Source organism: Salipiger sp. CCB-MM3 (assembly GCF_001687105.1).
Classification (GTDB): domain Bacteria; phylum Pseudomonadota; class Alphaproteobacteria; order Rhodobacterales; family Rhodobacteraceae; genus Salipiger.
This window is the reverse complement of sequence record NZ_CP014596.1, coordinates 652,324-709,994: the sequence shown is the minus strand read 5'-3', so window position 1 is coordinate 709,994 and position 57,671 is coordinate 652,324. Positions and strand designations below refer to the sequence as shown.

Sequence of the window (57,671 nt, the reverse complement as noted above, 5' to 3'; positions counted from 1 at the left end):
GGCAGGTCTTCGGGGTCAAACACCTCCGCCTCGACGAAGGCCCCGCGCTCGGGCTGGCGCTCCATCGGCACCAGCGCGGTCTTTACCGTCAGGCGCAGGTGGAAATGGGTGAAGGTGTGACGCGCCTCGGCGTTGAGCGTCTTCCACTCGGCGCGGATCGGCGGCGCGTCGGCGGGTGCCTCCTCGCCCCAATCCGAGCCCGGCCAGCCCAGCATCCCGCCCAAAAGCCCGCTGTCGGGGCGGCGCTCCAGCAGCCACGCGCCATCCACCCGCTTCACCAGATAGGCGATGCCGTGGCGCGTCGGCTTGCGCTTCTTGGGGGCCTTTTTCGGCAGCTCTGCCTGCGTGCCGTGATCCCATGCGGCGCAGGCGGTGCGCCACGGGCAGAGGCCGCAGGCCGGGTTGCGCGGCGTGCAGATGGTGGCACCAAGGTCCATCACCGCCTGCGCATAGTCGCCGGGCCGCTGCTGCGGCGTCAGCGCAGCGGCATATTCCGTCAGCACCGGCTTCGACTGCGGCAGCGGCATATGCTCGTCGTGCAGCCGCGCCATGACCCGCTCGACGTTGCCGTCCACCACCGTCTCGGGCAGATCAAAAGCGATCGCCGCCACCGCCGCGGCGGTATAGGGCCCGACACCGGGCAGCGCGCGCAGCCCGTCGAGGCTTTGCGGAAAGACGCCGCCATGCTGATCCGCCACCACCCGCGCGCACTTCAGCAGGTTGCGGGCGCGGGCGTAATAGCCCAGCCCAGCCCATGCCGCCATCACGTCGGCATCCTCGGCAGCAGCAAGATCGCTGACCATCGGCCAGCGCGATGTAAATGTTTCGAAATAGCTTTTCACCGCCGCCACAGTGGTTTGCTGCAGCATGATCTCGGACATCCACACGCGGTAGGGATCGGGCCGCACGCCTGCCGCATGCGCGGCAGGGCTCACCCGCCACGGCAACTCGCGCGCGTGGCGGTCATACCAGGTGAGCAGATCTTCGGCCCGCGCGCTGTCACGCATGGCTGACATTCCCTTGATCATCGACGACAAAAGCGATTCCTTGCTGGCACGTGAATGCGGGGTCACTAGAATAGGTCCGCAGAGAGGGATTCAAGATGGCACGGCGCAACACCACCACATATGGCTTCGCCAAGACATCGGGGCTGCTGAACGCGCAGATCCGCAAGGCGAGCGAGAGCCGCGGCTTTGCGCAGTCGCGCCTGCTGACCCATTGGGAAGAGATCGTCGGCGCCGATGTGGCCGCCATCGCTCGCCCGGTCGAGGTGAGCTATGGCCGCAAGGCCTTTGGCGCGACGCTGACGCTGCTGACGACCGGTGCCAACGCGCCGCTGCTGGAGATGCAGAAAGAGCAGCTGCGCGACAAGGTCAACGCGCTCTACGGCTACAATGCCATCGCCCGCATCCGCATCACCCAGACCGCCAGCACCGGCTTTGCCGAGGGCCGCGTCGCCTTTGGTCACGCGCAAAAGGTTGATAAGCCAGAGCCCTCTCCCGAGATCAAAGCCGAGGCCCATCAGGTGGCCGGAGACATTCACGACGACGGGCTGCGGCAGGCGCTGGAGCGTCTGGCTGGCAACGTCATTTCGAAATCGCGGCGCTGAACACGCCGTGACAAGGCAACCACAAGAGGACCTTACATGACCCGCATTCTTCCCGTCGCCGCGCTTGCGACCGCCTTCGCCCTTGGTGGCGGCTGGCTGCTCGAGGCGCCCCGCGTCACGCCCACGGGGATCGCCCTGCCCGGCGCGGCCGCTGCACAGGAGGCAAGCAGCGAGGCCAGCTCCGATGAAGCGCCCGAGATCATCGAGATGGTGAAGGGCGATGCCGACGCCCCCGTCGAGATCGTCGAATACGCCTCCTTCACCTGCCCGCATTGCGCGCGCTTCTCGAACGAGGTGCTGCCGCAGATCGAAGAGAACTACATCAAGACCGGCAAGGTCAAACTGGTGTACCGCGATGTCTATTTCGACAAATACGGCATGTGGGCGGCCATGGTCGCACGCTGCGGCGGCCCCGAGAAGTTCTTTGGCATCTCCGACATGATCTATGAGACGCAATCTTCGTGGGTCAAAGCGGGCTCGGATCAGGGCATCGCCGACGAGCTGCGCAAGATCGGCCTGATGGCTGGCATCGGCAAGGACAAGCTCGACGCCTGCATGAACGACGGCGCCAAGCTCAAGGCGCTGGTCGAATGGTATCAGGAAAACGCCACGCGCGACGATATCTCGGCGACGCCTTCGTTCATCATCGACGGCAAGCCCTACTCGAACATGTCCTATGATGACTTCGCCGAAGTGCTCGACGAGCACTATGAAGCGGCGCAGTAACCACCGGGAAAACAACCCGGCAAAGCAACGTGAGGCGCGCCCATCGAGGCGCGCCTTTTTGGTGCCGCGACGGAATTCAGATGAAAACACTCAGAAAACTTTGCAACCGCATCGGTGCGGCGTCTTTGTCTGTGGCCTTTCCCAAAAAGCGCCGCTAATCCATCGTTTGTAAACCGCCCAGTAATTCATCGAAGGCACCCCCGGCGTGGCGAAAGAAATCGAACGCAAGTTCCTCGTGACCCATGAGGGTTGGAAAGCCTCGGTGACCAAGAGCGAGCGTTTGCGGGACGGGCTGATCGCGGCCGCGGGCGGGCGCAAGGCACGGGTCCGTTTCTATGACGACCGCGCCACGCTGTGCATCAAAGGTGCCCGCGTCGGCCTCGCACGCGATGAGTTCGAATACCCGATCCCGGCGCAAGACGCCGAAGAGATGCTGGCCTCGCATTGCGATGGCGAGGTGGTCGAGAAGACCCGCCACTACGTGCCGCACGGCGATCTTGTCTGGATGGTCGACGTCTACAGCGGCCTTCTGGCGGGGATCATCGTCGCCGAGGTGGAACTGCCGCAGGTGGACACGCCTCTGACGCTGCCGACCTGGGTCGGGCGCGAGGTCACCGGGCTGCAAGAATATCGCAAGATCAACATGGTCCGCGCCCGCCGCGCCGCGCGCGACAGCCTCCGCAGCGCTTGACGCTGGGTGCCCGGCGGCGCAACAGTTCCGACGCCGCGCCCCTGCGCCTGCCGCCCCCGGCACCAAGCGCCATTGGGATGCGCCGCGACGGGGAACCGACATGCTGATCCGCACCGGAGATGACCGCACGAGGCGCGTGGACCTGCTCCTCGCGGGGCTGCTGTCGTCGATCGCCGGGGCGCTCAACGCGGTGGGCTTTTTGATCGCCGGCTCTTTCACCGCCAATATGACCGGCAACGTCTCGGCCCTCGCCGATCACCTGGCCCACGGCGAGTTGCTTCCCGCTCTGGCCTTCGCCGCGCTCACCGCGGCCTTCGTCTGCGGCGCCTGGCTTGCCGCGCTCGGCGTGCAATGGGGGACGCGGCGGCGGATCGGTGCGATCTACGCTCTGGCGATCGCCGCAGAGGCCGCATTGCTCCTGGCTCTCGGTGCCGCCCTGATCGATGCGCCCGGCGACGGATCGGAGCCCCTGCTTGTCTTGGGGCTGAGCTTCGTGATGGGCCTGCAGAACGCCGTCACGACGATGATCTCAAGCGCCCGCGTGCGCACCACGCATGTCTCGGGCATGGCCACAGATATCGGCATCGGACTGGCCGCGCTGCTCGGCGGCGAAACGGCAAGACGCGAGGCACTGCCGAAACTCACGCTGCACGGGCTGACGCTGGGCTGTTTCGCGCTCGGCGGCATCGCGGGGGCGCTGCTCTTTGGATATGTCGGCAACTGGCTCTTCGTCATCGCCGCCGCGGCGCTGCTGCTGATCGCGCTCTGCGAACTGGCCCGCGCGCGCCGGATGTAAGCGCCAGCCACGCCCCGGCGCTTAGAAAAACGCCCCCGCAGCAAGCTGCGAGGGCGCGTTTGGAAAACGACCGGAGCCGCGCTGCCTCAGCCCGCCTCGTCGACGCGCATCATCCGCTGCGCAAGGCTTTCGACCCCGCCCAGCCAGCGCGTGACCAGCTTGGGATCCGAGGGCGCCGCCGAGACACCCGGCTTGATCTCGCGGTTCAGCACCGCCTCGATCGCCCACGAGACCGGCATCGACACCAGCCGCGCCATGGCCGAGCCGCGCGCGTCGCCCCAGGCGTCCATCACCCAAGTCTTGTGCCAGACGGTCTCGCCCGCCTTCTCGGCCTTCAGCGTAACGCAAAGCACCACCCGGTCGGGCTCGCCCTCGGCGTATTTGTTCTCGGCCAGCAATTCGCCCGCCAGCGCCGAAAGCCGCGCATCATCGGCGGTCTCGACCTCGGCGAAGACGTCCTTCCACGCCTCGGACCAGCCGTTGAGGCGCAGCGTGCCGCGCACGAAGTCCTTCACCTTCCAGTCCTCGCCGAACTCATACTGCGCGATGAACGGCAGCGAGTCGCGGTTGGGATAGACCTCGAAGCTCTCTGGCGGATCGAGCGGCGCGTCGTAGCGCGACAGCGCGTCCCACGGGCGCTGCACGTTCAGCTCTTCGAAGTGGCGGATCGAGCGCGAGGGCGACCGCAGCGCCTTCAGCACGCCGACCGGCGCCCAGGAGAACTTGTAGCGGAAGGCGTTGGCCTCTTTCGGCACGCCGCCGCAATAGCTCAGGAAGCTGATCTCATTGGCCGGATCAAACGCGTCGGACGCGCGATAGGCGGCCACAAGATCATGCGCCATCAGATGGTCGATGCCCGGGTCGAGCCCGACCTCATTGACCAGCGCAACACCGGCCTCCTTGGCCTTGGCGTCGAGCCCCTTCATTTCCGGCGAGATATAGGAGGACGAGACGAAATGCGCGCCCTTCTTGATGGCGATCTCGGCCAGCATCACGTGCCAATCCCCGGGCAGCATCGAGACAATCACGTCGCCCGGCTGCACCGCCGACTCGACCGCTTCGGGCGCGAAGGCGAGGATGCGGTTGGTCAGCTCGCCGACCGCTTCGCGCGCCTTTGTCTCGGTGCGGTTCCACACCATGACGTCATGCCCGGCTTCGATCAGCCGCCGCAGCCCCGGGATGGATGAAAGTCCCGTTCCGCACCAATGGATCATGCAAGTTCCTCCGTAATATACGTCGTGTAAGTGTCGGCCGCGCGGCCCCACACACCCGCATCCAGCGCCGGAAGCGCCAGAAGATGCGGCAGCAGCTGCGCGGCAAAATCCTCCGAGCTCTCGCGGGGCAAGAGCGAGGGAAGGTTGTCGATGGCCATCACGTCGAGCGGCGGATCGTCATGGACCCGCAGCGCCGGCGCCTGCCAGTCGGTGACGCGGTCATAGACCTTCACCGGCGAGAAGTCACTGTCGGGGTCGCAGGCGATGTCGCCGATCGCGCGCAGCTTGCGCGGCTCGAGGCTTGCCGCAGCGGGCACAAAGACCGGCGTGCCGGGCCGCGCGAGGATACAGTTGAAGAAGACCTCATGCTCCAGCAGCTGCGGGAACGGCCCGCCATGAGCGGTCTCGGCCATATCCCATTTGGTGACCTGCAGCCCGAGCTTCTCGCAAAGATCGCTGGCGCCGGTGCCGACGCGCCCCAGCGCGCCGATGACCAGGGCCTTGGGCCGCGCCCCGCCCGCTGCGTCCAGCGCGTCGCGCACCGAGGCTTCCATCGCCCCGGCGCTCGGCCAGACCGAGACCGGCGCGCAGAGCCCGCCCTGCTGCTGCGCGGCATAGGACAGCAGCGTCACCGCCGCGCCCGCATAGCCCGCCCAATAGCCAAAGGCGGCGACGCGGCGGCCCTGATCATCCACAAGATACTCAAGGTCATAAAGCGCCCCGCCACCCGCGACGAAGCGCTTCAGCAGCAGCTGCCCCGAGGGCTGGCCCTTGAAGGCATGGCCGAACATGATGTGGCGGTGGCGCAGCGGCGTGCCGTCCTCGGGCAATTCCTTGAGGCCGAAAATCAACGCATCCTCGGGCGCCTCGGGCCAGCTGTTCTCGGGGGCAATCTCGGCGCCCGCGGCGCGATAGCCTTCGATGCCGATCACCCGCGCGCGGCTTTCCTCGACAGTGACCCGCAGCCCCGCCGCGACCAGCGCCTTCACACCCTCGGGCGTGACGGCCACCCGGTCCTCGTTCGCCCGTTGCTCGGCGCGCACCCACAGATGTGTCATGTTTCTCTCCACAGCCATCTTCCCCGCCTGCCTATAGAAAAGCGGGCCGGGGTGAAAGCCGCAGAGAGGCGCGCCTCAGATATGCGTCCGCGACAGCGCCCGCTCGGCGCCTTCAAGATGCGGCACGGCGTTGAACAGCGTCAGGCACAGCCCGGTGGAAATCGGCTGGAAGCGGTGCACCGAAGTGTTCTCGATGGCAAGGCAGGCATGCGCCAGCGCTTTCATCTCAAGCCCCATGGTCACCCGCATCGCCATGCCGATGAGCCCGCCCGAGGTGACGACGACTGCGCGGCCGGATCCGGCGCTGATCTCGGCCAGCACGTCATCCACCCGCGCCTCGAAATCGGCAAAACTCTCGGGTACGCCCTCGAGTCTGCCCTCGCGCCAATAGGTGAAGAGCTGCGGCAGATGCAGGATGAAACCTTCGCGATCGGGCGGCAGCGCAATGCCGTGCTGTTGCTGCATGAGCTGCGCCATGGTGAAATATTCCAGCTCGTTGAGCCGCGCGTCTTCCACCACCTCAAGACCCAGCTCCATCTCGGCCGCCGTCTCTTGGTGGCGCCGCAGCGTGCCACTATAGGCGCGGGCAAAGACCTCGCCGCTGCCGCGCATATGCGCCCCCAGCCAGCGCGCCTGCTGCTTGCCAAGATCGCTCAGCCGGTCGTAATTGATCTCGTCCTTGGCATGGGTATTGGCCTGCCCGTGCCGCACGAGGGTGACATGCGACATGCCAGCCCCTTTCATTGTTCCAAAAATACGCCGGTGGTGAGCCGCGGAGCGGCGAGGGGGCCGCGCCCCCTGCCACGCTCACCGCCCAGCAAACCTCAGCTATAGCTCTCCGGCCCGTTGGCCTGCGCCGCCGAGTAGCGGTCGCCATGCGCCCAGCCCACCGGCAGCACCTCTTCGATCCGCGCCAGATCCGTTGCCGAGAGGGTGATCTTCGTGCCCGCGAGCAACTCCCTGAGGTGATCGACCGACCGCGTGCCGGGGATCGGGATGATGTGCTCGCCGCGGCTCAGCAGCCATGCGATCGACAGGCCCGCCGCGGGCACCCTCATCTCGGCGGCCAGCGCGCGGAACTTGTCGGTGATGGCGAGATTGGCCGTCAGGTTCGGTTCCACAAACCGCGGGTTCACCGACATGAAGGCGCTTGCGGCCACCGCCTCGCGCGACAGCGGGTGATCGGTCAGTAGCGAGCGCCCGACCGGCGAAAAGGCGACCAGCGCGGTGCCAAGCTCGGCGCAGGCCTGCACCAACCCCAGTTCGACGATCCGCGTCTGCAGCGAATACTCCGATTGCACCGCCGCAACGGGATGCACGGCGGCGGCGCGACGCAGCGACGACGGCGCGATCTCGGAAAAGCCGAAGGCGGCGATCTTGCCCTTCTTCACGAGGCCGGCGAGCGTCTGCGTCACCTCCTCGATGGGCCGCGCCTGCTCGCGCCGGTGCACGTAGAACAGATCGACCTGCTCGACGCCGAGCCGCTTCAGCGAGCCATCAAGCTCGGCCTCCAGATGCTCGGGCGAATTGTCGTAGCAGCGCTTGCCCGCCGCATCCTTGGTGATCCCAGCCTTGGTGGCGATATGCAGCATCTCGCGCCCGCCCGAGCGCGCCTTGAGCCAACTGCCGATGGCCTTTTCCGAGCGCCCCATGCCGTAGACGTTGGAGGTGTCCACATGGCGCACCCCGGCCTCGACCGCCGCGTCGAGCACGGCATGCGAATTGGCCTCGGTGGTCTCGCCATAGAAATCGGCGAAGGACATCGCCCCGATGCCGAAGGCGGGAAGCTCCGGCCCGCCTTGCCCCATACGCATCGTCTTCATGCCGTGCCCTCCCCTGCGGTGGCGCCGCGGGATACGATCGCGGCGATGGCCGCGGCGACCGCCGCGTCGATATCCATTTTAGAAGTGTCGATCATCACCGCGTCCTCCGCCGGTTTCAGCGGCGCGTCGGCGCGGGTGGCGTCGCGGTGGTCGCGCTCGCGGGTGTCGTTCAGCACCGTCTGGTAATCGGTCTCGGCGCCGCCCGCGACCAGTTCCTCGAACCGCCGCCGGGCGCGCACCTCGGCGCTGGCGGTGACAAAGAGCTTGGCCTCGGCCTCGGGGCAGATCACCGTGCCGATGTCGCGCCCGTCGAGCACCGCGCCGCCGTCGCGGCGGGCGAAGGCGCGCTGGAAGTCGAGCAGGGCCGCCCGCACCTCGGGGATCACCGCAACCCGCGAGGCGGCGATGCCCACATCGGCGGTGCGCAGCCCCTCGGCCTGCAGGTCCTCGGGCACCAGCGCCAGCGCGGCCTCGATCGGATCGGTGCCGTCCAGCATCTTGCGCCCCACGGCGCGATAGAGCAGACCGGTGTCGAGATGCGCAAAGCCGAAATGCGCCGCCACGGCACGGCTGATCGTGCCCTTGCCGGCAGCCGCCGGCCCGTCGATGGCGATGGTAAAGGCCATGAGGTGTCCTTTCGTCAGATCGCGGTCTTTATCGCCCGCTGCCCGCCGCCCTTCAAGCAGATGCCCGGCCAGACACCCGGCGCGCCCCGCTCAGCGTTTCGGCCCCTGCCGCCAGAGGCTGAACAGCATCACGCCGCAGATTGCCAGCAGGACGAACTTCAGCCGGGTGAAGAGGCTCGCCCAATCCACCAACGCATGGTCAAGCGCGACAGGCCCGCGCAGCAGCATCTCGTTGATCAGCAGGTTCTCGGCGGCGTCCGCGCCGATCCACGCCAGCGCCAGCAGCACGAAGACCCCGCGCCGCCACCACGCGCGCCCACGCGACAGCGCGATGGCCCCGAGGATCAGTGTAATGCCGAAGGCCACGCGGAAGGCCATGCCCAGCCAGCGCATCTCGAGCAGATAGACCGCACGGGCGCGCTCGCTCAGCGCCAGCAGATATTGCTGCGCATCGAGGGCGGAATAGCCGAGCGCGCGCAGATCGAAGGGCAGCAGCCCGCTAGCACCGGGCCAGAGCACGGTGGCGGCATAATACCCCATGCACAGCAGCAGCGCGGCGGCCAGCGCCGCGACGACCGGCAGCAGGCGGCTCACGCCTCGCGGCCCAGATCGGCCCCCAGCGAGGTCATCAGGTTTTCGAAGATCGGGAAAGAGGTGGCGATCGGACCGCCGTCATCGACGCGCACCGGCTCTTCGGTGGCCAGCCCCATCACGAGGAAGGACATTGCGATGCGGTGGTCGAGATGGCTCTGCGCCGTGGCGCCGCCCTTCACGTCGCCGAAGCCGCGGCCATGCACCGTCCACCAATCCTCGCCCTCGTCGACCTCCACGCCGTTGAGGCGCAGGCCGGTGGCCATGGCGTCGATCCGGTCGCTTTCCTTCACCCGCAGTTCCTTGACGCCGGGCATATGGGTCTTGCCCTGCGCGAAGGCCGCGACCACCGACAGCACCGGGTATTCGTCGATCATGCTGGCGGCGCGCTCGGCGGGCACCTCGATGCCCTTGAGATCGGGCGAGAATTTGGCGCGCAGATCGGCGACGGGCTCGCCGCCCTCTTCGCGCATGTTTTCGAAGGTCAGATCGGCGCCCATCTCCTGCAGGGTAAAGAACAGCCCCGCACGGGTCGGGTTGAGGCCGATGTTGGGCACCAGCACGTCCGACCCCTCGGTGATCAGCGCGGCGCAGACCGGGAAGGCCGCCGACGAGGGATCGCGCGGCACGATGATGGTCTGCGGCTTCAGCTCGGGCTGACCCACAAGCGTGATCACCCGGCCCTCGTCGGTCTCTTCGGTGGTGACCTGCGCGCCAAAACCGGTAAGCATCCGCTCGGAGTGGTCGCGGGTCGCCTCGCGCTCGATCACCACGGTCTCGCCGGGGGCGTTGAGCCCGGCCAGCAGCACCGCCGATTTCACCTGCGCCGAGGGCACCGGGGTGGCGTAGCGCACCGGGATCGCATCGGCAGCGCCGACGATGGTCATCGGCAGCCGCCCGCCCGAACGCCCGTAGGCGCGCGCGCCGAACAGCGCCAGCGGATCGGTGACGCGGGCCATGGGCCGCTTGTTCAGCGACGCATCGCCGGTAAATGTGGCGGTGATCGGCGTCGTGGCCATGGCGCCCATGATCAGCCGCACGCCGGTGCCGGAGTTGCCGCAATCGATGACATTGCCCGGCTCGGCAAAGCCGCCGACGCCGACGCCATGCACATGCCATGTGTCGCCGCGCTTTTCGACTTCGGCGCCGAAGGCCTGCATCGCCTTGGCGGTGTCGAGCACGTCCTGCCCTTCGAGCAGGCCGGTCACCTTGGTCTCGCCCACCGCCATCGCGCCTAGGATCAGCGACCGGTGCGAGATCGACTTGTCGCCGGGCACGTTGGCCTCGCCCTTAAGTCCCGCAGACTTGCGGGCAATCATCGGAATGGGGTCCCCGTGGCTCGACATGGCGCCTCTCCTGTTATCGCTCGCGCGCCTGATAGCAGCGCGATGCGCCTGCGTCCATCGCCCGTGACCCGTACGAGCGGTCCTGCCGAGGCGCTGCGGCACCGGAGCCGCGATAAACCCGCGCACATTCGCACCCGACCTTGCGCAAATCCCCGGCGGCCAACACAAATTTCCGCGATCCCACTTGCTCGCCGGGTTGCCCGCCCCATGCGACCGCCCTAGGTGTGGACGCAGGGAGGGGTACACCCGGGATCCCTTTTCCGATTCCCAGAACACGAAGTAGGTTTGCATGACCGATACAACGGCCGAACACGCCGCTGGCCATACGGCGCGCGTCGCGAAGGAATCGTCGGCACGCATGGTGCTCTTCGCGCTGTCCTTGGGCGGCTTCGCCATCGGCACCACCGAGTTCGCCTCGATGGCGCTTCTGCCCAGCTTTGCCAGCGATCTCGGCGTCAGCGAGGCGCGCGCCGCCGATGCGATCAGCGCCTATGCGCTCGGCGTCGTCGTCGGCGCGCCGGTGCTGGCCGTCGCCGGTGCCAAGATGCGCAAGCGCATGTTGCTGATCTGGCTGATGCTCGCCTTCGCCCTCTTCAACACGCTCTCGGCGATTGCCCCAAGCTTCGGGCTGTTCACCGTCTCGCGCTTTTTCTCGGGACTGCCGCATGGCGCCTACTTCGGGGTCGCCGCGCTGGTCGCCGCCTCGATCGTGCCGCGCAACAAGCGGGCCACAGCGGTCTCGCGGGTGTTTCTCGGGCTCAGCATCGCCACCACCATCGGCGTGCCCGCAGCAAGCTGGATGAGCCAATACATCGGCTGGCGCTCGGGCTTTGCGGTGGTCGGAGCGCTGTCGCTGGCGACCGCGCTGGCGGTCTATCTGAAAGCCCCCCGCACCCCGGCGGACCCCAACGCCAACCCGCTGCGCGAGTTGGGCGCTCTCAAGAACCGGCAGGTCTGGCTGACGCTGGCCACCGGCGCGGTGGGCTTTGGCGGGTTCTTTTCGGTCTATACCTATATCGCCTCGACGGTGAAAACCACGCTGGGCGCCTCGGACGACATGGTGGCGCTGATGCTGATGGTGGCCGGGTTCGGCATGATCATCTTCAACCTCGCGATGGGGGCCTTGGCCGACCGCAACCTCAACCTCACCGCCTATGCGGCGTTTGGCGGCGGCGCGGTGGTGCTGGCGCTATTTCCCACCGCCGTGGCTGGCGGGCTCTGGACCATGGGCATCGCGGTGCTGTGCATCAGTGTGCTGGGCGGCGTGTCGACGGTGATGCAGACGCGGCTGATGAACGTCGCTGGCGAGGCGCAGCAGCTGGCCGCCGCACTGCACCACGCCGCCTTCAACGTCGCCAATGCGGTGGGCCCGTTCCTTGCCGCGCGGGTGATTGCCGCCGGGCATGATTTCCCGTCCTCGGGCTATGTCGGCGCGGCGCTGAGCGCGAGCGGCTTCGTGCTTTTTGCCATCACCCTCTGGGACGCCCGCCGCAGCGGTCTCGAGTGAGCGACACGCCCGGCAGAGCGCGCTTTGCCGGGCAGCGCACCGGAACAGGCTCAGCCGTGCGCTCTGCCTTGTTCCGTGAAATAAGAACACCGTCTTGCACGGCCCGCTGCAAGTGGGAGGGTTTCCCGGGCTTGGCGCTCTGCCAAATCACCGGTCCATGCTAGGCTTGCATGCCGGAGCGCTGTCCCTCCTTCGGCGCGGGCGCGGCGCGGCCGAGCCCTTGCCGCCCGCCGCCTGCGGGACGAAATAAGGCCCAAATCAGAAGACATTCCGAAAGGCCACTCCCATGATGTACAAAGCATTTGCCCTCAGTGCCGCGATCACCGGTCTTTGCGCATCCACCGCGCTGGCCGCCACTCTCGGCCCGCTGGTCTCGGCCTCCGAGCTTGAGACCGCCCTTGCCGATGCCGATGCGCCCACCGTGCTCGACATCCGCGGCGATGCCTATGCCGATGGCCACATCGAAGGCGCGGTCGCCGCACCCTACGGCCTGTTCCGCGGCCCGTCCGAGAACCCCGGCGCGACGGTTCCCGTCGACCGGCTGGAAACCACCTACGAAGAGCTCGGGCTTGAGACCGACGCGCCCATCGTGATCGTCGCGCAGGGCGCCACCGACACCGAGTTCGGCGCCGCTGCCCGCGTCTACTGGACGCTGAAAAGCTCTGGCTTCACCGAGCTGTCGATCCTCAACGGTGGCGCGCAGGCGTGGGTCAACGCCGGGCTGCCGGTGAGCAAGGACGCCGTGACGCCCGAGCCGACCGAGCTGGACATCAGCTGGAACGACGCATGGACCGCCGAGACCCCCGAGGTCGCCGATGTGGTGGCAGGCGAGCAGCAGGCGCTGCTGCTCGACGCCCGCCCCGAGGCCTTCTACGAAGGCAAGAAGGCGCATGGTGCCGCCGAAAAGCCCGGCACCCTGCCCGGCGCCGAGAACTACCCCTACACCCGCTTCTTCCAGAGCGGCGCCACCGCCATCGGCCAGATCTCGGACGTGCAGGAACTCAAAGCCTCGCTCGGCGTCAGCGACGGGCAAGAGATCGTCTCGTTCTGCAACACCGGCCACTGGGCGGCGACCAACTGGTTCGCGCTGAGCGAGATGGCGGGCCTCGAGAACGTGAAGCTCTACCCCGGATCGATGGTGGAATACTCCAAGACCGGCGGTGAGATGCAGAACTCGCCGGGCCTCTTCCGTAACCTCCTGAACCAAGTCACCGGGGGCAACTGATGAGCCAAGCAAGCATTTCGGGGGCGGCGCAGACCGCCCCTGCAAGCGCCATCGGAAAGCGCGCCGGGCTGATCCTCGGCGCGCTTGTGCTCGTGGCGCTGGTCTCGCTGTTCGCCGGGGCGCGTTACGGGCTGCTGCTGGCCATCGGGCTGGGCTTCGGCATCGCGCTCGAAGGCATGCGCTTCGGCTTTGCCGGGCCGTGGCGGGCGATGATCCTGCGCCGTGAACCCTCGGGCGTGCTGGCGCAGCTGCTGTCGATCGCGCTGGTTTCGGTGGTCGCCATCCCGCTGCTGACCAGCCACGCCGGGGAACTCATGGGCGCGCAGGCGCCCATCGGCTTTGCCATGGTCGGCGGCGCCTTCGTCTTTGGCGCGTGTATGCAAATCGTGCTGGGCTGCGGCTCGGGCACGCTGGTCAACGCGGGCAGCGGCAACCCCGTCAGTCTGCTGGCCCTGCCCTTCTTTGCCCTTGGCAGCTTTGCCGGCGCTTACAACTTGATCTGGTGGACCGGCCTCGGCTCGCTGCCCATCCTCACGCTGTCGGGCACCTCGGGCCTTGGCGTCACGCTGGTGCTGCTGGCCATCGCCGCCGCGATCTTCCTGCGGCGCGCGGCACCGGGCACGGTGAAACTGAGCCGCCGCCATGCCATCGCCGCCGTGGTGCTGGCGCTGCTCGCCATTGGCAACCTGCTGGTCGCGGGGCAGCCGTGGGGCGTGGTCTATGGGCTCGGGCTCTGGGTCGCGAAAGGCTATGCCGCGCTTGGCGGAGACCTTTCGGCCTCGGCCTTCTGGGCGGCGCCGGGCTCGATGGAGCGGGTGCAGTCGAGCGTGCTGACCGACTATACCTCGCTCACCGACATCGGTATCATCGCGGGCGCCTTCGGTGTCGCCGCATGGCGGCGCGGCGCGCTGGCGGCCAAGCTGCCCAGCTACCCCGCGCGGGCATGGATCGCGACCATCGTCGCGGGCTTCCTGCTGGGCTACTCGTCGCGTCTGGCCTTTGGCTGCAACGTCGGGGCGTTCTTCTCGGGCATCTCCACCGGCAGCCTGCACGGCTGGGTGTGGTTCGTGGCGGCCTTCGCGGGCGCCTTCCTTGGCATCCGGCTGCGGCCGCTGCTGGGACTGGAGGCGCGCTCATGACCCGCGCTTTCACCGCCTCGCTCGCCCTGCTGCTGCTGGCCGCGCTGCTGGCCTTCGATCTCGCAAACTGGGCGCCCAACCCCTATCAGGCCCCGGCCATGCTGGCCTTCGGCTCGGGCAGCGTCGCCAGCGGCGGCTTCTGCGGCGCACTTCCCAACTGAGCCTGCCTCAACCGCCGGGCGCAAGCCCGGCGAGCACATGAAGGCGCGTCCCTCTCCGCAGGGGCGCGCCTTTTTTCGTTACGCTGAGCGGGCCCGATTCCCCTTCAGAGAGCCCCACGAAATAAGGCGCAACTGCGCTTTTTGCGAAAAATTCACCCCTCATCTTCTAGGGTCTGGGCAGGGTTCGCGTGTGTGTAAACGGTAGTTTGGTTGACCCTGCCCCTCGGATCCGTCCAGCCATTTCGCTGGCCCGGGGGGCCGATCATTTCGATTGGCGATTTTCATAGCTCAGCCCGGCATGGCCCCGCGCCTGCCGGGCTTATTAGTCCGGGGGCCCCGCGACTGCGTCTTTACCAGTTCCGAACCCAGTCCGGCGCCGGGGGTGTCATTCCCCGCGAAACACTCTATGTAGCTGCCCTACAACCCATAACATCAAACTCTGGCGATGCCGGAGCCCCCGGTGACGGCCTGACGCCTCGCCGGGGTGCGACGCATCGTGACCTGACCCAACAGGGGACTTATGAAGAAATACCTTACGACCACCGCCCTCACCCTCACCGCCCTCACCCTCTCGACCGCCGCACAGGCGCAGGATGACAGCTGCGGCGAGGTCTCGATCACCGAGATGGGCTGGGCGTCGGCCTCGGTGGTGACCAATGTCGCCGATTTCATTCTCACCCAAGGCTACGGCTGCGACGTGACCGTCGTGCCCTCCGACACCATCCCCGCGATGACCTCGGTGGCCGAGAACGGCGATCCGGACATTGTCACCGAGCTTTGGATCAACGGCGCGGGCGCGGCCTATGACCGGCTCACCGGCGAGGGCAATCTGATCGAGCTTGGCTCGGTGCTGGAACCGGGTGGGATCGACGGCTGGTATGTGCCCGCCTATCTGGTCGAAGAGCACCCCGAGCTTGCCACGATCGACGGCATCCTCGAGAACCCCGAACTGGTCGGCGGTCGCTTCCACAACTGCCCCGAGGGCTGGGGCTGCCGCACCATCAACGACAACATGCTGCCGGTCTTCGGCGTCGAGGAGGCGGGGATCGAGATCTTTGACCACGGCTCGGGCGAGACGCTGGCGACCTCCATCGCGGCGGCCTACGAGGATCACGAACCGTGGTTCGGCTATTACTGGGCGCCGACCGCCGTGCTGGGCAAATACGACATGGTGCGCGTCGACATGGGCGAATTCGTCGAGGAGTCCTATGAGGCGGCACAGGACGAAGGTGCGACCGGCCTCGTGCGCAGCTCCTACCCGCCCGCCCCGGTGAAGACCGCCGTCACCGACAGTTTTCAGGAAGAGCACCCCGAACTGGCGGATTTCCTGTCGAAAATGTCCTTCCCGGTGGACGACATGAACGACATCCTGCGCTGGATGGACGAAAACTCGGCCTCGGGCGAGGAAGGCGCGGTCTACTTCCTGACCTCGCAGCCCGACGTCTGGGCGACCTGGCTGGATGATGCCGCGCGCGAGCGTCTGGCAGCCGTTCTGCAGTAAGGCCGCGGCCCCTTTGGGGGGACCGCAACCAAGGGGCCGGCCTGCGCTCAGCGCGTGGCCGGCCCTGTGCTTTCAGGGAAGGCTCAGAGCCCCTGACCGCCCGACAGTTCGACCCGCTGCCCTGACATCCAGCCCATCCCGTCCGACAGCAGCGCCGCGACACCGGCACCGATGTCCTCGGGCTGGCCAACGCGGCCAAGGGCGATCATGCCCGCCACCTTGGCGTTGACCTCGGCGTTGTCACGCACGACGCCGCCGCTGAAATCGGTGGCGATGGCGCCCGGCGCAAGGCAGTTCACCCGGATGCCACGCGGCCCCAGTTCCTGCGCGGCGTAGCGGGTCAGCACCTCCACCGCGCCCTTCATCGAGGCATAGGCCCCATAGCCCGGCAGGGTGAACCGGGCGAGCCCCGAGGAGACGAAGAGCACCGCCCCGCCATCCGTGATCATCGGCAGCAGCGCCTGCGTCAGCAGGAAGGGCGTGCGCAGGTGCACGCGGTAGAGAAGGTCAAGCTGCGCCGCCTCGGTCTCGGCAATGGCGCGGTTGTAGCCGATCCCCGCGTTGTTCAGCAGGAAGTCGAAACTCTCGCGCCCGAAGGTCTGCTGCAGCGCCTCGGCGAGGCTCGCCGCGAAAGCGCCGAAGTCTTCGGCCTCGGCATCGAAGGGCAGCATCACCGCGCTGACACCTTCCGCCTCGATCTCGCGCGCCACTTCGTCGGCAGCCGTCTTCGAGCTGTTGTAGGTGCCGATCACATGGACACCCGCGCGGGCGAGATGCAGCGCGGCGGATCGGCCGAGGCCGCGGCTCGCGCCAGTGATGAGAGCGATCTTTCCCGACGTAGTCTCAGAAATCGTACCAGTCATGAGAGGGTCCTTTGCGCTTTGGCGGCCAGCCGGTCCGGCCGCCTCTGGCGCAAGAGATACGTTGCCCCCGGCATCCGGAGAATAGTACACATCCCCATAGGCTATTCGGATAACCGAACAATGCAGCAGATAGACCTCAACACACTCGCGCAATTCGTGGCGGTCGCGCGGCATCTCAACTTCCGTCGCGCCGCAGCGGAACTGGCGATCTCTCCCTCGACGCTGAGCGAGCGCATTCGCGAGCTTGAGGCGCGGCTCGGCGTGCGGCTGCTCAACCGGACCACGCGCAGCACCTCGCTGACCGAGGAGGGCGAGCGGCTTCTGGAGCGCACCCGCGACGCGATCGCCGTGCTCGATGAAGCGGCGGCCTCGGTCACATCGGCCGGAAACCGCGAGGTTCTGACCGGGCGCATCCGCATCAACGGTCCCGCCCCGGCGCTTGAACTGCGGCTGATGCCACTGGTGAGCTCGTTTCTCGAGAAGCATCCCGGCGTGCGCGTCGAAGTGGTGAGCGAGGGCGATCTGGTCGATGTGATCGGGCGCGGCTTCGACGCAGGGCTGCGCTACGACGAGAGCTTGGCGCAGGATATGATCGCCGTGCGTCTGGGGCCGGATCAGCGCATGATCGTCGCCGGAGCACCGGACTACCTGAAGCGCCACGGCGTGCCGCAGCATCCCGACGATCTGGAGCGTCACAGCTGCATCACCCACGTCTTCGGCGGCGGCAACACGCTGCCTTGGTCGTTCGAGAAAGACGGCAAAGCCTTCGAGCGGTTTCCCAAGGGTCGGCTTGCGGTGAATTCCACCATTGCGGCCCTGATCCCGGCCCGCGCCGGACATGGGCTGATCTATGGCTTCGACGACTATCTTCAGCCGGATCTGCAGGCCGGAACGCTGGTGCAGGTTCTGGATGAGTGGACCCCGCCCTTCCCCGGCCCTTCGCTCTATTTCACCGAGCGGCGCCTGATGCCGCCCGCGCTGCGTGCCTTTGTCGACCACGTGAAGACTGCCGCGCGCTAGGTCAAAACGGTAGTCCCAAAAAGGCTGCGCGCCCCCGAGGTTTCCCCCGGAGGCGCACTTGGCGAGGGTAACTTAGCTCACGACACGAAGACGTAGTCGAGATAATCGATCCGCAGCGGCTCGCCGCCGTCCGGGCTGCCCGACAGCGACACCACGTCGCCCGCCTCCAGCGCCACGCCAAAGGTCTGATGCATGGCAAAGGACGTGCTGTTGACGATGGAAGAACCGGCGTCCTGATCCCAGATGAAACTGTCGACCAGCAGATCGTTCACCAGCAGATCAAGCTGCGACTGGCCGTCGGATTCATCGAAATGGCCCAGCGTGAAGTTGTAGAGCCCCGCCGTCTCGGCGAAGACGAAGCTCGCCACATGGCCCGCCGATCCGGTGGCCTTGATGAGCTGCCCTTCCGACGCGTGGCTGTTGCTGTTCACAACAAAGCCCTCTTCCAGCGTCATGGCTTCGGCCTCGATCCGCACCGGATCCGAGCTGGGCGGCGGCGTGGTCGCGATGCTGACGTTGAAGCTGGCCAGAGAGCCATTCGCTGCCACCGCGTTGCCGCTGGTGTCGAGCACTTCTCCGCCATCCAGCGCAACGCTGTAGACCCCGTTGTCGCCCACGTCCCAGCTGCCGCCGGGCGCTTCGACCGTGTAGGTCGCGGTGCGCGGCGCGCCATCGCTGCCAGAGCTGAGGCTGACCCCCGTCACCGACAGCGCCCCGCCCGGTCCGGTCACCGTAAGATCGCCCGGATCGATGCTCGAGACGTCGATGCCCACGTTGTCGGAGAAGGTGACCGAAACGGTGGTGCTGCCGCCTCCCGCCACCGACACATTGGCCGCACTGGCCGCGGTGACTACCGGATTGGTGCTGTCGGTCGGATCGCCACCGCCTCCGCCGCCTCCGCCGCCGCTTGTCGGCACGAAGTCGAGGAAGTCGATGCGCAGCGGCTCTCCGCCATCCGGCGTGCCCGAAAGTTGCAGCACGTCCCCCGCGTTCAGCACCAGATCCGAGATCGTGTGCTCTGCGGCAGAGGTGCTGTTGACGATGGTGCCGCCCGCATCCAGATCCCAGACGAAGGTTTCGACCAGCACATTGTTCACCAGTACGCTGAGCTGCGACTGACCGTCGGACTCGTCGTAGTAGCCGAGCGTCAGATCATAGGTCCCCGCTGCCGCGGCAAAGGTGTAGCTGGCGGTATGCGCTCCCGAGCCAGACGCCTGAATGAACTGATCGTTCGAGGCGTGGCCGTTGCTTTGCACCGAGAAGCCCTGCAACGAGAGGCTTTCGGCCTCGACCCGGAAGGGATCGCCCACCGGGGCGCTGCCAATGGCGACCTCGAAGCTGGTCAGCGAGGCGTTCGGGGCCACCGCGTTGCCGCTGGTGTCCAGCACCTCGCCGGAGAGCAGCGCAACCGTGTAGCTGCCCTCATCCGCCACGTCCCAGCTGCCGCCGGGGGCGGCGAGCGTGTAGGTGGCGCTGCGCGGCGTGCCGTCGCTGCCCGCATTCAGGCTGACCCCGGTCACCGAGACCGCCCCGCCCGGCCCCGACACGGCGATGTCGCCAGCGTCGATGGTCGAGGCATCAATGGCCACATTGTCGCTGAATGTCACCGTCACCGTGGTGGTCGTGCCGCCCTCGACGGTCACATCCGGCGCGCTGGCCGCTGTGACGACCGGCGCAAAGGTATCCTCACCGGTGGAGATGAAGGCCGAGTTCGACGCGCCGCCCGAGGGCGCGCTGCCCTTGTACATCTCCCAGAAGTCGACGTGGAAGCCTTGGCTGCGGCCCGCCAGCGTGATGGTGTGGAAGCCCGCGGTCAGGTTGAACGAGGCGGTGAAGTTGGGATCGGACTCCGACACGCTGTCGATCTGCCCCGCCCAGCCCCAGTTCGTCGAAGCGCCATAGAGCTTCACGAAGCCGCCGCTCGACACGCTGTCGGTCGAGTTGGTCTGCAGCGCCTCGGCGTCGTCGTCGATACGCAGCCAGATGTCGTTGCGCTGGTCGCTGGGATCATTGGTGTCGCGGGACGAACGGACGCGGAAGTTGTAGACGCCCTCTTCGCCCTCGGGAATGAACACCTCGTAGACAAGGAAGCTGTCTTGCTGCGGCGCATTGATCGCGGTGCTGCCCGCTTCCGAGCCCCAGAAGTAGTGGCCGGTGCCTTGGGTGTTGTCCTGCGTGCCCGGATCATCTCCTTCGACATAGGTCCATTGGCCGCCGGGGTTGGTGCCGCCATTGGCGTTCGGATCCTCGATCTGCACCTTGAAGCGCGCCGAGCTGCCCGAGCCGATGATCTGGTAGTAGCCCTCGGCCCCGGTGCCGCCGCCTCCGCCACCTTCGACCGGTCCGCCCTGATTGGTCAGATAGACCCGGTCGGTGGCCCCCAGCGGCATTTTCGAGCCGGAGTCGATGACCGATGCGCCGACCACCGCCGGAGCCGTGTCGAACCCGTTGGTGTACGCGGTGCCGCCGAAGTCCTGACCGCTGTCGGGCGTCGTCCAGTCAAAGGCATTGTCCGGCAGCGTGGCCGTGCCGCCCGCCCCGATGACGATGTCGTAGAACTGGAAGTCGGCGGCGTTGCTGGCCTGGAACTCGGGCTGCGCGTCCGCCAGCCGGTCTTCGACCAGCTGCGCGATGCCGTTCGAGGTGTTGGTCACCGGATTGAGGCCCCGGCTCAGCGTGACGCGCACCGTATCGCCCGGCGTGCCCGCGACCATGATCTCGGGGATCGTGCCCCCGTAGGTGCCCGTCGAAGACGAGCCGGTGCCATTCACCGAAACCGTTGCTGTCGCCGCGCTGACGTCCTGCGAGGCAAAGCCGGTGCTGCCGGCCTGCGTGCCCTCGCCGCCGACAAAGCCCGTGGCGAACGTGCCGTCATCGAACATCACGGTGAAGCTCGAGCCGATCAGCTCGGCCCCCGATACACCGCCCACGTCCCAGCTGTTGACCGCCCCGGCGTCGATCGACGCCTTGGTCAGACCGGCCACCGAGTTCGGATCCATATCGCCCGAGAAGCCGATGGTCTCGCCGGTGTCAAAGCCACTGCCATCGGCCTTGATCACCAACCCACGGAAGCCGCCGCTGGAGGCAAGGCCGGTGCCCGTGGTGTTGGGCAAAGGCGCGTCCCCGGCAAAGATATAGCCACTGCCGGTGTCAAAGAACGCACCCGTCTCACCCCCTCCGCTGTTGATGGCGAAATCCTTGGCGACGCTGTCGCCGCCCGAACCATCGGCATCGACCACGCTGTCCCCATAGAGCGCATTGCGGAAGTCGATCACCACCGCGGCGATCTGCTTGTCGCCGGTGTTCTGCAACTGGAACGAGTCGGTGCCGTAGTTCGAGGACTGCACGTTGTTGTTGCCGTCCATGATCCGCAGCTCTGCGCTGCCGACCGCGCCGGACCCGTAGCTGCCGTTTGCATCCACATCGGTCAGCGCCTGCAGGATCGACAGGGCGTCATCGGGATTGGAGGGCGGATCAACCGGCCCGCCGCTGCCCTCGGTCAGCTTCATGCTCTCGACGCCCATGGTGAAGGCGCCGCCCGCCCCGAAGTCGGTCGAGGTCACCCCGAAGGCGGGGATGATCGAGGAGGTTCCGGCCAGAACTCCGGCCATGGCGCTGCCCGCATCCGGGGTGACCGTTCCGACGGTCCCCGAAGCCAGCGTCGCGCCAGTGTCATCCAGCAGCTCGTAGTAGCCGGTGAAATTGCCCGCCGAGACATCCGCCGCAAGCGTCAGCTTCACCTGCGCAAAGCTGGTCGCCGTGACGCTGCCCGGATAGGGGATCTTCAGATCCGTGCCCGAGAAGCTGCCGCGTCCGGAGATCTCGAAACCATCACCGGGGTTGCCGGTGACAAGCTTGATGAAATCGCCATCCACGCCGGTCGAGGCGCCCGCCGCGCCGGTCAGCGAGACGATCAGCCCGTATTGCGAGAAGGTCTGCAGCTCTGTCCCGCCTAACACCGGATTGTCGAAGACGCCCTCGAAGGTGAAGTCGCTTGCGACATCGGCAAGGAAGGTGAAGGCCTGCTGGCCGTCATTGGTGTCGGGGTCGCTGGTCTGGAATTGCAGCCGCCCGCCGCTGACCTGTGCCCCGTTGTTGGTGGCGTAGTTCAGCTCGGCACTTCCGTCGGCGGTCTGCGCCGCGCCGGTGAACCCGGCGGCGAAGGGCGAGGTGCCATCGGCCATGGTGGTGAAGTCGAGCACGACCTCGCCGAGGTCCGACAGCACCACACCCGCGTTGGTCGCGTCATAGGCGGCACGGTCGGCAAGGTTGGCGATGCCATCGCCGTCGATGTCGCCATCTGCCGAGTTGATCAGACCGTCACCGTCGAGATTGCCGCCAAGCTCCTTGGCCGGATCATACCCCACCGGAGGCTCACCGCCGCCCAGCGACAGGGTCAGCCCCTGCACGGTCTGGGCATTGAGGTTCGGCGTTTCCGCCAGATCCGCGACCTCGCCTGCGCCCAGCGTAACCTCGATGGCGCTGCCATCGACCCAGCCGCCGCTTGGCGCGGCGATCTCGTAGCTGGCGACGCCGCCCGCAAAGCCGAGGAAGCTGACCGCCGCCGCGACCTGCGCTCCGCCGATGGCAAGCGACAGGTCCTCATCCCCCAAGGTGCTGGCGTCGATGCCGCTCAGATCGCTGAGCGTGACATTGACCAGAAGCGGCGAGGTCTCATCCGCCGGGTTCGACAGGGCGATCACTGCATTGGGCGCATCGGTGTCGACGATCGGCTCGCCCGAGAGGATCTCGATGGCGTTGACGATCGGGTTGTCCACACCATCAATCGCGTCCTGCAGGAACGAGATGTCGAGCACCCCGTCACTGACCGTCGCCTGATAGCTGATCACCGTCACATCGCCCGCAGCGCCGCTGGCCGAGGGGTCGAAATTGTCCAGAACGCCCGTGGTCGTGCCCTCGACGCTGATGTCAAAGACCCGCGCACCGCTTGTCTGATTGGGCACGTAAAGCTCGGCCATGTAGAGCCGCACGAGGTAGGTGCCATTGCCCAGCAGATCGCCCACCGGAACGCTGTAGGTGAAGGGCGCATCGGACGAGCGCGCGGTGTCGAGCACCGTCTCGGGCACACCCTCGGGGATCGCGGCGAGCGTGCCGCTGTAGCCTTGGATGTCGCCCCGGTCGTTGCTGGTGGTCAGATAGGGGCTGTTGGGCGCACCATTGCCATCGCCGCTCCAGACCGGGCCACCGTCAAGCGCGGCGACCTCGGGGCCAAAGGCGTTGATCCGCAGCAGCACGCTCGGGCCGGTCTCTCCGTTCGTCACATCGAGCGCAAAGCTCACCGGCACCCCGCTGTCGAGCAGCCCGTCGTTTGCATAGACGGTAATGTCGTAGCTGCCCGCCGCGGTGGTGTCAGCCACCTGCAGCGTGGTGCCGTCGAGCGTGATGCCCGCGGGCAGCGGCGCGCCGCCCGCGAGTTCCACCCGCAGCACCGGCACATCGCCAAGGTCCACATCCGCCAGCACCAGCGCCGAAAGATCAACGCTTGTCGGCGTGCCCTCCTCTGTCGCGGCGGGCGCGATGGTGCCGCTGATCGTCGGTGCCTCATTGACGCCGGTCACAGTGACCAGAAGGTCCGCAGGCGTCACGGTAGAGCCGTCGCTTGCGGTGACCGTGACCTCATAGACGTTGTCGCCGTCAAAGTCGGTCGGGTTTTCGAAATCGGGCGCCGTATTGAACGCCAGAGCGCCGCTGCTCGGATCGATCGAGAAGAGCGCCGCATCGGCCCCGCCGCCAATCGCATAGGTCAGCGCGCCGCCCTCGGGATCGGTGGCCGGGATGACGCCCAGATCGCTCTCGTTCTCGGCGATCTCAAGCGCAGCATCCCCGGTGAAGACCGGCGGCAGATCCGCCAGAGCCGAGGTCAACTGCACGTTCGAGAAGGTCAGATTGCCGATGGCGTCGCGGTCGTCATCATTGATGAACACCATATGCGAGAAGCTCTGCCCGGCGAACTCGCCCAGCGGGATCGCAAAGCTGACCGTGCCGTCACCGGCGCTGTAGCCCGCGTATTCCTGCCGCGCGTAGTTCGACCAGTCCTGCCGCCCCGCCAGCTGGAAGAGGATCTGCTGCGAGTTGCCAAAGCTGTTGTTGGTCTCCAGCCCGATGCCCATGATTTCGCCGATCTGGCTGGCGCTGAACTCAAAGCGCAGCACCGTCTCGGCGTCGATGGTGAAGCCGCCGGGCAGCGCCACCTTCTTCCAGGTGTTGCCGGTCAACTCGATCGAGGTCGGCGTCACCGCGATGCCCTCGGGGGTCTCATCGTTGCCCGCGTAAGAGGTGATCTCGAAGCTGCTGAAGTCGATGTCGAGGATACCGTCATCGACCGGCGTGCCGACCACCACCGTCGCCGTCCCCGTGGCGGTGCCGCCGCGCGCATCGGTGATCTCATAGTCGAAGACCGCGGTACCGACGAAGCCCGCCGCCGGGGTGAAGAGCACCTGCCCGTCCTCCAGCGACACCGTGCCGCCGCTGCGCGCGGTCACACCGGTCAGGGTGATCTCATCGCCGTCGGCATCGGTGTCATTGCCGGTCAGGTCAGCCGCGGTGAGCGGCAGCGCCTCATCCGTGCCGGTGACAAAATCGTCCTGCACCGCCACCGGCGCGCTATTGACGTTGAGCGTCACCGTCGCGGTATCCGTGCCGCCATCGGGATCGGTGATCGTGTAGACAAAGCTCGCCTCACCGGCAAAGCCCGGCGTCGGGGTGAAATAGATCAGCCCGTCTTCGAAAAGCACCTCGCCGTTCACCGCCGCCGAAACCCCGGTCACCGTCAGCGCGCCGCCATCGGGATCGCTGTCATTGGCCAGCAGATCGGCGGGGAAGATGGTCGCGGTCTCGCCGCTGGCGATGGCAACATCCGGGTCATCCACCGCGATCGGATCGAGATTGGCCGCGGTGCTGCGGACGAACTGCAGGTTCGAGAAGGTGCCCGTGGCCGCATCCGCGCCGTCATCATCGTTGATGAAATGCAGATACTGGAAGCTCTGGCCCGCCCATGCGCCAAGCGGGATCTCGAAACTGACCTCGCCGTCGCCGGACTGATAGGTCCGGAAGCCCTGCTCGGCGTAGGCGCTCCAGCCCTGCGAGCCGCCCAGCTGGAAGAGCACCTGATCGCCCTTGCTGAGGAAGCTGTTGTCGTTGCCGAGACCGATGGCCATGATCTCGCCGGTCTGACCCGCCGAGAAGGTGAAGCGCATCACCATGTCCGCGGTGACTTCCAGCGGCTCGGCCAGCAGCAGCTTCTTCCACGTGTTGCCGGTCAGAGCCAGCGTCGCGCCCGCATCTGCAATGCTATAGGCCCCGTTCAGGTCCTGATTATCGAAGGCGCTGAGCGCGCCCGCGTCGAACACGATGTCGGTGATGCCGGTATCCGGCGTTTCGGGCAGCACTTCGACGGTGACCGTCGTCGTCGCCGGTGCGCCGAACGCATCGGTGATCGTGTAGTCGAAGCTGGCGGTGCCGGTGAACCCCGGCGTCGGGGTAAAGTTGATCTGCCCGTCTTCGAACAGCACCGTGCCGTTCTGCGGGTTGTCGACGCCCGCAAAGCTCAGCGCATCACCGTCAGCGTCGCTGTCATTGTCCATAAGAACCGCTGGCGTAAGCGTCAGCGTGCCGTCAATCACCACCTGCGCCTCGTCAGGCGTGGCGGTGGGCGGTGTGTTGGGCGCGCCGTTGACCGTGATGATCAGGCTTCCGTCCTGCACGATGCTCTGGATCTCACCGGGGCCATAGGTTTCCGCCAGCGTCACCGTGGTATCGACCGCGCCGTCGCCATCGCTGTCGATGCCAAGGATGGTCGAGCCGTTGGTCACCTCGATTACCGAGGCGGTGCTGCCCGCGCCTTCGACCACCAGCTGATCGCCAGCGGTAAAGCCCGAGACCGTGGTGCCATCCAGCTCCGTTCCCGTGCCGGTGACGGTATCGTTGCCGCCATCGGTGAGGTCGACCTCGTCACCAGCGCCGGTACCGACGCCGATCACATTGTCACCGCTGGTGCCTTTGACATGCACCGTGCCGCTGCCCGTAGCGTCGAAATTCTCGACGGTGCCGGGCATCTGGTAGGGCGTGCCGGAGCTTCCGACCTCGCCGCTGCCGGTATAGACCACGGTGTCGATCTCATCGGTGCCGCCCGCGTCATCCGCAGGCAGGTTGCCCGGATCGTCGACCTGCTGCTGCCGCTCGGTCGAGTCGTTCACGTCCAAGAGCAGCGCCGCGCTGGCATCGGGAGAGACGCCGACCGTGTCGTCATCCACATCCACACTGACCGACAGCTGCGCCAGCGTCTCGTAATCCAGCATCACACCAGCCTGCAGATGCAGCTCTGGCCCGGTGCCCGGATCGACGATCTCGAAGAGCGCCGCATCCGCCCCCGACAGGCTCAGCGCGTTGCTGCCCAGCCCATCGTCAGTGATCACGATATCGGCGATTTTCACCGAACTGGTGGTGTCGACGTTCTCGTCGATTGAGGGGAGTGCATTGGCCAGCGCGACGCCCGGAGCGACATTGGCCACCGGGCCGCTGATCTCCAGATAGTCCCACTCGCCGGTAAAGCGGTTGGTATCGCCATTGCCCCAGTCGGTGATCGACACGCCATAGGCGATGCCGCCCGTGCCGCCGGTGAGCGTGTTCTGCCCCGCCAGCGCCGCCGCCAGAGAGCCGGTGATATCGCGGGTCGCGGTGGTGATCGACGCGATCACCGCGTCACTGGCATCAAGCAGGATCGCCGTGCCGATCAGCGTCGCCACGCTGCCCGACTTGTCCACGTCGAGCCGGAACACCACTGCAGCGATGTCCTCCTCGACGACCGGAGGCGACTGCGCGCTGAGCACATAGTTCTCTTCCCCGCCGCCGGTCAGGCTGTTTTCCTGCGCCAGCTGGATGCGCGGATCAATGCCCGCGCCGCCAAGGACGAACTTGATGTAATCATCCGTGCCCCCCGCCCCGAGGGTGATGCCGAACGAGGCGTATTGCAGCGGGATCGCGCCAAGGAACCCGGCCTCGATCCGCCCCTCGACCGAGAAGCTGTCGACCCCGGAAACATCGGCGCCCGACTGGTAGTTGTCCTTGATCGTGTTGTTGGTGCCGGTTCCGGTCGCATAGATGTCCGTCTCGCTGGACTCGATCTTCAGCTTGCCGCCCTCGACATAGCTCGTCGCCTCGGTCGTGCGGTCGCCATAGGGGTCCTCGGCAGAGGTCCCCGCCGGGCTGAAGGCCGGATTCACGAGGATCCCCGAAAAGCCCGCTTCGGCGCTGAAGAGATCGGCCGTGTCGGTGTCGAAGTCCTGACGGAAGCTGACGTTCTCGGCCAGCACTTTGCCCATGCCGTTCTCGCCGTCATAGGCGAAGGGATCGGCGGTGTTGAGAATGCCGTCACCGTCGATATCGGTGGGATCCGAGCCATCGCTCTCCACCACCGCGCGCAGCGTGACGCTGGTCAGCGCGCCGCCCTGGTTGAGCCAAAGCGTGTAGGTCCCGGCCCCAAGCGGCGCGGTGAAGCCGGGGAAATCGGCCCCCTGCGCGTCATTGGGATCGCCAGCGGCAAGGATCGGCAGCAGGTCGTTGTTGAGGTTGCCATCGCCATAGACCATGCCCGCCAGCAGCCCCTCGCTGCCGTCGGGGGCGCCGGTCACCGGATCGACGGTGACCGCGCTGCCCTCCTGCAGCCCCATGAAGCCCGCGTTGTCGGTGCTGGTCGACACGTAGCCGTCAAGCACCAGCGCGCTCAGCACCATGCCCTCGGGCACGGTGAAGGTGATGTAATCGCGGTCGCGGTCGCCCGGCTGCCCGTCACCCTGCTGGCTGGCATAAAGGATATTGTCGCCGATCTGCATCGCGCCAATGTCGCTCGGCGCAAGCCGGTCGTCCGAGAAATCGCCGACGACCACCGGATCGGCACCCCCCGCACCGTCGAGGTCATGGCTGTCCGCCGGATCGTCCTCGGTCAGCGTGGCGGTGCCCGTGGCGGCGGCGGTATTCACCGCATAGCCCGCGGTCTCCACCGAAAGCAGGGCAACGGTCACCGTCTCGGCGCCATTCCAGCGCGTGTCGGTCGGCACCGGCACCACATAGCTGGCCGCGCCATCAACGAAGCTCAGCGTCACCGGGGTCGAGGCACCATCCACCGACAGCGTGACATCGAGATCGCCGGTGAACCCGGCATCCGGCACGCTCAGCGTGAAGGTGACATCCTGATCGACGCCATCGCCAATCTCGGCAATCTCGCCCGGCCCTTCGATCGAGACCAGTGTCTCACCCGTGCTGGGTGCCGCGCGCACCACGATGGCGCTGATCTTGGCATTGTCGACCGCGTCAGCCCCAAGCGCGTCGAAGACCACGTTGAGCTGCCCATCCGACACCACGGCATCAAAGGTTTTGACGATCTTCACCAGCGGCGCGCCGGTGCCATTGCCGAGCACCCCATCGCCATCGTCGAAGAGGTCATAATCGTCGAGCACCGTGTCGCCCTCGATCTCCACGTCGAAGATGCGCGAGCCGATACCGTCGCCATTGGCCACACCTTGGTAGGTTTCGGCGAGGTAGAGCTCGACCACATAGGTGCCGTCAGGCAGGTCCACGTCGAGCGAGAAGCTGTTCGCCCAGCGTTCCGAGGTGAACACATCGTCGGGCAGCGCCGCGCCGGTGAAGGTCTGGCCGCTGCCGCTGTTGTTGGCGCCGCTGGAGCTCGCGCCGGACAGGTCCCAGAAGGCGACATCATCAGCCACAAAATCCACGTCGCCCAGCCCATAGGCCGCACCGTCCACGGCGCCGCCACCGGCGTTGATCGCCAGCAGCACCTCGCCCGGCTGCGGAGCCGAAGCGAAGGTCAGCGTCACGCCATCGCTCTCGCCGCCCGGGTTGAGGTTGGGCGTCGCCGCCAGATCGGCGATCTCGCCCGCCACCACGCTGGCGGTATAGGTGCCCTCTGCCCAGCCACCGGCCGGTGCGGCGACGCTGTAGATCGCCGTGTTGCTGGCCTCATCGAAGGAGCTGAGGCTGATCGCGCCCGCCACGCTCGGCCCGCTGACCGAGATGTCTTCGCCGCCGATGCTGGACGGGTCGATGTCCGACGCATCCGTATAGACCACCGTGACAACCATCGGATCGGTGTCGGCGGTCGGCGCGGTCACGGTGACAGAGGCGCTCGGCCCGGTGGTGTCGCCCACCGGATCGCCGGTGTATTGCGGCGAGGACACCTGCAGGAAGTCCCAGCTCGCCTCGAAGCTCGCAAAGCCGTCGTTGTAGTCGGTCGAGGTCACCCCGACCTGCGCGCTCCCGGCCTCAATGGCCGCCAGCACATCCGGCGGCAGCGCCACCGGTGCCGCAGTCAGGAAGCCCGAGGTCGCCTCGGGGCGCACGCCGCCAAGGATCGCGCCGCCAGCATCGTAGAAGGTCACGATCTGCGCCGCCTCGTCGGTGAGCGTATCGATGCGGATCGACAGCTCGACCTTGGCGATGTCGGCCAGCGCAAAGGGCACAGCGGCGGCTGCGGAAATATCCGTCAGCAGCGGTTTTTGGTCGAGCACATTGTGCGACCACATCTGCACGGCATTGCCGCCATTGCCGCCGAAGATCAGCTTGAGATGCTTGCCCGCATCCTGCCCCAGCCCATCCGCCGTGGCGATGACGATGCCCAACTGCGCGTAGTTGGGGATCACGCCGGTGGTGATGCCCTGATCGGCCAGCGCCTGCGGGAACGGGTTGTCGAATTGCGTGGTGATGTAGATCTGCTCAAGCCCCGCGTCCGACAGGTCGATGGTCTTGACGAAGTCGTTCTTCGAGGCGGTGGAATCCACCGCCGAAAGGTCGCCGTTCGACGTGTTTACCACCAGCTTGCCGCCGCTCACCGAGACGTCCACCGTCGCATCTAGCGCGCCACTGCCGCCCAGCGCATCGTCAAAGCCACCTTCGACCAGCGGCGCGCCATCTGTCTCGAAATCCAGATCGAGCAGCTTGCCCCCGGCAGGAACCTGCAGGCTGCTGTCGCTGGCGGCGATGGTCACCGTGCCGGTGCCGCCGTCGATGACCGCATCGCCCGAGGTCATCGTGGCCGAGGTGATCGTCACGGCGAAGCTCTCGGCACCCTCCTCGTCGCTGTCGTTGATCGTCGGAATGGTCACCTGCAGGAAGTTCTGCCCTGCGGGAATGACGACCGGAGAGGCCGGGCTTGCCGGGCCATAATCGTCGCTCGTCGCGGTGCCCGGCGTCACCGTGAAGGCGATGGTGACATCCTCGCTGCTGTCACCGATGCGCGTGAAGGTCAGCACCGCGTCCTCGCCTTCGTTCACCGAGACGTCGGCCACCGAGACGGTGGCGGGCGTGTTCGCGGCGATGGCGTCATAGACCACGATGGCGTTCCAGCCCGGCTCGCCGAAATCCGCATTCACGTCGATGACGATCTGCCCGTCGGTGACGGTGACGGTCTTGGTGATGAAGGTCGGCGTGTCCGCCCCGCCCGCATCCGTGAAGGCGTCGTAATCCGACACCCACGGCTCGCCATTGATCGTGTAGTCGCCCTGACGGTTGCCGCCCGTGGTGTGATAAAGCTCTGCAAAGTGCAGCTCGACCACATAGACCCCGTTTTCGATGGGATAGCTTGCGGTGAAGGACCCGGCGGCGGAGTCGCGATAGGTGTGCAGCGCCGAGCCGTCGAGCGCGAGGTTCGATCCGGTCGCACCGAGCAGACCGTCGATGTTGCTCGAGGTCTTCGAGTTCGGGCTGTAGTACGCCGGATCATCCGCCTCTAGGTCGATCCCGAGGATCGTATCGCCGGTGATCGCGCCGCCGTAGGTGGTGTCATTATCCCCATCCAGCGCAGCGGTGCCATTGGTCACCGGGCCGACGTTGATCGCCAGCGCCAGCGCGCCCTTGACCAGCGTGTCGAGCCCCGGCTCGAGGATGAAGGCGCCGCTGGACGCAGCTGTGCTGTTGCCCGCCGCATCCTGATAGGCACCGGCGGCGATGGTGATCTCGCCCTCACCGCTCGGCCATGCATTGCCGGTCGCGGTCAGAGTGTATTGCAGCGTCGCGGTGGTGCCGCCGTTGCTGAGCGTGACCTCCGGCGCCGAGACGGTCTCGGGCACGATCCCCGAGAACACCAGTTCCGAGCCGTCCAGACCGGCGAAATCGGCCTCGTCAAAGCCCGCGTTGTCCTGCAACTCGACGGTGGCGGTGCGGGTGCCGTCCTGCACGCTCTGCGGGTTGTCCACCTCGATCGAGACGATCTCGGGGTTGGTGGTGTCGGCGGGCGGCTCATAGGTGCCGCCCACTTGCCAGACCACCAGACCCGACAGCTTCGCTTGGTCGACCTCCTTGTTGAACTCGATGTTCAGGACGCCGTCATTCACGGTCACCGCGTAGGACTTGATGACCTCGACCCCGGCCCCGCCAGCGTCGTCGATGATGTCGTAATTGTCCTCGACCTGCGTGCCCTCAAGGAACACGTCGAACTGGCGAAGGTCATCCGGGTCAGAGCTGTTGACGAAACCGTGGTAGATCTCCGCATAGATCAGGTCGACGAGATACTCGCCGTTCTCGACGTCGATGGAATAACCCCAGTTGTCTACCGAGGCCGAAGACCGCTCATAGGCATGCACCGCATCCAGTTCGGTCCCGGGGAAGTCGTAGGACAGCGACGTGGCATTCGAATAGCTCTTGTAGTCGCCGGTAGAGGTATAGCCATCCCCCGCGCCACCGGCGGTATTGGCGACGAAGTCGACCAGTTGCTCGCGCACGGTCACGCCGGTGACGGCCGGGCCGCCCGCGTTGATGGCGATCACCGGGCTGAGCGCGGGCCCGGTGCTGACCACCAGCCCTTCAGAGCTGTCGGAGAAATTGAAAATGTTGTTTCCGTCTGCCGGATCGAAATCGACAAAATCCGGCCCGGTGAAGGCGATCTGGCTGCCGTTGATCGTCACCAGCGCGGATCCCGCGTCATAGCTCACATTCAGCCCGTCGGTGGTGGCCCCCGAAATGACCAGCTGATCGCCGGGCGTAAAGTCGGTGATCTCGTCGCCATCGAGATCGGCCAGCGTGCCGACAATCGTGTCATCGCCATCGCCCGACGTCACGGTATTGGCGCCGCTGCCCACGACGATCTTATTGTCGAGCGCATTGGCGGTGATGGCGTAATCGGCACCCGAACCGGATCCGTCGAACTCCTCGACATCGGAGGCCAGCGCAAGGTTGGTCTCGCTGCCGGTGTAGATCACCCGGTCATATCCCGTGGTGCCCGCCTGCCCGACCTCCGCCGCGGTCGTGGCGTCGATCTCATTGCCGAAGCCTTCGATCTCGATGTTGTGGAAGTCAATGGCCTGCAGCGGGTTGCCGTCGCTGGTTTCGGCGACAACGCCGATGGCGGCGCCCGAGCTGAGCGTGGTGTCGCCGTCGCTGATCGTGTGATCGCCGGTCAGCACATCCTGCAGCACGCCCGCAGGCAGGCTGAAGTTGCCAAGGTCGATCTCGATGAAGGCGGTGCCGCTCAGGCTGGCGTCATCGCCGAGACGGTAGAAGGCGCGCACTGCAAAACCGTCGTCGATGTCGATCTCAAGCCGCAGGTCGATCAGCTCATTGCCGTTGGCCGTCAGATCAGGCACGGCGATCTCGGCCAGCGCAACATAGCCGGTATCGCCCAGCTCATAGCCGACCTCGATCCCCGGCACGCCGCCGACCTCGCCGAACACCAGCCGCAGGAAATTCGACTGCGTGCCGTCACCATAGACCATGCCCACCAGCTGATCGGCGGCGACGCTGCTGCCCAGAACCCAGTTCTTGGCGGTCACCGTGGCCACCACGCGGCCAACGTCGGGATCCGGGATGAAGGCGGTCTGCAGCGCATCGCGCGCCGTGTTGGCCTGACCGACCATCGTGCCCGGCACCACCTCTTTGATCTGCAGGATCGGCGCGTTGCCACCGGGGATGATATTGCCCGCGATGTCGAAGAGGCCATCAGCCTGCTCCGAAGAGTTCAGCAGATCCCCGGCGTTCTGCAGATAGGTGCCGGTGCGCGCATCTTGGTTGGCGGTCGCGCCAGCCTCTTGGATATTGTCGGTGCCGGTGCTGCCCGCCAGCGGCCCGGCCAGCGAGTTCGGCCCGTCCAGCGCCGCCCCCAGCAGACCTGTGTTGCCCGCCAGCGTGCCGTTGAAATCGGTCGACTGCGGGTTGAAGTCGAGCACGATCTTCTGCCCTGCCGACAGATCAAAGCCATTGCTCGCGCTGAATTCGAAGGGGTCGTTATATTTGTCGACGCCATCAAGGTCCCAATCGTCGGGATCGACGATCTCCGACCCCGCCAGCGGCACCGCGCCGTTGTTCGGCTGCAGCACTTCGATGTAGACGGTAAAGCCGCCCTGATTGTTCTGACCGTAGACCGCTGACCAGATCGAGCCTTGGAACGGCTGGCTGAGCCCGCGCTCGGCAAAATCGTCACCGATGGTGGCCAGACCAAGCGGCGCGCCAGATCCCTGATAGACCGCGCGGTCGGTGGCCTGCGCATTGGTGCCGCCGGTCGAGGACATTGAGCCATCCTCATTGCGGCCCATGATGATCAGGTCGCCGCCGTTGTAGACGCTGGCGATGATCGCGCCGGACATCTTGACGTCGCCCTCGTCCATGATGGTCGAGGTGTATTCGGTCAGGCCGTTGATCGAGCCCTTGCCGCTGTCGAGCGCCCCGTCGGTCTTGCCCGCCTCGAGGTAGTTGCCCTCGATCGGGTTACGCCAGTCCACGATTTCAGCGATATCCGATGGCAGCCCCGCCTGCCCCAGCAGCGTGCCGCCAGAGGGCGCGGCCCCGCCGGTTTCAACCGCCACGCCCGAACCGTCTGACAGGGCGTAGATATCGTATTCGACGCCCGGTGTGACGGCGATGATCTTGTCACCCAGATCTCCGGTACCAAGCGCTCCGCTGGCGGACTCCACCTCCGCCATCCACGCCTTGACCTGCGCATAGTCATCGGTGCCCTCGTCGTAGCTCGACAGGTTCGACACAAGCAGGAAGGCGTTGTCCGTGCCGCCACCCGGCGAGAACAGCAGGCCCGCCTTGGCGCCCTCGGCCCGCGTCGGGTTGGGGTGGCCGCCATAGACATAGGTCAGCCCATCCGGGCCGGTGTAGGTGGTGACAGGACCATTGCCGCCCACCGACAGGCTCCGCCCGTCGAGATCGTCGGAGCGGGTCACCTCGTGGAAGTTGTCGTTGTTCGAGGGGTTCCAGTCGCTCGGTTCGTTGATATCGTCGCTGGAGTTGCCGTCGCCGTTGTTGAGGTTGGTCGCGATGTAGTCGGGATCCTGCGCGTAATCTGTGGTGCTGCCGTTATCGCCAGCCTCGCCAATCGGACGCCCACCCCAGCTGTTGTTGGCGCCATTGTCGTAGGTCCAGACGCGCCCGTCTTCGGTCACCTCGACGTCATAGGCATTGCGATAGCCGGGCGAATAAATCGAGACCAGCCCATCGTAGTCCAGCTTGGCGCTGTTCAGACCGTCGTTGCCGCCATTGGGATCGTTGTTGTCCTCGGTGCCCGAACGGGTCGGATCGTCGAGCGTCGGCAGATCGTAGATATAGCTCCGTCCGTCGCCGTCGGTCTGCGCGCCCATGGCCTTCAGGCCCGAAACATCGACCTCGAGGATCGCCGCCGAAAGCGGCTGCTCCTGCTGGCCCGCAAAGTTGTTCGACGGCGCGCCGGTGTTGGCATTGCCGCCCTGCGCCACGATCAGCCGTTCCGAGATCAGGACACCGTTCTCGTCCACCTCCTGAATCATCTCCAGACCGTTGGTGGCATGGTTCTCTTCCGAGCGCGGCAAGCCGCGGATGATATCTACCTGATCCCACGAATTGCTGCCGTTCTGCTCCATCATGGTGATGACGCCGGAATTGGTGTCGAGATTGGCGTCGTTGCCAGATCCCCCTGCCCCGATGCGCATGTCGCTGGAGGTGACATAGATCGTCGTGGCCGCGACATTGCCCGCCGCCTCGGTCGTCAGATTGCCGTTTGAATCCACGTAAAGCGCGTTGCCCGCCGCATCATATTGCTGCGTCACGTCGATCCCGGTGACCTGCCGGCTGCTGCTGCTGCTCAGGCTGCCGTCGTCATTGTGGTTCTGAATGTCGAGCTGCATCGACACAGCGGACTCGACGTAGAACGAGACGGTGTTGTCGCTGTCATTGGGATCGGGGTCGCCGAACTTGACGGTGAGAACATTCACCGTGCCGCCGTTTTCGGTCACGTAGAGCCGCCCATCCGGGCCCCAGACCAGCGCAGTGGGCTGCGACAGCGACACCTGACCATTCAGCTCAAGCGAGCTGGACGAGAAATTGTTCGAGACGACCATGATAATGCTCCGGCACCTTGGGCGGCCAGAGAGCGAAATTTCTTTTGAATCTATAACTTAAAAAAACAGACCCGGGAAAATCCGGACAATGCAAAACCGAACAGAGATTTTAAAGAAACTCTCTCCCAGGCGAAAAATGGAAATTAAGAAATACTTATTGGAAGCCTAGAAACAAAAACAAATTGTGTCAACAGATGGTATTCTGAGCCTTATCAGCATCTTAAGGTGGGAATTCTGAAAGATTTAGGCACTGACTCAGTGAATAAACTTACACTGTAGCCGCAAAAACAACCCAGAGATGTTAGCGCCAAGAGCAACTCACCCTCAAAAAGGTCAACACGCGTGACCGAATATAAACGCCAGAAAACTTGGGCAGGAAATCTACTATTGGTTGAACTTCAATTCGGCAAACCCGGCTTCTCAATTTAAACGCAACAGGTGATATAGAGAAAATCCATCGCCGCCGTTTGTGCCCCTTTTTCTCCCCCGCCAACTCAATACCCGCCGATATCTCTCTACCGGCACGCCGAACATGGCGCTTGCTGTAAGGCTGGCTTTCGGGCATGTGACGCCATCCACAGCATCGTCATGGCAGCCGGAAAGGATCGGGTCATGGATTACAGCAAGATGGGCGGCGCGCGCCCGGGCTCGAACAAGCCCAAATTCAAGGCCGAAGACCTCAAGCGTGAAGGCAAGGCCGGCACCGGCGGCAAAGCCAGCAAGGCAGAGCTTCTGGCGCGGATGAAAGCGCAGAACGAGTCGAAGAAGACTGACTGAGGCGCTTGCCCGCTCGGGAACAGGCGGACCGCCGCGGAGCGCAAGCCGGTCCGGCACTCGCCAAAATGAAAAAGGCGCGGGATGTCCCGCGCCTTTCGTCTGTCCGGAGGAAAGCTCCGATCAGTTCTTTGCTTTGTCGACCATCTTGCCAGCCGAGATCCACGGCATCATGCCGCGCAGCTTGGCACCGGTCTCTTCGATCATGTGCTCGTCGTTGGCACGGCGCGAGGCTTTGAGGGTCGGCTGGCCCACGGTGTTTTCCAGCATGAAGTCGCGGACGAACTTGCCCTGCTGGATGTCGGTCAGAACTTCCTTCATCGCCTTCTTGGTCTGCTCATAGGGCAGGATGCGCGGGCCGGTGACATACTGGCCGTACTCGGCGGTGTTGGAGATCGAGTAATCCATGTTGGCGATGCCGCCTTCATAGATCAGGTCGACGATCAGCTTCACTTCATGCAGGCACTCGAAGTAGGCCATCTCGGGCGCGTAGCCCGCTTCCACCAGCGTCTCGAAGCCGCAGCGGATCAGTTCCACAAGGCCACCGCAGAGAACCGCCTGCTCGCCGAAGAGGTCGGTTTCGCACTCTTCGCGGAAGTTGGTCTCGATGATGCCCGAGCGACCGCCACCGATGGCCGAGCAATACGACAGGCCGATCTCAAGCGCTTTGCCCGAGGCGTCGTTGTTCACAGCCACGAGGCAGGGCACGCCGCCGCCTTTGGTGTATTCGCCGCGCACGGTGTGGCCCGGACCCTTCGGCGCCATCATGATGACGTCGACGCCCGGCTTCGGCTCGATCAGGCCGAAGTGCACGTTCAGACCGTGGGCGAAGGCGATGGCGGAGCCTTCCTTCAGGTTGTCATGCACGTATTTCTTGTAGGTCTCTGCCTGAAGTTCATCGGGCATGGTGAACATGATCAGGTCGCACCAGGCCGCCGCTTCGGCGATGCCCATGACCTGCAGACCTTCCGCTTCGGCTTTCTTGGCCGAGGGCGAGCCTTCGCGCAGGGCGACGACGAGGTTCTTGGCACCGCTGTCGCGCAGGTTCAGCGCGTGGGCGTGACCCTGGCTGCCGTAGCCGAGGATCGCCACTTTCTTGTCCTTGATCAGGTTGATGTCGCAATCACGATCATAATAGACGCGCATGGGTCTTTCCTTCCTTGGTGTGCGGGCGATTGATCGCCGCTTCGTTGTGAGGGACAACATAGGCACCGCGAACCGATACAGGTTGCGTTTTTCTTGAGTATTTGCCGGAAAGATGAAAGATCATTCTCGGAATGATCGATTAACGGCGAAATCATGCTTGATGATACCGACAGGCGCATCCTGCGCCAGTTTCAGGCCGCACCGGACCTGCCCGGCGCCGAACTGGCCGAACGCGCGGGCGTCACCGCCTCGACGCTGGCGCGGCGACTCGCCGCCATGCGCGAGAAAGGCGTGCTGCGCGGCACCCGCGGGGTGATTCACTGGCCCGCGCTTGGCTATGAATTGGAAGTGTCGTTGCGGGTGACCCTCGACAAAACCGCGCCGCGCGCCTTTGACGAGTTCATCGACGCCGCCCGCAAGGTGCCCGAGGTGATCGAGATCCAGACCTTCCTCGGCTCCATCGATGTGCGGCTCGCGGTGATCGCCCGTGACCTCGCGCATTACCAACAGCTCTACCGCGGGCAAATCCTGCCGCTGCCGCATATCTCCGACATCGAGGCGCTGATGCATGTGGCATTGGTGCGCTCGGACGAGACGGTGCCCCTATGAGACCGGAGACCGCGTGATGGACCTCGACGACATCGACCGCGCCCTCGTGCGCGCGCTGGCCGAGGATGCCAGCGCCAGCGCCGGCGCCTTGGGTCGCAAGCTCGGCCTCTCGCAGCCCGCCTGCTGGCGCCGCATCCAGCGGTTGCGCGACGCGGGCGTGTTCCGCAAGCCGCGGCTCGACCTCGACCTCGAAGCGCTGGGGTTCGGCGTCACCGTCTTTCTGGGCGTGAAACTTGCCACCAAGGGGCGGGTCAGCCTCGAAGATTTCGAGCGCGCCGTGTCCGCCATCCCCGAGGTGCAGATCGTCGAGCATGTGCTGGGTGCCTTCGACTACCGACTGCGCGTGATCGCCCGCGACCTGCCGGATTTCGAACGGGTGCTGCGGCGGCGCATCATGACCCTGCCCGGCGTCGGCCATGTGGAGGCCAACGTCGTGCTGAGCGAAGAGCGCCGGCCCGGCCCGCTTTCCGGTCCGCTTTCCGGCCCGCTCTGACGTGCTCCCCATAGCGTGATCGCGACCATCGGAGGTTTTGCCAATCCCGGCGCAACGCGCTAACCCCCTGTGCAACAGCAAAGGAGTATGCCAATGGCGCTGCGCAAGGATGTGGACCCAAGCGGTCTCGATGAATTCTCGGTGGTCTTCACGGACCGCTCGCTCAACCACATGTCCGCGGCCTTTCAGGAGGTGATGCGCGACATTTCCGCGGGCCTGCGCGAGGTCTATGGCGCCAGCGGCGTCGCCGTTGTGCCCGGCGGCGGCACCTACGGCATGGAGGCAGTGGCCCGCCAGTTCGGCCGTGGCGCCAAGGCGCTGGTGGTGCGCAACGGCTGGTTCTCCTTCCGCTGGAGCCAGATTTTCGAAACCGGCGGCTTCGGCGGCGAGGTCACCGTGATGAAGGCCCGGCCCACCGGCAACGGCCTCGAGGTGCCCTTCGCCCCCGCCCCGATCGAAGAGGTCACCGCGAAGATCCGCGAAGAGCAGCCGGACATCGTCTTCGCGCCGCATGTGGAAACCGCCGCGGGCATCATCCTGCCCGACGATTATGTCACCGCGCTGGCGAGCGCGGCGCATGAAGTCGGCGCGCTGATGGTGCTCGACTGCATCGCCTCGGGCTGCGCCTGGGTCGACATGCAGGCGACCGGCGTCGACGTGCTGCTCTCGGCACCGCAGAAAGGTTGGAGCTCCACCCCCTGCGCGGGCCTCGTGATGATGTCGCAGCGCGCGCTCGACCGGCTGGACGAGACCACCTCCGACAGCTTCGCGCTCGATCTGAAGAAATGGCGCGACATCACCGCCGCCTATGAGGCGGGCGGCCACGCCTATCACGCCACCATGCCCACCGACGGGCTGCGCATGTTCCGCGACGCCATGGCCGAGACCCGCGCGTTCGGCTTTGCCGAAGCCAAAGCCGCGCAGTTCGAGTTGGGCCGCCGGGTGCGCGAGCTTCTGGCCTCCAAGGGCGTGACCTCGGTCGCCGCCGAAGGCTATGGCGCGCCGGGCGTGGTGGTCAGCTACACCACCGACCCCGAGGTGAAGAGCGGCCGCGCCTTCGCCGAGAAGGGCACGCAGATCGCTTCCGGCGTGCCGCTGCAGGTGGATGAGCCCGCGGGCTTCTCGACCTTCCGCCTTGGTCTCTTCGGTCTCGACAAGCTGAAAGACGTGGACGGCACCGTGGCGCGCCTCGAGACGGTGCTCGGCGAGGTGCTCTGAGCGCCGCCCATACCGCAGCCTATACGGGGGGGCAGCCCCCCGTACCCCCCGGGCGTATTTTCAAAGAGAAGAAGACACCCCGCTTCTTCTCTTTGAAAATACACCCGGGGGTGAGCCGCGCAGCGGCGAGGGGGCAGCGCCCCCTCCTCTTCCCGAGCCGCCCGCGCCGGGCTAGACTGAAGCCTTCGCAACAGCAGGCCGCGCCATGGACCATCCGCTCATCGACCTGATCAACGCCCGCATCGCCAAGGCCGACGCCGAGGGCGCCTTCGACAATCTGCCGGGCGCTGGCAAGCCCCTGCCCGCCTGCGACGATCCCGAGAACGCGGTGATGACTCGCATCCTCAAGGACAATGGCGCGGTGCCCGAGGCGGTGGCGCTCCGCCGCCAGATCGCGGCGCTGCGCGACGAGCTGCGCGAGACCGCCGACCGCGACGAACGCCGCAGGCTGATCCGCGAGATGGCGCTGCTGGAGACGAAATTCGAGATCGCCCGCAAGCCGCGCTGAGGCTTGGCCTTTCCCGGCCCGCATGCCAGAACTTCCCCCGAAACGCCGGAAGGGAGCAGGGATGGTCACGGTCAAAGAGCAGTACGAAAGCTACCCCTACCCCGAACGCGACCCTGCCGATGAGGACAAGCGGCTGATCACCGGCTCGCCCTCGCATCCGCTGGAGATGGACCACTGGCTCTGGCGCGGCTGCCGCGACTGGTCGCAGCCGCTACGCGTGCTGGTCGCCGGCGGCGGCACGGGCGACGGGCTGATCCAGCTCGCCACCCTGCTGAGCAAGGCCGGCAAGCCATATGAGATCACCTATCTCGATCTGTCGGTCGCCTCGCGCGCCGTCGCCGAGGCGCGCGCGAGGCGGCGCGGCCTCAAGGGCATCAGCTTCCACACCGCCAGCCTGCTCGATGCCCCCGACTATGGCCGGTTCGACTATATCGACTGCTGCGGCGTGCTGCACCATTTGCCCGACCCGCAAGCTGGCTTTGCCGCGCTGCGCGCCGCGCTCGCCCCCGGCGGCGGCCTCGGTTTCATGGTCTACGCGCCCTATGGCCGCTCCGGCGTCTACCCGCTGCAGGAGGCTTTTGGCGCGCTCTTCGACGGCCTGGCCCCGAAGGAGCGTCTGGCCCGCGCTCAGCGCATCGTCGCTGAACTGCCCGAGGGCCATCCCTTCGCCGCCAACCGTAACCTTGGAGATCACCACGCCTCGGACGCGGGGTTTTACGACCTTCTGCTGCACGGGCAGGACCGCAGCTATTCGGTGCCCGAGCTTCTGGAAACACTTGCTGCTACCGGCTGGCGCCTCGCCGGGTTCACCACGCCGGCGCTCTACGATCTGGCGCAGATCACCGAGGTCCCCGAGGGCATGCCCGCCGCAACGCAGATGGCGCTGGCGGAAAAGCTGCGCGGCACGATCCGCATGCACACCGCCTATGCGGTGCCCGACAGCGCGGAAGAGACCCGCGCGACGCCCTCGAACCGCAGCCTCGTGCCGCATCTGCGCGGCGTGCAGCGCGCGCCGCTGGCCAAGGCCGTGGCACAGGGACGCCCCCTGCCGGTGAAACTGGGCGGTGTGGAGACCACGCTGACCCTGCCCAAAGGCACCGCCGCCGCGCTCGCGGCAATCGACGGGCGCCGCAGCCTTGCGCAGATCGCGCAGGCGGCGCGGCTCGATCCGATCACCTTTGGCACCGCTTGGGCGCAGGTCCACAAAGCGCTCGAGCCTTGGGGGCTGCTGCTCTACTCCGCGTTGCTGCGCTGAGGCCGGCTCACTCGTAGCTGCGGGTGTCCTCGATCACCACACCGTCGCGCGGCAGCGCCCCCGGCGCCACGAGCTCGACCTTGCCCTTGAGCTTCAGCACCTCGGCCACGCTGCCCTCGAAGGCCCCGGCATCGCCCGATGCGGTTTCGATCCGCACGATCATCACGTCCATCTCGCCCTCGCGGCTGGCCACCACGCGGGCGCGGTCGATCTCGGCATGGCGCGCCACCAGCGCCGCCACCTGCTCGGGGCGCACGAACATGCCCTTGATCTTGGTGGTCTGATCGGCCCGGCCCATCCAGCCCTTGATGCGCATATTGCTGCGCCCGCAGGGGCTGACCCCCGGCAGCACCGCCGACATGTCGCCGGTGGCGAAGCGGGTCAGCGGGTAATCGGGGTTGAGCGTGGTCACCACCACCTCGCCGACCTCGCCGTCGGGCACCGGGTCGCCAGTGCCGGGCGTGACAATCTCGACGATCACCCGCTCGTCCACCACCATGCCCTCCATGCTCGGGCTCTCATAGGCGATCATTCCCAGATCGGCGGTGGCATAGCACTGCAGGCAAGAAATGCCGCGCTCGGCGTAGAACGCCCGCAGCGAGGGGAACAGCGCCCCGCCCGAGACCGCCGCCTTGGTGATCGCCAGCTCCACCCCCAGCGCATCGGCCTTCTCGAGGATCACCTTGAGATAATCGGGCGTGCCGGCATAAGCGGTGACGCCGACATCGGCAGCCGCCCGCACCTGCAGCTCGGTCTGGCCGGTCCCGGCGGGCAGCACCGCCGCCGCCACCGCCCGCGCGCCGCTTTCAAAGATCATCCCGGCGGGCGTCAGGTGATAGCCAAAGCAGTTTTGCACGATGTCGCCGCTGCCGATCCCGGCGGCATGCAGGAAGCGCCCCAGCCGCCACCAGTCATGGTCCACCCCGCCCGGCTCATAGATCGGACCCGGCGACTGGAACACATGCGCAAACCCCGAGGCGGGCCGCGTGGTGAAGCCGCCGAAAGGGGCCGCCCCGGCCTGCGCCTTGCCAAGATCGGATTTGCGCAGCACCGGCAGGCGGGCCAGCGCCGCGCGGCTGGTGATGCTTGCCGCATCGACACCGGCCAGAAGCTCCGCATACCCCGGCAGCGCCTGCGCACGGGCGATCTGCTCCGGCAGCGCCTCACCCAGAGCGGCGGCGCGCGCCTCGGCGCTGCGGGTCTCCAGATCGTCGTAATAACTGCTCATCCGAGCCTCCTTCTCAAAGCCCAAAGCTCACAGGCCAAAGCTCACAGGCCAAAGCTCACAGGCCAGACCTCTCCTCCCCGCTCCCGGCGGCGCCGGAAGGCGGTGGCAGCGGGTAAGCCGCCAATGTCTCGTAAAGCGCCCCCTCGGGCGTCAGCGTCGAGGCGACGAGCCGCAGCTCCTCTGCCGCCTCCGCCCCGGTCTTCGCCCCGGTCTCCGCACCTGCGGTCAGCCCTGCAAGCCCGGCCACCGCCCGTTCAAGCCGCGCGATCCCATCGCCGCGCAGACCCGCGCCGAAGCGCAGCAGGGTCACATGCGGGCGAAACCGCCGCCGCTCCAGTTCGATCCCCGCCGACCGGCAGGCGCGGGCCACGCGGGCCTGCAACGCCAGCAGCCCCAGGTCTGGCCGCAGCGCCGCCGCTAGCAGCTTGGGCGCCCGCCCGCCGAAGCTCTCCAGCCCCGCCACCTGCAAGAAACAGCCCGGCAAGGCGGCCCCGCCAAGCTCCAGATCCAGCTCCCGCAGATCCGCCTCCGCGACCTCCCCAAGGAAGGCCAGCGTCACATGCAGGTTCTCCTCGGGCACGGCGCGCCCCACCGGCACCGCGCCCTGCACCGCCAAGAGCGGCGCGATCAGCGCCTCCGGCAGCGGCAGCGCGAGGAAGCAGCGCATTCACGCCAGCCACCGCTTGCGGCGGCGATAGGAGCGCACGTCGCGGAAGGATTTGCGCCCCTCGTCGGACATGCCGAGATAGAACTCCTTCACGTCCGGGTTCTCGCGCAGCGCCTGCGCCGGCCCGTCCATCACCACCCTGCCGTTTTCCAGAATGTAGCCGTCATGGGCATAGCGCAGCGCCACATTGGTGTTCTGCTCGGCCAGCAGGAACGACACGCCCTCGCCCTCGTTCACCGCCTTCACGATCTGAAAGATCTGCTCCACCAGCTGCGGCGCCAGCCCCATCGAGGGCTCATCCAGCAAGATCATCTTCGGTCGGCTCATCAGCGCCCGCCCGATGGCGCACATCTGCTGCTCGCCGCCCGAGGTATAGCCCGCCTGACTTTTCCGGCGCTCCTTGAGGCGCGGGAAATACTCATAGACCATCTCCAGATCCTGCATCACCGCCGCCTTGCCGTCGCGGCGGGTGAAGGCGCCGGTCATCAGGTTCTCTTCCACGGTGAGATGCTCGAAACAATGCCGCCCCTCCATCACCTGAATGACCCCGCGCTTGACCAGCGCCGCCGGGTCCAGATCCTGCACCCGCTCGCCGCGGTAAGAGATCGTGCCCTTGGTCACCTCGCCGCGCTCGGAGTGCAGCAGGTTCGAGATCGCCTTGAGCGTGGTGGTCTTGCCCGCGCCATTGCCGCCCAGAAGCGCGGTGATCCCGCCCTGCGGCACCTTCAGCGACACGCCCTTCAGCACGAGGATCACGTGGTTATAGATCACCTCGATATTGTTGACCTCCAGCAGCGCCTCGCGCGCCGCCCCGCCGGGGGAAGAGGTCTCGCCTGTCTGCACAGCGTCCAGCATCTTCTTCTCTTTCCAAATACGCATGGGTCCGGCGGCGACAGCAGCGCCGCCGCCGGAAGGTCAGCTCAGCCGCCGCAATCCTCGTTGACCGGCCAGGGCTGGTTGGCCTCGGCGTAATCCATCGCCGCCTTCTGCTCGAGCGGCGCGATCATGTCGGCGTCCGGCATGATGAGGTCCGAGGCTTTGACGAATTTCTCGCCGTCCCATTCGAGGATCCAGCCGCCCGAATGGCCGGTGTGGTTGTCACACGACGTGCTGAACGGCGGCACCATGCCGGTCATCCCCAGCTCCTCGAGCCGCGCCTCGGAGATGTCGAGGTTCTCCAGCCCCCAACGCAGATCGGCGGGCGAGATATCGGCTTTGCCCGCATGTTCCTGCGCCACCCGGATGCCCTCGCCGAGGATCATCGAGATCACCAGACCGCGCGAGTAGAACACGCCCGACATTTCTTCGGGGTTGCTCTGGGTCTTGCCCGGCTCGACCACATATTTCTGCAGGTCGGCCATGATCGGCGCCTCGGGGTTCGGGAAGGACCAGCTGACGGACTTGTAGCCCTTGCCGTCCTCGCCGACGATCTTGAGATCGGCGTCATGCCCGGCCCACCAGACCCCCAGCATGTTCTCCATCGGGAATTTGGTCTTCACCGCCTCGGTGATGGCGCCGGCGTTCATCGCGCCCCAGCCCCACATGATCACATAGTCGGGACGCTCGCGGCGGATCTGCAGCCATTGCGCCGATTGGTTCTGCATCTCCTTCAGACCCACCGGGATCGGCACCAGCTCAAAGCCCTGCGCCTCGGCAGCCGCCTCGAGATAGGGCAGCGGCTCCTTGCCGAACGGGTGGTCGAGATGCAGGAAGGCGATCTTCTTACCGCTCAGATCGCCCTGCTCGCCAAGGTATTTGACAAGGATCGACGCCCCGTCCCAATAGCTCAGCGGCGTGTTGAACGCCCATTGGAACACTTTGCCGTCCGCCATCGGCGAGAAGCCATAGCCGGGCGCGAGGATCGGGATCTCATCGACATTGGTCTTCGGCAGCACCTGCAGCGTGATGCCGGTGGACCAAGGCTGGGTCACGATCGCCTTGCCCTTGGTCTTCTCGTAGCACTCGACGCCTTTCTCGGTGGAATAGCCGGTCTCGCATTCGTCGAAATCGATGGCGATGCCGCCGATGCCGCCGTCGCGGGCGTTCATCAGCTCCATATAGTCTTTCTGCCCGTTCATCAGCGGGATGCCGGTGGCGGCAAACGGCCCGGTGCGATAGGCGAGGTTCGGCGTGAACAGCCCCTCGGCCAGCGCGGCCCCGGCCATGGAGCCGGCCATCAGCGCACCCAGCGCCGCGGCCCCCGCAAGTTTGGTCAACATCTTCATCCTGTCTCCTCCCAAAGATCTTCGATGATGTGAAAAGCCCGTCCCGCGCCTCCTCAATGCGGGAAGGGCCAGATGATCAGCTTCTCCCGGATCAGCGCCCAGAGACGGGCCAGCCCATGCGGCTCGATGATCAGGAAGAAAACGATGAGCGCGCCGACGATCATGATGTTCAGATGCTCGACTGTGGCCGAGCTGATCGGCAGCCCCAGCGCCTCGGGCACCGTGCCCAGCACCACCGGCAAGCCAACGATAAGGATCGCGCCCAGATAATTGCCAAGGATCGACCCCAGCCCGCCGATGATGGCGATGAAAAGGATGCGGAAACTCAGCGGAATGTCGAAAAGATTGGGCTCCGCCGCGCCGCGCCACATGAAGACGAAGAGCGCCCCCGCGACCCCAACCACATAGGACGAGACGGCAAAGGCGGTCAGCTTCGAGCGCATCAGGTTGATGCCGATCAGCTCGGCGGCGATGTCCATGTCGCGCGTCGCCTTCCAGCTGCGCCCGAGGTTGCCGCGGGTGAGGTTGATGCAGACCACGGTCATCAGCGTGACCACCGCCAGCACCACGTAATACTGCACGATCGAGCTCGCCTGCGGCCCCGCCACGTAAAGCCCGAACATGTCGAGGTTCGGCACTTGGATCGCGCCCGAGGCGTTGTAGTTGTAAAGCCAGCCCCATTTCTCGAACAGCCAGACCAGAAAGAACTGCGCCGCGAGCGTCGCGATGGCGAGGTAGAACCCCTTGATGCGCAAGCTCGGGATGCCGAAGGCCACACCGACACCGGCGCTGAACACGCCCGACAGCAGGATCGCGATCACCGGGTTCATCCAGGGAAACAGCGTCACCAGCTTGTAGCAGGCATAAGCCCCCACCCCCATGAAGGCCGCGGTGCCAAGGCTCAGCTGCCCGGCATAGCCCGTCAGGATGTTCAGCCCCTGCGCCGCCAGCGCGTAGATCAGGATCGGGATCAGCAGCGTCTGAAAGGCGAACTCGCTGGCCGTGAGCGGAAAGACCACCCAGGCAAAGCCGAGGATCACCATCAGCAGCGCCGCGTCCTGACGGACCGGGAACAGTGCCATGTCCGACTTGTAGCTCGTCTTGAATTGCCCCGCCGTGCGATAGAGCATCCGTTTCTCCCTCTCCCGGCGCGCTGCGGCGCCGCTCCCTCACGCGCCTCGCGCGCCTGTCTCACCTGCGCCTTTCGGCAGCACTTCCTCTTTGCGCCTGCCGGCAGCTCTTCCTTTTTGCGCCTGCCGGCAGCGCTTCCTATTTGCGCCTCGCGGCAGCACTTCCTTTTTGCGCCTCGCGGCGCGGGCCAAGCGAAGGCTCCTCCTCCCCCGCCGCGGCCCTAACCGTCTCAGCCGGTCACGCCCGGCCCCTGCGTCTCTTCCGGGTAGGCCCGCTTCGGCGCGGGCGCATAGCCCGTCGCCTCGGTATGCCGCACCAGCCAGAACCACGCCCAGAGCCCAGCCCCGCCGCCCACCGCCGCCAGCAGCAGCGCCGGCAGCACCCGGCCTTCGCCGCTGGTCAGCGCGAGGTAGCCGAAGGCCCAGAATCCGGCCCAAGCCACGACATTCAGGATCGCCACAAGTTTCGCCATCTCGTCCTCCCCTGCCCTTTCATTGTTCCGCAAATACGCATCCGAGCTTGCCGCCCGCGATCCGCCGGGCCAACGCAGCAATGCTTTCATCTTTCCAAAAATACTCCCGCCGGATGCAGTCCCCGCCGGGAGCAGCCCTAGACCCTTTCGATGATGCGTTCCCCGAACAGCCCCTGCGGGCGGAACAGCAGCACGATCAGCGCCAGCACGAAGGCGAACCATGTCTCGGTGTTGCCGCCCATCAGCGGCTGGCCCCAGTAAATCTCGAACAGCTTCTCCAGCATGCCGATCATCAGCCCGCCGATGATCGCGCCGGTGATGCTTTCCAGCCCGCCCAGCATCAGCACCGGCAGCGCCTTGTAGGCGATCACCTCCAGCGCAAAGCTCACACCTGCGCGCGCGCCCCATGCGATGCCGGTGACCAGCGCGATGATGCCCGCGATGAACCAGACCAGCACCCAGATCGTCTGCAACGAGATGCCCACCGACAGCGCCGCCTGATGGTCGTCTCCCAGCGCGCGGATGGCGCGGCCCATGCGGGTCTTGCCAAGGAACAGCAGCAGGCCGACCACCAGAAGCGCCGCGACGATCACCGCCGTGATGTCCTTCTGCTCGAGGATCAGCAGCCCGCCCCAAGGCTCAAGCAGCACCGAGTCCGTGGGGATGCCCAGTTCCTCGGTGATCATCACCTTGTTCTCGCCGCCAAAGATGATCTCGCCAAGGCCGATCAGGAACAGCGTGATGCCGATGGTGGCCATGAAGAGGATGATATCCGGCTGGCCCACCAGCGGGCGCAGCACCACCCGTTCGATGCTCACCGCCAGCACGAACATCACGCCCAGCGTCAGCACCACGCTGATCCACGCCGGGATGCCCATGGCGTGCAGCCCGACGAGGGTCAGCGCGGCAAAGACCACCATGATGCCCTGCGCAAAGTTGAAGATCCGCGAGCTACGGAAGATCAGCACGAAGCCAAGCGCGATCAGCGCGTAAAGGATGCCCGAAACCAGCCCCTCCCAAAGCACCTGCAGCAGGAAGTCCGGCGCCTCGATCATATCGGCGAAGGGCTTGATGAAGATGTCGCTCAGCATGTGGTTCCTCCCGCCCGGATGCGCGGCTCATATGCATGGGGTGTGCATGGATTGTGCATGGGGTGTGCCCCCTCCTCACGGCCGCTCAATGGGCCACGCCCAGGTAGGCGTCGATCACGTCCTGGTTCTGGCGCACCTCCTCGGGCGGGCCGTCGCCGATCTTCTTGCCGTAGTCCATCACGACCACCCGATCCGACAGATCCATGACCACGCCCATGTCGTGTTCGATGAGGCAGATGGTGGTGCCGAACTCGTCGTTCACATCTAGGATGAAGCGGCTCATGTCCTCTTTTTCCTCGACGTTCATCCCCGCCATCGGCTCGTCGAGCAGCAAGAGCGAGGGCTCCGCCGCCAGCGCCCGCGCCAGTTCCACGCGCTTCTTGAGGCCATAGGGAAGCCGCCCCACCGGTGTCTTGCGGATGCTCTGAATCTCAAGAAAATCAATGACTTTCTCGACGATCTCGCGGTTGGCAATCTCTTCGTCGCGGGCGCGGCCCCACCAGATCGCCTGACTGGCGATCCCCGCCTTCATCTTGGTGAGCCGCCCGGTCATGACGTTGTCGAGCACCGTCATCCCCTCGAACAGCGCGATGTTCTGAAAGGTCCGCGCCACGCCGAGCCGCGCCACCTCATAGGGCTTCATCGGCGGGCGTTTCGCGCCCTTGTACCAAAGCTCTCCCTCCGACGGCGTGTAGAAGCCTGAAATGATGTTGAGCATTGAGGATTTGCCGGCGCCATTGGGGCCGATGATCGCCCGGATCTCCCCCTCGCGGATATCGAAAGAGATATCCTTGATCGCCACAACCCCACCAAACTTAAGGGTAATATTGCGCAGCTCCATCAGCGTTCCGCCGATCTGCCGCCCATCCTCGGTGACGTAGCCCACCTCTTTGCTGGCATCTTTCACGGCATCCCGCCTTTCATCTTTCCCTGAAATACTCAGACCCGACCCGTCCATCATTCCGCCGCCATCGGTTTGGGCACCACCGGCACAACCTGCGCATCGCGGATCGCCAGCGTCGCCTTGATCCGCCCCTTGCGCCCGTCCTCATAGGTGACCTCGGTTTCGGTGTAGATGCTGTCCGACCCGTCATAGAGCGCGCCCAGCAGGTCCGCGTATTTCTCGGCGATGATGTTGCGGCGCACCTTGCGGGTGCGGGTCAGCTCGCCATCGTCGGCATCCAGTTCCTTGTGCAGCACGAGGAAGCGGTGGATCTGGCAGCCCGAGAGCATCTCATCCCCGGCCACGCTGGCATTCACCTCTTCCACATGGCTCTGGATCATCTCCAGCACCCGCGGGTGCCCCGCCAGTTCCTGATAGGAGCCATAGGCGATATTGTTGCGCTCAGCCCAGTTGCCCACCGCCGTGAGGTCGATGTTGATGAAGGCGGTGCAGCGGTCGCGGCCATTGCCGAAGACCACGGCCTCAAGGATGTTGGGATAGAACTTGAGCTTGTTCTCCACGTATTTCGGCGCAAAGAGCGCGCCATCCGCCATCTTGCCCACGTCCTTGGCGCGGTCGATGATCCGCAGGTGTCCCGTGGCCTCTTCGATGAAGCCCGCGTCGCCGGTGGCAACCCAGCCCTCCGCGTCCTTCGTGCCCGCCGTGCTGTCGGGATTTTGGTAGTATTCCACAAAGACGCCGGGCGAGCGGTAGAAGACCTCGCCGCTCTCTGCGATGCGGATCTCCACACCCGGCGACGGCACACCCACGGTGTCGGGCCGCACCTCATTGTCCGGCTGCTGGGTGATGAAGACCGAGGCCTCGGTCTGCCCGTAGAGCTGTTTGAGGTTGATCCCCAGCGCACGGTAGAAATCGAAGATCTCTGGCCCGATCGCCTCGCCGGCGGTGTAGCCCACGCGCACGCGGGAAAACCCGAGCGTGTTCTTCAGCGGCCCGTAGACCATGAATTCGCCAAGCGCGTATCTGATCCGCTCCAGCGTTCCCACCGGTTTGCCGTCGAGTATTTTCGGCCCCACCACCTTGGCGTGGTTCAGGAAATGGTGGAACAGCTTGCGCTTGAAGGCGCCCGCGTCTTCCATCCGGATCATGATCTGCGTCAGCTGCGTCTCGAACACCCGCGGGGGCGCGAAATAATAGCTGGGCGCGATCTCGCGCAGGTCGGTCATCATCGTCTCGGCGGACTCGGGGCAGTTCACGCAGAACCCGTTCCAATAGGCCTGACCGATCGAGAAGATGAAATCGCCCACCCACGCCATGGGCAGATAGGCGAGCACCTCCTCGCCGGGGCTCAGATGATCGAACTCGGACGAAGCCTTGGCCGTCTCGATGATATTGCGGTTCGACAGCACCACGCCCTTGGGCTTGCCGGTGGTGCCGGAGGTGTAGAGCATCACGCAGGTGTCGTCATAGCCAAGGCCCGAGCTGCGCTTTTCCAGCTCTCCGATCAGCTCGTCGCGGGCGGCCCTTCCCTGTGCCTGCACATGGGCATAGTCGTGCAGCGCACGGTGATCGTACTTCCGCATACCGCGCGGATCGACGTAGATCATATGCTCGAACTGATGCAGGTCGTCCTGAATCTCGATGACCTTGTCGACCTGCTCCTGATCGGCGGCGATGACGAAACGCGCGCCGCAATGCTGCAGCACATATTCCATCTCTTCGGCCACCGCGTCCTGATAGAGCGGCACCGGCACCGCGCCCGCCATCTGCGCCGCCACCATCGACCAATAGAGCGTCGGCCGGTTGCGGCCGATCACCGCCACATGGTCGCCCGGTGCCACGCCGAGATTCAGAAGCCCCAGAGCCAGCGCCTCGATCTCTTCCAGCGTTTCCGCCCAGCTCCAGCTCTGCCAGATGCCGAATTCCTTTTCCCGATAGGCGGGACGGGCCGCATGCTGCCGCGCATTGCGCTGCAACAGGGCCGGAACAGAGCGCAGACCCTCTGCGCCCTCGGACATATATGCCAAATTGTCTCCTCCCTTGGCCCCCGATGCGCGCCGGTTCTCCGGATGCCCCGAGCTACCTCCTCCGCAGCCCGAGACGCGCATTTCGCGAGTCCGCCCCATTAAGGGACGGGCCAACGGTGAGCGTCAATCTTTTCGTGATGTTTGCCTAAATCTAACGAATTGTATCAAAGGCCCGCGATCAACAAGTCGCTGTGATAAATGAAAAATATGAATTTCTAAGAGCTTACAGATCTCTTAGGCACAGAACTCGTAGCAAATGGATGATGGTTACCGCGAGAACAAGGGCGGCGAGAAGGCCTTGGTACAGCGCTCATAGCTGGTCGCGACGCATCGCCGATCCCTGAGCCGTCAAGCCATGATCTTGATGCGGCTGCGCCGCTTGTAGCAGCACCTATCATACTTCACAGTCGTCTAGCATTGCTTTCGCACGAGGATGTAGGCGCCTTTCCCTTTGCCTTAGAACTGCGCTGAACAACCTCTTTGCCGCCCCAATGCTTACGGATGCGAGGACCCACGCGAAATTTTACGTGATGCTTGCCCCGAAGCTGGATCGTGTCCGGCACTTTTGGCAGAGCCATCGCATCACCTCAACATCAGACGCCACACAGTAAAATGAGACGGTCTGTGAGATGGTCAGCAAGAGCCAAACCCCTGATGGGGAATAATTTCTTTGGTTTTCTTGGAGAAGAAAATGGTGCGGTCGAGAAGACTCGAACTTCCACGGGAGTTACCCCACAGCGACCTCAACGCTGCGCGTCTACCAATTCCGCCACGACCGCACTGTCTTGACTTGGTGAGGCGGTCTCTAACGAAGCCCGCAGGGGATGTGAAGAGGGAAATCGCAGTTTGTGCAAAAGTTTTTTGCACGCCCCTCACAGGCCCTTCTTTCGCGACCAAACCATTCAAAGACCGGGCCGCAACAAGCTGCCCGGTCCGACCTCTGCTACCCCTACGTCAGCTTACTCGCCGATACTAAAGACCGGGATCTCCTGCGCCGCCGGAACAACCGCGGGCGCCGCCGAAGCCGCCTCGGTTCCGCCGCCCAGCAACATTGATGCCTTCCGCAGCAGCGCCGTGCGCTCCGGCATCCCCGGCGAGAAAACCGGCGTGCTGCCGCCCTCCAGCGCCTCAAGCGCCTGCCCATACCAGCCTGCCGCCAGATCGTCGCGATGACTCGCGCCGATGCCCTGCGACAAATGGTGGCCGATCAGCTCGGCATAGGGCGCCTTGCCCAGCGCCACCAGCACCAGCGCAGAGCCCATCGCCGCATCAAGGTCATCGACCCGGTAGCCCGCCGAGAGGCAGATCATCGCGGTCTTCTCCAGTTGCGCGGGCGCCATGCCCGAGGCGAGTACGAAGCTGCCGACCTCGCTCACCACCGCGTCGCGCGGACGCAGCGACACCGCCGAGACCTGCTCGCGCAGCAGCTTGCCGAAGCCCGCACATTGCTGCGCCACTTTCTCCGGCGTCGCGCCCGGCACCATGGCGATCAGATCCTCGCCCTTGGCAATGGCATAGGTGCGCGCGAGGCACAATTGCTCGGCCAGCGCCGCGGAGGGATCGGACAGCGTCGCGGGCGTGATGTAGCCGCCGTTTGTCGAGGTCATCAGGCTAACCGTATTGCAGCGCGACTGCAGCGACGCCTCGGCCACTGCGCCACCGCCGAAGAAATCCGGGATCGCCGGCTCCGCCGCCGGAGCCGGGGCCGCTGCGGATTGCACCACGGGCTGCGCCGAAGGCACAGGCGTTGCCGCCGAAGCCATCTGCGTTTGCGGCAACTCGGGCGCAGGTGCGGGGGTGGACGGAACCGGAGCCGCTGCCATGTGCGGCCCGCCGTCCTTGGAACAGGTGCCGCGCGTGCAGCTGAACATCGCCGGCGTGACGTTGAACGCCTGGAAGTCGTTGCGTTCATAGCCCTCGGGCGTGGAGGCAAAGACCCGCACGGCACAGCTCTGGGCATTGCACCAGAAGGCCGATCCAGTCACCGAGGTGTCGAGAATGTAATCCGTCCGGCCATCGCCATTGATATCTGACAGCTGAATAAAGCCCGAACGCTGTACCAGTTGTTCGGCAGAAGGATCGGAGCTTTTGGCGATTTCATTCACCGCTTCGGCAACCACCGCTGGCAATCCATAGTGACCGGCGATCGCCCCAGCCCCGGCACCACCGGGACGGTTCACCTGCCCGTCGCGATACGCGATGAGCAACCCGCGAACGCCCTGCGGGTTCGAGGCCACCTGCTGCGCCGTGGCCGGACCGCCCGCCTGCGCACGGCGGTAGGAGGAGACGAGGAAATCTCTTTCATATTGCGTGAGCTGGCCCGTCGGCGTGTACCCCATATGGCCCTGATAGGTCGAAATCGCAGAGCGCGACCGACTGCCAAGTATCCCGTCCGGGGTGCCCGCATCGAACCCAAAGTAATTGAGCGCCGTCTGCGTCACGCGGTTGGCCTCACGCGTGGCCGAAGAGACCGCGGGCTTGGGCGCGCTCTTGGGTGCGCTCTTGCGGGGCGCGACGTAGCGTTTGGTAACAACCTGTCTTTTGGGCTGGTTGGCAATGGCGCTGCCGATCATTCCTCCGACCAGACCACCAACAAAGGCATTGTCGGCGAGCGCGGGAATCGGCGCCACGGCAATACTGAGAGAAATGATCCCAGCAATAGAACGAGACTTCATGAGGTTTTCCTCCAATTAAATTAATTGCTTGGCTCTTTGCGAAAAGATCCGGGAATTGGGCGGAAAATCGTTAAGGATTTATTTGAAATATACCTGCACCAGTGTCGGCGCGGGCGTATTGACCTGTCAAGCGCAAGCGCCTAATCGCTCTGCCATGGTTGAGTGGATCACGACAGATGGGCTGACCGGCTATGACGAAGCCGTCGCCTTCATGGAAGCCCGCGCTGCCGCGATTGCCGCGGGCGAGGCCGAGGAACTCATCTGGCTGGTCGAGCACCCGCCGCTCTACACCGCCGGCACCTCCGCCAAGCCCGAAGACCTGCGCGAGCCGGACCGCTTCCCGGTCTTCGACACCAAACGCGGCGGGCAATACACCTATCACGGCCCCGGGCAACGCGTGGTCTACGTCATGCTCGATGTCGCCAAGCGCGGGCGCGACGTGCGCTGCTTCGTGCGCCAACTCGAGGCATGGGTGATCGCGGCGCTGGCGGAATTCAACGTCACCGGCCATATCCGCGACGGCCGCGTCGGCGTCTGGGTCGAACGGCCCGACAAACCGCGTCTCGCGGATGGCAGCGTGACCGAGGACAAGATCGCCGCCATCGGCATCCGCCTGCGCAAATGGGTCAGCTTCCACGGCATCTCGGTCAACGTCGAACCGGATCTGTCGCATTTCAGTGGCATCGTGCCCTGCGGCATCACCAATTACGGCGTGACCTCGCTGGTCGATCTCGGCCTGCCGGTGACCATGGACGATCTCGATGTCGCCCTGCGCCGCAGCTTCGACGAGACCTTCGGCGCCCTGCCGTGCGAGATCGGGCCGTGCGAAATCGGCCCCAGCGAGACCTGACCCTGCCAGACCAGCGCTAACCCGCCAGCAGGTGGGTCTTCACGTCCTCGGCGGCGAACTCCACCAGCGCGCGCACCTTGCGCGGCAGCATCGCGCCTTCGAGGTAAACCGCGCTCAGATCGTGCTGCGGCTTTTCTTCCTGCGCCAGCAGCTCCACCAGCCGCCCCGCTTCGAGATCGCCGGTCACCACGAACTCGGGGCAATAGGCGATCCCCTGCCCCGCCAGCGCCATATCGCGCGCCACGCGGGCGCTGTTCACTGCAAAGCGGCTGGCGATCTGCACCTCGCGCAACGCCCCGTCCGCCCCGAACCGCCAGCGCGGGCTGCGCTGGTTGCTGTCGTGGATGCAGGCGTGCCCGGCCAGCGCCTCGGCGCTCTCGGGTGCGCCATGCGCGGCCACATAGGCCGGAGAGGCCACCACCTTCATGCCGAAGCGGCACAGCCTCCTCGCCTTGAGGGTATTGTCGGTCAGCCGCCCGATGCGAAAGGCCAGATCGATCCCCTCCATAGCAAGGTCGGTGTAGGCATCCGACAGGCGCAACTCCACCGACAACTCGGGATGCGGCGCGGCGAAGCGGCTCAGCAAATCGGCGGCGTAAATCTCTCCGAAGGTCAGCGGCGCCGCCACCCGCAGCACCCCGGAAAAGCCCCGCGCCTCATGCTCCACCGAGCCGAGCAGCTCTTCGAGTTCCTCCAGCCACGCCGGTGCGCGCACCAGCAGCTTCTCGCCCGCCGGGGTCAGCCCCACCCGCCGCGTGGTGCGCTGCAACAGCCGCGTGCCCAGCCGCGCCTCAAGCTCGGCGACATATTTCGAGGTCAGCCGGTTCGACACCCCCATGCGCTCGGCGGCGGCGGTGAAGGACCCGGTCTGCGCGGTGGCGACAAAGGCGCGAATCTGGTCGACGATGTCCATGGCTCACTCCGAACGATATGTGGATAGTATTACCACATACTCGCCATTTCTTTCACAAAGGCCAGCCCGCATATTGCTCTCAACGGCAGCCAGCGCTGCCCATCCCTTTCCCCGCCCCGCGGGGACCGCAGACGGAGAGACATCATGGCAACCAGCGACGCCCCCCTCGATATCGGACAGGTGAGCCTGACCGTGAACGATTTGGCAAAGGTCGGCGACTTCTACCAATCCGCCCTCGGCCTCGAGAAACTGTCACAGGACGGCACCGAGGCCCGCTTCGGCGCCCATGGCCGCAGCCTCATCGCGCTGCGTCAGGACAAATCCGCGCCGCGCCATTCGCCGCGCGAGGCCGGGCTTTTCCACGTGGCCGTCCTGCTGCCGTCGCGCGCCGATCTCGGCGCTTGGCTGCACCATGCCGCCGAGACCCGCATCCCGCTGCAGGGCGCGTCGGACCACCTCGTCAGCGAGGCGCTCTATCTGGCCGACCCTGAGGGCAACGGCATCGAGATCTACATCGACCGCCCGCGCGATCAGTGGACGCACCGCGGCGGCGAGATCGAAATGGCGACTAACCATCTGGACCTTCAGGATGTGGCGAACAGCGCCACCGCGAAATGGCAGGGCGCGCCCGAGGACACGGTCATCGGCCACGTCCACCTGCAGGTGGGCCGCCTCGATCCGGCAGAAGCCTTCTACGCCGACACCCTCGGCATGGCGGTGACCAACCACTATCCGGGCGCGACCTTCTATGGCTCGGGCGGCTATCACCACCATCTCGCCTCGAACATCTGGAACAGCCGCGGCGCCGGGCCGCGCAATGGACCCGCCACCGGGCTGACCGAGATCGAACTGCGCGGCACTCGGGACGAGATCGCCGCGATCCGCAGCCGCTCCCGCGCCGAGACCCCGCTCACCGATCCGTGGGGCACCACCTTCACCCTAAGCCAGAAGGACTGAGACCATGCTGATCGACGGAAAATGGACCGCCAACTGGCAGCCGGTGCAGAAAGCCGACGAGAAGGGCCGCTTCGTGCGGCAGGAGTCGAGCTTTCGCAACTGGATCACCCCCGATGGCAGCGCCGGCCCCACCGGCACCGGCGGCTTCAAGGCCGAAGCCGGACGCTACCGGCTCTATGTGGCGCTGATCTGCCCTTGGGCCTCGCGCACGCTGATCGCCCGCAAGCTCAAGGGTCTCGAAGCGATCATCCCGGTCACCGTGGTCAACCCGCGGCTCGACGATCAGGGCTGGAGCTTCGGCGGCTTTCCCGGCGCGGATACAGACCCGCTCTACGGCGCAAGCCACCTGCACGAGCTTTACACACGCGCCGATCCGCATGTCTCGGGCCGCGCCACGGTGCCGGTGCTCTGGGACGAGAAACAGGGCGTCATGGTGAACAATGAAAGCGCCGACATCGTGCGCATGTTCGACACCGCCTTCGAGGGCATCGCGCCCTCCGGCCTCCGCCTCGCCCCCGAGGACCTCGTGCAAGAGATCGACCGCGAGAGCGCGCAAATCTACCGGCTCTACAACAACGGCGTCTACAAGGCGGGCTTTGCCAGCAGCCAAGAGGCCTATGACGAGGCGGTGACCCAGCTCTTCGACGAGATGGCCCGCATCGAAGCGCGCCTCTCGGACGGACGGCCGTTCTATTTCGGCGACCGGCTGACCGAGACCGACATCCGCATTTTCGTCACCTCGATCCGCTTCGACGCGGCCTATCACGGGCTGTTCAAGTGCAACATCCGGCGGCTCGAGGATCACCCGCACATGCATGCCCACATGCTGCGCATGCTGAACACCGGCGGCATCGCCGAGACGGTGGACCTCGATCACATCAAGGCGGGCTATTATGGCATCAAAGCGCTCAACCCGCCGCGCATCATCCCCGCCGGCCCCGCCGGGCTGGAAGCGCAGATCGCCGCCGCCAAAGCCGCGCTCGCCTGACGCCGCACACGCAGGGCCCCGATCCAAAGGTCCTTCTTCTCTTTAAAAATACGCAAATCCCCCCCGCGGCCAGACGCACGCCGCGGGGCAAACGCGCAGCACCGCCAAATTGCGCCTCTAGACATAGCACCCCAACCCCGTGACCGGAAATGTGACTTGGCGAAGGCCGATCATGCTGTATCGTCTCCCTTCGGAGGACAATGCCCATGACGTCTGCACCATGACGACCGCATCCCGGCACGCCGCCCGCGTGGTGGAAACCGCCACCGACCCCGCCGCCGCCGCGCGCTCGCGGCTGGCCG

42 protein-coding genes and 1 tRNA gene (2 of these 43 only partly in view) are annotated in these 57,671 nt (G+C 65.8%); 20 read left to right on the top strand and 23 right to left on the bottom strand.

Annotated elements, in window-relative coordinates; translation table 11 throughout:
• Positions 1-1,007, bottom strand: the 5' portion of a protein-coding gene (gene mutY / locus AYJ57_RS17035) for an A/G-specific adenine glycosylase (RefSeq protein WP_066110425.1). The gene continues 40 nt to the left of window position 1, outside the view; the window shows 1,007 of its 1,047 coding nt (coding positions 1-1,007); its start codon is at positions 1,005-1,007; the stop codon falls past the left edge of the window.
• 95 nt (positions 1,008-1,102) lie between these two features.
• On the opposite strand from mutY, the gene AYJ57_RS17030 reads away from it, so the two are divergent.
• The 4 genes from AYJ57_RS17030 to AYJ57_RS17015 all read left to right on the top strand — a co-directional run bounded on the left by AYJ57_RS17030 (position 1,103) and on the right by AYJ57_RS17015 (position 3,822).
• Positions 1,103-1,609 carry a DUF721 domain-containing protein gene (locus AYJ57_RS17030; protein WP_066108726.1) on the top strand — a complete coding sequence of 169 codons (507 nt, stop codon included), beginning with the start codon at positions 1,103-1,105 and terminating at the stop codon, positions 1,607-1,609.
• A 36-nt stretch (positions 1,610-1,645) separates the two neighbouring features.
• Positions 1,646-2,335 carry a DsbA family protein gene (locus tag AYJ57_RS17025; protein WP_066108723.1) on the top strand — a complete coding sequence of 230 codons (690 nt, stop codon included), beginning with the start codon at positions 1,646-1,648 and terminating at the stop codon, positions 2,333-2,335.
• A gap of 205 nt (positions 2,336-2,540) precedes the next feature.
• On the top strand, positions 2,541-3,026 hold the full coding sequence (locus tag AYJ57_RS17020; protein WP_066108720.1) for a CYTH domain-containing protein: 486 nt from the start codon (positions 2,541-2,543) through the stop codon (positions 3,024-3,026).
• 100 nt (positions 3,027-3,126) lie between these two features.
• Positions 3,127-3,822, top strand: coding sequence for a YoaK family protein (locus AYJ57_RS17015; protein ID WP_066108717.1), 696 nt, complete (start codon positions 3,127-3,129; stop codon positions 3,820-3,822).
• Between the two features lie 86 nt (positions 3,823-3,908).
• Here the strand turns inward: AYJ57_RS17015 and AYJ57_RS17010 are convergent, their stop codons facing one another.
• The 7 genes from AYJ57_RS17010 to aroA form a co-directional block, all read right to left on the bottom strand.
• A complete protein-coding gene (locus tag AYJ57_RS17010) occupies positions 3,909-5,036 on the bottom strand; it encodes a saccharopine dehydrogenase C-terminal domain-containing protein (protein WP_066108714.1) in 1,128 nt (375 codons plus the stop codon).
• Positions 5,033-6,094, bottom strand: a complete 1,062-nt coding sequence (locus tag AYJ57_RS17005; protein ID WP_066108711.1) for a saccharopine dehydrogenase — start codon at positions 6,092-6,094, stop codon at positions 5,033-5,035. The genes AYJ57_RS17010 and AYJ57_RS17005 overlap by 4 nt, the downstream gene beginning before the upstream one ends.
• 75 nt (positions 6,095-6,169) lie before the next feature.
• Complete coding sequence (locus tag AYJ57_RS17000; protein ID WP_066108708.1) at positions 6,170-6,823, bottom strand: histidine phosphatase family protein; 654 nt, start codon at positions 6,821-6,823, stop codon at positions 6,170-6,172.
• A gap of 95 nt (positions 6,824-6,918) precedes the next feature.
• The gene (locus AYJ57_RS16995) at positions 6,919-7,917 is read right to left on the bottom strand and encodes an aldo/keto reductase (RefSeq protein ID WP_066108705.1); all 999 of its coding nucleotides are present in this window, start codon (positions 7,915-7,917) and stop codon (positions 6,919-6,921) included.
• Positions 7,914-8,543: a (d)CMP kinase gene (locus AYJ57_RS16990; RefSeq protein ID WP_066108702.1), complete on the bottom strand. Its 630-nt coding sequence runs from the start codon at positions 8,541-8,543 to the stop codon at positions 7,914-7,916. The genes AYJ57_RS16995 and AYJ57_RS16990 overlap by 4 nt, the downstream gene beginning before the upstream one ends.
• A gap of 90 nt (positions 8,544-8,633) precedes the next feature.
• A complete protein-coding gene (locus AYJ57_RS16985) occupies positions 8,634-9,137 on the bottom strand; it encodes a hypothetical protein (RefSeq protein WP_066108699.1) in 504 nt (167 codons plus the stop codon).
• Positions 9,134-10,480 carry a 3-phosphoshikimate 1-carboxyvinyltransferase gene (aroA, locus tag AYJ57_RS16980; protein WP_066108696.1) on the bottom strand — a complete coding sequence of 449 codons (1,347 nt, stop codon included), beginning with the start codon at positions 10,478-10,480 and terminating at the stop codon, positions 9,134-9,136. The genes AYJ57_RS16985 and aroA overlap by 4 nt, the downstream gene beginning before the upstream one ends.
• 289 nt (positions 10,481-10,769) lie before the next feature.
• On the opposite strand from aroA, the gene AYJ57_RS16975 reads away from it, so the two are divergent.
• The 5 genes from AYJ57_RS16975 to AYJ57_RS16960 all read left to right on the top strand — a co-directional run bounded on the left by AYJ57_RS16975 (position 10,770) and on the right by AYJ57_RS16960 (position 16,013).
• On the top strand, positions 10,770-11,987 hold the full coding sequence (locus AYJ57_RS16975) for an MFS transporter (RefSeq protein WP_066108693.1): 1,218 nt from the start codon (positions 10,770-10,772) through the stop codon (positions 11,985-11,987).
• Positions 11,988-12,273: 286 nt separating this feature from the next.
• A complete protein-coding gene (locus AYJ57_RS16970) occupies positions 12,274-13,212 on the top strand; it encodes a sulfurtransferase (protein WP_066108691.1) in 939 nt (312 codons plus the stop codon).
• Positions 13,212-14,351, top strand: a complete 1,140-nt coding sequence (locus AYJ57_RS16965; RefSeq protein WP_066108686.1) for a YeeE/YedE family protein — start codon at positions 13,212-13,214, stop codon at positions 14,349-14,351. The genes AYJ57_RS16970 and AYJ57_RS16965 overlap by 1 nt, the downstream gene beginning before the upstream one ends.
• Entirely contained in the window at positions 14,348-14,512 is a 165-nt protein-coding gene (locus AYJ57_RS26240; protein WP_193789552.1) for a hypothetical protein, read from the top strand. The genes AYJ57_RS16965 and AYJ57_RS26240 overlap by 4 nt, the downstream gene beginning before the upstream one ends.
• Before the next feature lie 520 nt (positions 14,513-15,032).
• Positions 15,033-16,013, top strand: a complete 981-nt coding sequence (locus AYJ57_RS16960; RefSeq protein WP_066108682.1) for an ABC transporter substrate-binding protein — start codon at positions 15,033-15,035, stop codon at positions 16,011-16,013.
• Between the two features lie 83 nt (positions 16,014-16,096).
• On the opposite strand, the gene AYJ57_RS16955 is transcribed toward AYJ57_RS16960, so the two are convergent.
• Entirely contained in the window at positions 16,097-16,876 is a 780-nt protein-coding gene (locus AYJ57_RS16955; protein WP_066108680.1) for an SDR family NAD(P)-dependent oxidoreductase, read from the bottom strand.
• Between the two features lie 120 nt (positions 16,877-16,996).
• Here AYJ57_RS16955 and AYJ57_RS16950 point away from each other — a divergent pair, with 120 nt between their 5' ends.
• Entirely contained in the window at positions 16,997-17,896 is a 900-nt protein-coding gene (locus tag AYJ57_RS16950) for a LysR family transcriptional regulator (protein ID WP_066108677.1), read from the top strand.
• A gap of 77 nt (positions 17,897-17,973) precedes the next feature.
• On the opposite strand, the gene AYJ57_RS16945 is transcribed toward AYJ57_RS16950, so the two are convergent.
• Positions 17,974-35,238, bottom strand: coding sequence for a malectin domain-containing carbohydrate-binding protein (locus AYJ57_RS16945; RefSeq protein ID WP_066108675.1), 17,265 nt, complete (start codon positions 35,236-35,238; stop codon positions 17,974-17,976).
• Between the two features lie 612 nt (positions 35,239-35,850).
• Between AYJ57_RS16945 and AYJ57_RS26235 the strand changes: the two genes are divergently transcribed.
• Entirely contained in the window at positions 35,851-36,015 is a 165-nt protein-coding gene (locus tag AYJ57_RS26235; protein WP_193789551.1) for a hypothetical protein, read from the top strand.
• 120 nt (positions 36,016-36,135) lie between these two features.
• On the opposite strand, the gene ilvC is transcribed toward AYJ57_RS26235, so the two are convergent.
• A complete protein-coding gene (ilvC, locus tag AYJ57_RS16940) occupies positions 36,136-37,158 on the bottom strand; it encodes a ketol-acid reductoisomerase (RefSeq protein ID WP_066108672.1) in 1,023 nt (340 codons plus the stop codon).
• Between the two features lie 153 nt (positions 37,159-37,311).
• Between ilvC and AYJ57_RS16935 the strand changes: the two genes are divergently transcribed.
• The 5 genes from AYJ57_RS16935 (at position 37,312) to AYJ57_RS16915 (ending at position 41,241) form a co-directional block, all read left to right on the top strand.
• Positions 37,312-37,767, top strand: a complete 456-nt coding sequence (locus AYJ57_RS16935) for an Lrp/AsnC family transcriptional regulator (protein WP_066108670.1) — start codon at positions 37,312-37,314, stop codon at positions 37,765-37,767.
• A 13-nt stretch (positions 37,768-37,780) separates the two neighbouring features.
• Positions 37,781-38,260 (top strand): Lrp/AsnC family transcriptional regulator, encoded by a 480-nt coding sequence (locus AYJ57_RS16930; RefSeq protein WP_066108667.1) that lies wholly within the window; start codon positions 37,781-37,783, stop codon positions 38,258-38,260.
• A gap of 93 nt (positions 38,261-38,353) precedes the next feature.
• A complete protein-coding gene (locus AYJ57_RS16925) occupies positions 38,354-39,478 on the top strand; it encodes an aminotransferase class V-fold PLP-dependent enzyme (protein WP_193789550.1) in 1,125 nt (374 codons plus the stop codon).
• 205 nt (positions 39,479-39,683) lie between these two features.
• A complete protein-coding gene (locus AYJ57_RS16920; protein WP_066108659.1) occupies positions 39,684-39,986 on the top strand; it encodes a J-domain-containing protein in 303 nt (100 codons plus the stop codon).
• 61 nt (positions 39,987-40,047) lie between these two features.
• On the top strand, positions 40,048-41,241 hold the full coding sequence (locus AYJ57_RS16915) for a class I SAM-dependent methyltransferase (protein WP_066108656.1): 1,194 nt from the start codon (positions 40,048-40,050) through the stop codon (positions 41,239-41,241).
• A gap of 7 nt (positions 41,242-41,248) precedes the next feature.
• On the opposite strand, the gene AYJ57_RS16910 is transcribed toward AYJ57_RS16915, so the two are convergent.
• From AYJ57_RS16910 to AYJ57_RS16860, 11 genes are all read right to left on the bottom strand, one after another.
• Entirely contained in the window at positions 41,249-42,469 is a 1,221-nt protein-coding gene (locus tag AYJ57_RS16910; protein WP_066108653.1) for a phenylacetate--CoA ligase family protein, read from the bottom strand.
• 55 nt (positions 42,470-42,524) lie between these two features.
• On the bottom strand, positions 42,525-43,136 hold the full coding sequence (gene thpR / locus AYJ57_RS16905) for an RNA 2',3'-cyclic phosphodiesterase (protein WP_066108650.1): 612 nt from the start codon (positions 43,134-43,136) through the stop codon (positions 42,525-42,527).
• Entirely contained in the window at positions 43,137-43,991 is an 855-nt protein-coding gene (locus tag AYJ57_RS16900) for an ABC transporter ATP-binding protein (RefSeq protein WP_066108647.1), read from the bottom strand.
• A 65-nt stretch (positions 43,992-44,056) separates the two neighbouring features.
• Complete coding sequence (locus AYJ57_RS16895; RefSeq protein ID WP_442974834.1) at positions 44,057-45,355, bottom strand: ABC transporter substrate-binding protein; 1,299 nt, start codon at positions 45,353-45,355, stop codon at positions 44,057-44,059.
• 59 nt (positions 45,356-45,414) lie between these two features.
• A complete protein-coding gene (locus tag AYJ57_RS16890; RefSeq protein ID WP_066108641.1) occupies positions 45,415-46,491 on the bottom strand; it encodes a branched-chain amino acid ABC transporter permease in 1,077 nt (358 codons plus the stop codon).
• A 230-nt stretch (positions 46,492-46,721) separates the two neighbouring features.
• Positions 46,722-46,964, bottom strand: coding sequence for a hypothetical protein (locus AYJ57_RS16885; protein WP_066108637.1), 243 nt, complete (start codon positions 46,962-46,964; stop codon positions 46,722-46,724).
• A 137-nt stretch (positions 46,965-47,101) separates the two neighbouring features.
• Positions 47,102-48,055, bottom strand: a complete 954-nt coding sequence (locus AYJ57_RS16880; protein WP_066108634.1) for a branched-chain amino acid ABC transporter permease — start codon at positions 48,053-48,055, stop codon at positions 47,102-47,104.
• 85 nt (positions 48,056-48,140) lie between these two features.
• The gene (locus tag AYJ57_RS16875; RefSeq protein WP_442974839.1) at positions 48,141-48,896 is read right to left on the bottom strand and encodes an ABC transporter ATP-binding protein; all 756 of its coding nucleotides are present in this window, start codon (positions 48,894-48,896) and stop codon (positions 48,141-48,143) included.
• 116 nt (positions 48,897-49,012) lie between these two features.
• Positions 49,013-50,977: an AMP-binding protein gene (locus AYJ57_RS16870; protein ID WP_066108628.1), complete on the bottom strand. Its 1,965-nt coding sequence runs from the start codon at positions 50,975-50,977 to the stop codon at positions 49,013-49,015.
• Between the two features lie 701 nt (positions 50,978-51,678).
• Positions 51,679-51,765: transfer RNA gene (locus AYJ57_RS16865), tRNA-Leu, on the bottom strand.
• A gap of 180 nt (positions 51,766-51,945) precedes the next feature.
• Entirely contained in the window at positions 51,946-53,661 is a 1,716-nt protein-coding gene (locus tag AYJ57_RS16860; RefSeq protein ID WP_066108625.1) for a peptidoglycan-binding domain-containing protein, read from the bottom strand.
• 154 nt (positions 53,662-53,815) lie between these two features.
• Here AYJ57_RS16860 and lipB point away from each other — a divergent pair, with 154 nt between their 5' ends.
• Complete coding sequence (gene lipB / locus AYJ57_RS16855; RefSeq protein WP_066108623.1) at positions 53,816-54,511, top strand: lipoyl(octanoyl) transferase LipB; 696 nt, start codon at positions 53,816-53,818, stop codon at positions 54,509-54,511.
• Positions 54,512-54,527: 16 nt separating this feature from the next.
• On the opposite strand, the gene AYJ57_RS16850 is transcribed toward lipB, so the two are convergent.
• Entirely contained in the window at positions 54,528-55,424 is an 897-nt protein-coding gene (locus AYJ57_RS16850; protein ID WP_066108621.1) for a LysR family transcriptional regulator, read from the bottom strand.
• Positions 55,425-55,568: 144 nt separating this feature from the next.
• Between AYJ57_RS16850 and AYJ57_RS16845 the strand changes: the two genes are divergently transcribed.
• From AYJ57_RS16845 to AYJ57_RS16835, 3 genes are all read left to right on the top strand, one after another.
• Entirely contained in the window at positions 55,569-56,381 is an 813-nt protein-coding gene (locus AYJ57_RS16845) for a VOC family protein (protein WP_066108618.1), read from the top strand.
• 4 nt (positions 56,382-56,385) lie between these two features.
• A complete protein-coding gene (locus AYJ57_RS16840) occupies positions 56,386-57,369 on the top strand; it encodes a glutathione S-transferase family protein (protein WP_066108615.1) in 984 nt (327 codons plus the stop codon).
• A 220-nt stretch (positions 57,370-57,589) separates the two neighbouring features.
• A protein-coding gene (locus tag AYJ57_RS16835; protein ID WP_083191396.1) for a helix-turn-helix domain-containing protein crosses the window boundary here: on the top strand, positions 57,590-57,671 show its 5' end (the start). It continues 872 nt past the right edge of the window; 82 of the gene's 954 nt are visible here — the first part of the coding sequence; it begins with the start codon at positions 57,590-57,592; its stop codon lies off the right edge, out of view.

Excerpts from the sequence above, each read along its gene's own strand:
- AYJ57_RS16950 (WP_066108677.1), top strand. The coding sequence starts at position 16,997 with ATGCAGCAGATAGACCTCAACACACTCGCGCAATTCGTGGCGGTCGCG.
- AYJ57_RS16880 (WP_066108634.1), bottom strand. The coding sequence starts at position 48,055 with ATGCTGAGCGACATCTTCATCAAGCCCTTCGCCGATATGATCGAGGCG.
- AYJ57_RS16990 (WP_066108702.1), bottom strand. The coding sequence starts at position 8,543 with ATGGCCTTTACCATCGCCATCGACGGGCCGGCGGCTGCCGGCAAGGGC.
- AYJ57_RS16920 (WP_066108659.1), top strand. The coding sequence starts at position 39,684 with ATGGACCATCCGCTCATCGACCTGATCAACGCCCGCATCGCCAAGGCC.
- AYJ57_RS16910 (WP_066108653.1), bottom strand. The coding sequence starts at position 42,469 with ATGAGCAGTTATTACGACGATCTGGAGACCCGCAGCGCCGAGGCGCGC.
- AYJ57_RS16960 (WP_066108682.1), top strand. The coding sequence starts at position 15,033 with ATGAAGAAATACCTTACGACCACCGCCCTCACCCTCACCGCCCTCACC.
- AYJ57_RS16860 (WP_066108625.1), bottom strand. The coding sequence starts at position 53,661 with ATGAAGTCTCGTTCTATTGCTGGGATCATTTCTCTCAGTATTGCCGTG.
- AYJ57_RS16975 (WP_066108693.1), top strand. The coding sequence starts at position 10,770 with ATGACCGATACAACGGCCGAACACGCCGCTGGCCATACGGCGCGCGTC.
- AYJ57_RS16965 (WP_066108686.1), top strand. The coding sequence starts at position 13,212 with ATGAGCCAAGCAAGCATTTCGGGGGCGGCGCAGACCGCCCCTGCAAGC.
- AYJ57_RS26235 (WP_193789551.1), top strand. The coding sequence starts at position 35,851 with ATGGATTACAGCAAGATGGGCGGCGCGCGCCCGGGCTCGAACAAGCCC.
- AYJ57_RS16945 (WP_066108675.1), bottom strand. The coding sequence starts at position 35,238 with ATGGTCGTCTCGAACAATTTCTCGTCCAGCTCGCTTGAGCTGAATGGT.
- AYJ57_RS16900 (WP_066108647.1), bottom strand. The coding sequence starts at position 43,991 with ATGCTGGACGCTGTGCAGACAGGCGAGACCTCTTCCCCCGGCGGGGCG.
- AYJ57_RS26240 (WP_193789552.1), top strand. The coding sequence starts at position 14,348 with ATGACCCGCGCTTTCACCGCCTCGCTCGCCCTGCTGCTGCTGGCCGCG.
- lipB (WP_066108623.1), top strand. The coding sequence starts at position 53,816 with ATGGTTGAGTGGATCACGACAGATGGGCTGACCGGCTATGACGAAGCC.
- AYJ57_RS16840 (WP_066108615.1), top strand. The coding sequence starts at position 56,386 with ATGCTGATCGACGGAAAATGGACCGCCAACTGGCAGCCGGTGCAGAAA.
- AYJ57_RS17005 (WP_066108711.1), bottom strand. The coding sequence starts at position 6,094 with ATGACACATCTGTGGGTGCGCGCCGAGCAACGGGCGAACGAGGACCGG.
- AYJ57_RS16845 (WP_066108618.1), top strand. The coding sequence starts at position 55,569 with ATGGCAACCAGCGACGCCCCCCTCGATATCGGACAGGTGAGCCTGACC.
- AYJ57_RS16970 (WP_066108691.1), top strand. The coding sequence starts at position 12,274 with ATGATGTACAAAGCATTTGCCCTCAGTGCCGCGATCACCGGTCTTTGC.
- aroA (WP_066108696.1), bottom strand. The coding sequence starts at position 10,480 with ATGTCGAGCCACGGGGACCCCATTCCGATGATTGCCCGCAAGTCTGCG.
- AYJ57_RS16995 (WP_066108705.1), bottom strand. The coding sequence starts at position 7,917 with ATGAAGACGATGCGTATGGGGCAAGGCGGGCCGGAGCTTCCCGCCTTC.
- thpR (WP_066108650.1), bottom strand. The coding sequence starts at position 43,136 with ATGCGCTGCTTCCTCGCGCTGCCGCTGCCGGAGGCGCTGATCGCGCCG.
- AYJ57_RS17030 (WP_066108726.1), top strand. The coding sequence starts at position 1,103 with ATGGCACGGCGCAACACCACCACATATGGCTTCGCCAAGACATCGGGG.
- AYJ57_RS17010 (WP_066108714.1), bottom strand. The coding sequence starts at position 5,036 with ATGATCCATTGGTGCGGAACGGGACTTTCATCCATCCCGGGGCTGCGG.
- AYJ57_RS17015 (WP_066108717.1), top strand. The coding sequence starts at position 3,127 with ATGCTGATCCGCACCGGAGATGACCGCACGAGGCGCGTGGACCTGCTC.
- AYJ57_RS16925 (WP_193789550.1), top strand. The coding sequence starts at position 38,354 with ATGGCGCTGCGCAAGGATGTGGACCCAAGCGGTCTCGATGAATTCTCG.
- AYJ57_RS16915 (WP_066108656.1), top strand. The coding sequence starts at position 40,048 with ATGGTCACGGTCAAAGAGCAGTACGAAAGCTACCCCTACCCCGAACGC.
- AYJ57_RS16935 (WP_066108670.1), top strand. The coding sequence starts at position 37,312 with ATGCTTGATGATACCGACAGGCGCATCCTGCGCCAGTTTCAGGCCGCA.
- AYJ57_RS16895 (WP_442974834.1), bottom strand. The coding sequence starts at position 45,355 with ATGTTGACCAAACTTGCGGGGGCCGCGGCGCTGGGTGCGCTGATGGCC.
- AYJ57_RS16955 (WP_066108680.1), bottom strand. The coding sequence starts at position 16,876 with ATGACTGGTACGATTTCTGAGACTACGTCGGGAAAGATCGCTCTCATC.
- AYJ57_RS17000 (WP_066108708.1), bottom strand. The coding sequence starts at position 6,823 with ATGTCGCATGTCACCCTCGTGCGGCACGGGCAGGCCAATACCCATGCC.
- AYJ57_RS16890 (WP_066108641.1), bottom strand. The coding sequence starts at position 46,491 with ATGCTCTATCGCACGGCGGGGCAATTCAAGACGAGCTACAAGTCGGAC.
- ilvC (WP_066108672.1), bottom strand. The coding sequence starts at position 37,158 with ATGCGCGTCTATTATGATCGTGATTGCGACATCAACCTGATCAAGGAC.
- AYJ57_RS16885 (WP_066108637.1), bottom strand. The coding sequence starts at position 46,964 with ATGGCGAAACTTGTGGCGATCCTGAATGTCGTGGCTTGGGCCGGATTC.
- AYJ57_RS16850 (WP_066108621.1), bottom strand. The coding sequence starts at position 55,424 with ATGGACATCGTCGACCAGATTCGCGCCTTTGTCGCCACCGCGCAGACC.
- AYJ57_RS17025 (WP_066108723.1), top strand. The coding sequence starts at position 1,646 with ATGACCCGCATTCTTCCCGTCGCCGCGCTTGCGACCGCCTTCGCCCTT.
- AYJ57_RS16870 (WP_066108628.1), bottom strand. The coding sequence starts at position 50,977 with ATGTCCGAGGGCGCAGAGGGTCTGCGCTCTGTTCCGGCCCTGTTGCAG.
- AYJ57_RS16875 (WP_442974839.1), bottom strand. The coding sequence starts at position 48,896 with ATGGAGCTGCGCAATATTACCCTTAAGTTTGGTGGGGTTGTGGCGATC.